At 48.2% G+C, this 57,172-nt stretch carries 60 protein-coding genes and 1 riboswitch (1 of these 61 cut by a window edge); of the genes, 52 read left to right on the top strand and 8 right to left on the bottom strand.

Features of this window, described 5'->3' with window-relative positions; translation table 11 throughout:
• Positions 1-249: 249 nt before the first annotated feature.
• A riboswitch (glycine riboswitch) is annotated at positions 250-346 on the top strand.
• A gap of 120 nt (positions 347-466) precedes the next feature.
• From H9L42_RS07290 to H9L42_RS07315, 6 genes are all read left to right on the top strand, one after another.
• Positions 467-1,891, top strand: coding sequence for an alanine/glycine:cation symporter family protein (locus H9L42_RS07290; RefSeq protein ID WP_187302736.1), 1,425 nt, complete (start codon positions 467-469; stop codon positions 1,889-1,891).
• Between the two features lie 112 nt (positions 1,892-2,003).
• Complete coding sequence (locus tag H9L42_RS07295) at positions 2,004-2,261, top strand: PRC-barrel domain-containing protein (RefSeq protein WP_187302737.1); 258 nt, start codon at positions 2,004-2,006, stop codon at positions 2,259-2,261.
• A gap of 95 nt (positions 2,262-2,356) precedes the next feature.
• Complete coding sequence (gene nrdR, locus H9L42_RS07300; RefSeq protein ID WP_187302738.1) at positions 2,357-2,863, top strand: transcriptional regulator NrdR; 507 nt, start codon at positions 2,357-2,359, stop codon at positions 2,861-2,863.
• Entirely contained in the window at positions 2,835-3,500 is a 666-nt protein-coding gene (gene cmk / locus H9L42_RS07305) for a (d)CMP kinase (protein ID WP_187302739.1), read from the top strand. Before nrdR ends, cmk begins: the two co-directional genes overlap by 29 nt.
• A complete protein-coding gene (locus H9L42_RS07310; protein WP_187302740.1) occupies positions 3,488-4,729 on the top strand; it encodes a DUF1015 domain-containing protein in 1,242 nt (413 codons plus the stop codon). Before cmk ends, H9L42_RS07310 begins: the two co-directional genes overlap by 13 nt.
• Before the next feature lie 59 nt (positions 4,730-4,788).
• Complete coding sequence (locus H9L42_RS07315; protein WP_187302741.1) at positions 4,789-6,408, top strand: peptidoglycan D,D-transpeptidase FtsI family protein; 1,620 nt, start codon at positions 4,789-4,791, stop codon at positions 6,406-6,408.
• A 34-nt stretch (positions 6,409-6,442) separates the two neighbouring features.
• Here the strand turns inward: H9L42_RS07315 and sigK are convergent, their stop codons facing one another.
• Positions 6,443-7,087 carry an RNA polymerase sporulation sigma factor SigK gene (sigK, locus tag H9L42_RS07320; protein ID WP_187302742.1) on the bottom strand — a complete coding sequence of 215 codons (645 nt, stop codon included), beginning with the start codon at positions 7,085-7,087 and terminating at the stop codon, positions 6,443-6,445.
• 80 nt (positions 7,088-7,167) lie between these two features.
• Positions 7,168-7,329, bottom strand: a complete 162-nt coding sequence (locus H9L42_RS07325; protein ID WP_187302743.1) for a DUF1540 domain-containing protein — start codon at positions 7,327-7,329, stop codon at positions 7,168-7,170.
• A 130-nt stretch (positions 7,330-7,459) separates the two neighbouring features.
• Here H9L42_RS07325 and radC point away from each other — a divergent pair, with 130 nt between their 5' ends.
• From radC to minD, 5 genes are read left to right on the top strand one after another with little or no spacing between them, the layout of a single operon-like run.
• Entirely contained in the window at positions 7,460-8,137 is a 678-nt protein-coding gene (radC, locus tag H9L42_RS07330) for a RadC family protein (RefSeq protein ID WP_187302744.1), read from the top strand.
• 42 nt (positions 8,138-8,179) lie between these two features.
• Complete coding sequence (gene mreC / locus H9L42_RS07335; protein WP_187302745.1) at positions 8,180-8,992, top strand: rod shape-determining protein MreC; 813 nt, start codon at positions 8,180-8,182, stop codon at positions 8,990-8,992.
• A complete protein-coding gene (locus H9L42_RS07340) occupies positions 8,989-9,477 on the top strand; it encodes a hypothetical protein (protein WP_187302746.1) in 489 nt (162 codons plus the stop codon). Before mreC ends, H9L42_RS07340 begins: the two co-directional genes overlap by 4 nt.
• On the top strand, positions 9,474-12,008 hold the full coding sequence (locus tag H9L42_RS07345) for a penicillin-binding transpeptidase domain-containing protein (RefSeq protein WP_187302747.1): 2,535 nt from the start codon (positions 9,474-9,476) through the stop codon (positions 12,006-12,008). The genes H9L42_RS07340 and H9L42_RS07345 overlap by 4 nt, the downstream gene beginning before the upstream one ends.
• Positions 12,005-12,739 (top strand): septum site-determining protein MinD, encoded by a 735-nt coding sequence (gene minD, locus H9L42_RS07350; protein WP_187302748.1) that lies wholly within the window; start codon positions 12,005-12,007, stop codon positions 12,737-12,739. The genes H9L42_RS07345 and minD overlap by 4 nt, the downstream gene beginning before the upstream one ends.
• A 1-nt stretch (position 12,740) precedes the next feature.
• Here the strand turns inward: minD and rodA are convergent, their stop codons facing one another.
• Positions 12,741-13,847, bottom strand: a complete 1,107-nt coding sequence (gene rodA, locus H9L42_RS07355) for a rod shape-determining protein RodA (protein WP_187302749.1) — start codon at positions 13,845-13,847, stop codon at positions 12,741-12,743.
• Between the two features lie 161 nt (positions 13,848-14,008).
• Here rodA and rny point away from each other — a divergent pair, with 161 nt between their 5' ends.
• The 10 genes from rny to H9L42_RS07405 all read left to right on the top strand — a co-directional run bounded on the left by rny (position 14,009) and on the right by H9L42_RS07405 (position 23,229).
• Positions 14,009-15,553 carry a ribonuclease Y gene (gene rny, locus H9L42_RS07360; RefSeq protein WP_187302750.1) on the top strand — a complete coding sequence of 515 codons (1,545 nt, stop codon included), beginning with the start codon at positions 14,009-14,011 and terminating at the stop codon, positions 15,551-15,553.
• A 171-nt stretch (positions 15,554-15,724) separates the two neighbouring features.
• Complete coding sequence (gene vanW, locus H9L42_RS07365) at positions 15,725-16,552, top strand: glycopeptide resistance accessory protein VanW (RefSeq protein WP_187302751.1); 828 nt, start codon at positions 15,725-15,727, stop codon at positions 16,550-16,552.
• A complete protein-coding gene (gene vanG, locus H9L42_RS07370; RefSeq protein ID WP_187302752.1) occupies positions 16,549-17,598 on the top strand; it encodes a D-alanine--D-serine ligase VanG in 1,050 nt (349 codons plus the stop codon). The genes vanW and vanG overlap by 4 nt, the downstream gene beginning before the upstream one ends.
• Positions 17,595-18,317 carry a D-alanyl-D-alanine carboxypeptidase family protein gene (locus H9L42_RS07375; RefSeq protein ID WP_187302753.1) on the top strand — a complete coding sequence of 241 codons (723 nt, stop codon included), beginning with the start codon at positions 17,595-17,597 and terminating at the stop codon, positions 18,315-18,317. The genes vanG and H9L42_RS07375 overlap by 4 nt, the downstream gene beginning before the upstream one ends.
• Before the next feature lie 76 nt (positions 18,318-18,393).
• Entirely contained in the window at positions 18,394-19,194 is an 801-nt protein-coding gene (locus H9L42_RS07380; RefSeq protein WP_187302754.1) for a TetR/AcrR family transcriptional regulator, read from the top strand.
• Between the two features lie 70 nt (positions 19,195-19,264).
• Positions 19,265-20,383 carry a cysteine desulfurase family protein gene (locus H9L42_RS07385; protein WP_187302755.1) on the top strand — a complete coding sequence of 373 codons (1,119 nt, stop codon included), beginning with the start codon at positions 19,265-19,267 and terminating at the stop codon, positions 20,381-20,383.
• A 15-nt stretch (positions 20,384-20,398) separates the two neighbouring features.
• On the top strand, positions 20,399-21,586 hold the full coding sequence (gene thiI, locus H9L42_RS07390) for a tRNA uracil 4-sulfurtransferase ThiI (protein WP_187302756.1): 1,188 nt from the start codon (positions 20,399-20,401) through the stop codon (positions 21,584-21,586).
• Between the two features lie 105 nt (positions 21,587-21,691).
• Positions 21,692-22,072, top strand: a complete 381-nt coding sequence (spoIIAA, locus tag H9L42_RS07395) for an anti-sigma F factor antagonist (protein WP_187302757.1) — start codon at positions 21,692-21,694, stop codon at positions 22,070-22,072.
• Positions 22,062-22,499 carry an anti-sigma F factor gene (spoIIAB, locus tag H9L42_RS07400; RefSeq protein WP_187302758.1) on the top strand — a complete coding sequence of 146 codons (438 nt, stop codon included), beginning with the start codon at positions 22,062-22,064 and terminating at the stop codon, positions 22,497-22,499. The genes spoIIAA and spoIIAB overlap by 11 nt, the downstream gene beginning before the upstream one ends.
• Positions 22,489-23,229, top strand: a complete 741-nt coding sequence (locus H9L42_RS07405; protein WP_243235704.1) for a sigma-70 family RNA polymerase sigma factor — start codon at positions 22,489-22,491, stop codon at positions 23,227-23,229. Before spoIIAB ends, H9L42_RS07405 begins: the two co-directional genes overlap by 11 nt.
• A 104-nt stretch (positions 23,230-23,333) precedes the next feature.
• Here the strand turns inward: H9L42_RS07405 and H9L42_RS07410 are convergent, their stop codons facing one another.
• Together H9L42_RS07410 and H9L42_RS07415 are read right to left on the bottom strand one after the other, a co-directional pair.
• On the bottom strand, positions 23,334-24,107 hold the full coding sequence (locus H9L42_RS07410) for an SDR family NAD(P)-dependent oxidoreductase (RefSeq protein ID WP_187302760.1): 774 nt from the start codon (positions 24,105-24,107) through the stop codon (positions 23,334-23,336).
• A 43-nt stretch (positions 24,108-24,150) separates the two neighbouring features.
• Positions 24,151-25,455, bottom strand: a complete 1,305-nt coding sequence (locus H9L42_RS07415) for an MFS transporter (RefSeq protein ID WP_187302761.1) — start codon at positions 25,453-25,455, stop codon at positions 24,151-24,153.
• Positions 25,456-25,799: 344 nt separating this feature from the next.
• Between H9L42_RS07415 and H9L42_RS07420 the strand changes: the two genes are divergently transcribed.
• Genes H9L42_RS07420 through H9L42_RS07445 form a run of 6 tightly spaced genes read left to right on the top strand, consistent with a single transcriptional unit; the run spans position 25,800 to position 32,918 of the window.
• Positions 25,800-27,224, top strand: a complete 1,425-nt coding sequence (locus H9L42_RS07420; protein WP_187302762.1) for a sodium:solute symporter family protein — start codon at positions 25,800-25,802, stop codon at positions 27,222-27,224.
• 27 nt (positions 27,225-27,251) lie between these two features.
• Positions 27,252-28,046 (top strand): electron transfer flavoprotein subunit beta/FixA family protein, encoded by a 795-nt coding sequence (locus tag H9L42_RS07425; RefSeq protein ID WP_187302763.1) that lies wholly within the window; start codon positions 27,252-27,254, stop codon positions 28,044-28,046.
• A gap of 12 nt (positions 28,047-28,058) precedes the next feature.
• Positions 28,059-29,060 carry an FAD-binding protein gene (locus H9L42_RS07430; RefSeq protein WP_187302764.1) on the top strand — a complete coding sequence of 334 codons (1,002 nt, stop codon included), beginning with the start codon at positions 28,059-28,061 and terminating at the stop codon, positions 29,058-29,060.
• Positions 29,057-30,454 carry an FAD-binding oxidoreductase gene (locus H9L42_RS07435; protein WP_187302765.1) on the top strand — a complete coding sequence of 466 codons (1,398 nt, stop codon included), beginning with the start codon at positions 29,057-29,059 and terminating at the stop codon, positions 30,452-30,454. The genes H9L42_RS07430 and H9L42_RS07435 overlap by 4 nt, the downstream gene beginning before the upstream one ends.
• A 7-nt stretch (positions 30,455-30,461) precedes the next feature.
• Positions 30,462-31,751 (top strand): nickel-dependent lactate racemase family protein, encoded by a 1,290-nt coding sequence (locus H9L42_RS07440; protein ID WP_187302766.1) that lies wholly within the window; start codon positions 30,462-30,464, stop codon positions 31,749-31,751.
• Between the two features lie 3 nt (positions 31,752-31,754).
• On the top strand, positions 31,755-32,918 hold the full coding sequence (locus tag H9L42_RS07445) for a pyridoxal phosphate-dependent aminotransferase (protein ID WP_187302767.1): 1,164 nt from the start codon (positions 31,755-31,757) through the stop codon (positions 32,916-32,918).
• A gap of 212 nt (positions 32,919-33,130) precedes the next feature.
• Here H9L42_RS07445 and H9L42_RS07450 read toward each other — a convergent pair whose 3' ends face one another.
• Positions 33,131-33,541 (bottom strand): LuxR C-terminal-related transcriptional regulator, encoded by a 411-nt coding sequence (locus H9L42_RS07450; protein ID WP_187302768.1) that lies wholly within the window; start codon positions 33,539-33,541, stop codon positions 33,131-33,133.
• A gap of 491 nt (positions 33,542-34,032) precedes the next feature.
• Between H9L42_RS07450 and H9L42_RS07455 the strand changes: the two genes are divergently transcribed.
• Positions 34,033-34,392 (top strand): helix-turn-helix domain-containing protein, encoded by a 360-nt coding sequence (locus H9L42_RS07455; protein ID WP_187302769.1) that lies wholly within the window; start codon positions 34,033-34,035, stop codon positions 34,390-34,392.
• A 518-nt stretch (positions 34,393-34,910) separates the two neighbouring features.
• Positions 34,911-35,639: a sensor histidine kinase gene (locus H9L42_RS07460; RefSeq protein ID WP_187302770.1), complete on the top strand. Its 729-nt coding sequence runs from the start codon at positions 34,911-34,913 to the stop codon at positions 35,637-35,639.
• Here H9L42_RS07460 and H9L42_RS17355 read toward each other — a convergent pair.
• Complete coding sequence (locus H9L42_RS17355) at positions 35,628-35,762, bottom strand: cyclic lactone autoinducer peptide (RefSeq protein WP_187302771.1); 135 nt, start codon at positions 35,760-35,762, stop codon at positions 35,628-35,630. The two genes, H9L42_RS07460 and H9L42_RS17355, sit on opposite strands and share 12 nt — an antisense overlap.
• A complete protein-coding gene (locus H9L42_RS07470) occupies positions 35,740-36,342 on the bottom strand; it encodes an accessory gene regulator B family protein (RefSeq protein ID WP_187302772.1) in 603 nt (200 codons plus the stop codon). Before H9L42_RS07470 ends, H9L42_RS17355 begins: the two co-directional genes overlap by 23 nt.
• A gap of 161 nt (positions 36,343-36,503) precedes the next feature.
• Here H9L42_RS07470 and H9L42_RS07475 point away from each other — a divergent pair, with 161 nt between their 5' ends.
• The 23 genes from H9L42_RS07475 to eutJ all read left to right on the top strand — a co-directional run.
• Positions 36,504-37,259, top strand: a complete 756-nt coding sequence (locus tag H9L42_RS07475; protein ID WP_187302773.1) for a LytR/AlgR family response regulator transcription factor — start codon at positions 36,504-36,506, stop codon at positions 37,257-37,259.
• Positions 37,260-37,473: 214 nt separating this feature from the next.
• Entirely contained in the window at positions 37,474-38,433 is a 960-nt protein-coding gene (argC, locus tag H9L42_RS07480) for an N-acetyl-gamma-glutamyl-phosphate reductase (protein ID WP_187302774.1), read from the top strand.
• 221 nt (positions 38,434-38,654) lie between these two features.
• Entirely contained in the window at positions 38,655-39,872 is a 1,218-nt protein-coding gene (gene argJ, locus H9L42_RS07485) for a bifunctional glutamate N-acetyltransferase/amino-acid acetyltransferase ArgJ (RefSeq protein WP_187302775.1), read from the top strand.
• Positions 39,873-39,885: 13 nt separating this feature from the next.
• Positions 39,886-40,782: an acetylglutamate kinase gene (argB, locus tag H9L42_RS07490; protein ID WP_187302776.1), complete on the top strand. Its 897-nt coding sequence runs from the start codon at positions 39,886-39,888 to the stop codon at positions 40,780-40,782.
• Positions 40,769-41,938 (top strand): aspartate aminotransferase family protein, encoded by a 1,170-nt coding sequence (locus H9L42_RS07495; RefSeq protein WP_187302777.1) that lies wholly within the window; start codon positions 40,769-40,771, stop codon positions 41,936-41,938. The genes argB and H9L42_RS07495 overlap by 14 nt, the downstream gene beginning before the upstream one ends.
• A gap of 104 nt (positions 41,939-42,042) precedes the next feature.
• Positions 42,043-42,813 (top strand): RNA polymerase sporulation sigma factor SigG, encoded by a 771-nt coding sequence (gene sigG, locus H9L42_RS07500; protein ID WP_187302778.1) that lies wholly within the window; start codon positions 42,043-42,045, stop codon positions 42,811-42,813.
• A 252-nt stretch (positions 42,814-43,065) separates the two neighbouring features.
• Positions 43,066-43,881 carry a tetratricopeptide repeat protein gene (locus tag H9L42_RS07505; RefSeq protein ID WP_187302779.1) on the top strand — a complete coding sequence of 272 codons (816 nt, stop codon included), beginning with the start codon at positions 43,066-43,068 and terminating at the stop codon, positions 43,879-43,881.
• 22 nt (positions 43,882-43,903) lie between these two features.
• Positions 43,904-44,842 carry a DUF4037 domain-containing protein gene (locus tag H9L42_RS07510; RefSeq protein WP_187302780.1) on the top strand — a complete coding sequence of 313 codons (939 nt, stop codon included), beginning with the start codon at positions 43,904-43,906 and terminating at the stop codon, positions 44,840-44,842.
• 51 nt (positions 44,843-44,893) lie between these two features.
• Positions 44,894-45,523 (top strand): DUF4125 family protein, encoded by a 630-nt coding sequence (locus tag H9L42_RS07515; RefSeq protein WP_187302781.1) that lies wholly within the window; start codon positions 44,894-44,896, stop codon positions 45,521-45,523.
• Between the two features lie 30 nt (positions 45,524-45,553).
• Positions 45,554-46,384, top strand: a complete 831-nt coding sequence (locus H9L42_RS07520; protein ID WP_187302782.1) for a MerR family transcriptional regulator — start codon at positions 45,554-45,556, stop codon at positions 46,382-46,384.
• A 31-nt stretch (positions 46,385-46,415) separates the two neighbouring features.
• Complete coding sequence (locus H9L42_RS07525; RefSeq protein WP_187302783.1) at positions 46,416-46,799, top strand: BMC domain-containing protein; 384 nt, start codon at positions 46,416-46,418, stop codon at positions 46,797-46,799.
• A 9-nt stretch (positions 46,800-46,808) separates the two neighbouring features.
• Entirely contained in the window at positions 46,809-47,288 is a 480-nt protein-coding gene (locus H9L42_RS07530) for a EutP/PduV family microcompartment system protein (RefSeq protein WP_187302784.1), read from the top strand.
• Between the two features lie 429 nt (positions 47,289-47,717).
• Positions 47,718-48,806, top strand: coding sequence for a hypothetical protein (locus H9L42_RS07535; protein WP_187302785.1), 1,089 nt, complete (start codon positions 47,718-47,720; stop codon positions 48,804-48,806).
• 4 nt (positions 48,807-48,810) lie between these two features.
• Positions 48,811-49,077, top strand: a complete 267-nt coding sequence (locus tag H9L42_RS07540) for a hypothetical protein (protein ID WP_187302786.1) — start codon at positions 48,811-48,813, stop codon at positions 49,075-49,077.
• A 103-nt stretch (positions 49,078-49,180) separates the two neighbouring features.
• A complete protein-coding gene (locus H9L42_RS07545) occupies positions 49,181-49,483 on the top strand; it encodes a BMC domain-containing protein (RefSeq protein ID WP_187302787.1) in 303 nt (100 codons plus the stop codon).
• A 12-nt stretch (positions 49,484-49,495) separates the two neighbouring features.
• Entirely contained in the window at positions 49,496-49,813 is a 318-nt protein-coding gene (locus H9L42_RS07550) for a BMC domain-containing protein (RefSeq protein WP_187302788.1), read from the top strand.
• 34 nt (positions 49,814-49,847) lie between these two features.
• Positions 49,848-51,356: an aldehyde dehydrogenase family protein gene (locus tag H9L42_RS07555; RefSeq protein WP_465270652.1), complete on the top strand. Its 1,509-nt coding sequence runs from the start codon at positions 49,848-49,850 to the stop codon at positions 51,354-51,356.
• 72 nt (positions 51,357-51,428) lie between these two features.
• Entirely contained in the window at positions 51,429-54,032 is a 2,604-nt protein-coding gene (gene cutC / locus H9L42_RS07560) for a choline trimethylamine-lyase (protein WP_187302789.1), read from the top strand.
• A gap of 99 nt (positions 54,033-54,131) precedes the next feature.
• On the top strand, positions 54,132-55,085 hold the full coding sequence (gene cutD / locus H9L42_RS07565; protein ID WP_187302790.1) for a choline TMA-lyase-activating enzyme: 954 nt from the start codon (positions 54,132-54,134) through the stop codon (positions 55,083-55,085).
• Positions 55,086-55,118: 33 nt separating this feature from the next.
• Positions 55,119-55,463, top strand: coding sequence for an ethanolamine utilization microcompartment protein EutS (gene eutS / locus H9L42_RS07570; protein ID WP_465270653.1), 345 nt, complete (start codon positions 55,119-55,121; stop codon positions 55,461-55,463).
• The gene (locus tag H9L42_RS07575; protein ID WP_187302792.1) at positions 55,460-55,906 is read left to right on the top strand and encodes a EutP/PduV family microcompartment system protein; all 447 of its coding nucleotides are present in this window, start codon (positions 55,460-55,462) and stop codon (positions 55,904-55,906) included. Before eutS ends, H9L42_RS07575 begins: the two co-directional genes overlap by 4 nt.
• An 11-nt stretch (positions 55,907-55,917) precedes the next feature.
• Positions 55,918-56,589, top strand: a complete 672-nt coding sequence (locus H9L42_RS07580) for a hypothetical protein (protein ID WP_187302793.1) — start codon at positions 55,918-55,920, stop codon at positions 56,587-56,589.
• Positions 56,571-57,172: the 5' portion of an ethanolamine utilization protein EutJ gene (gene eutJ / locus H9L42_RS07585; protein WP_187302794.1), read on the top strand. The gene runs 250 nt beyond the window's last position; the window shows 602 of its 852 coding nt (coding positions 1-602); the start codon lies at positions 56,571-56,573; the stop codon falls past the right edge of the window. Before H9L42_RS07580 ends, eutJ begins: the two co-directional genes overlap by 19 nt.

Here is a 57,172-nt window from a genome sequence, read left to right on the forward strand (position 1 = left end):
GAAGTGGATGAATAGATAGATTCTATCATTCCGAGCTATTAAATTCCACCCACCTTGTTTAGAATTAATAACTTCCATGTGCACCGAAGAACGGGTGGATGTTACTTTTACAAGTTACTAGAAAAATCGGAATTGCGTGGAATTTGCGATTTCAGAAAAATAATATTGAAAAGAACTGCAAGGTATGGTACTATCGTTACGTTAGTTTGTCGATTAAGCCGGAACCTTGCAGTTTTGGCAAGAAGGAAACTAGGATTCTCTGGAGAGTCTCAGCTTTGAGCGCCGAAGGTGTAAGCGAAAGCGGAAGTTTTCGCGATCTCTCAGGCAAAAGGACAGAGCGAATCGTTGATAGGATTATCATTCATAGCTTTGCCTATTCTCTGGAAAGTCGAATTGTTCGGCTTTTTTTCTTTGCGTTTAACTGCGCGGGGAATTGAATTTTATTATTATTGAGAGGGTAAAAAACATGGAACAACTGAATCACGTTTTGGAAAGTATTGACAGTATTGTGTGGGGCGTGCCACTGATCGTGCTGATTATGGGTACCGGTATCTTCCTTACCATCAGACTCGGCGTGCTGCAATTCCGTAAACTCGGGAAAGCGCTTAAGTATATGGTAAAAAATGAAGCGGATGGAGAGGGAGAAGTAACCAGCTTCGGAGCGCTGTGTACCGCCATGGCGGCAACCATCGGTACCGGAAACATCGTAGGTGTCGCGACAGCGATTATCGCCGGCGGACCGGGAGCGCTGTTCTGGATGATTTTGGCCGCGTGTCTGGGGATGGCTACGAAATACTCAGAGGGCGTTCTGGCGCTCAAATACCGGGTGCTCAAGCCGGATGGACACGCTCTTGGCGGACCTTTCTACTATATTGAGAATGGAATGGGAAAAAAGTGGATCTGGCTGGCAAAGCTCTTCGCCATATTCGGAACCTGCGCGGGGCTTCTGGGCATCGGGACGATTACGCAGGTAAACGGAATCGCGACTGCGGCGCAGGGATTCTTTGATCCCAACAATGAGAATACCGTGCATCTTTTCGGCAGGGACTATTCTATTTCCATTGTCATTACTGCCGTTGTGGTGGCCTTTTTTACCGCCCTTGTTGTAATCGGCGGAATTCAAAGAATCGCCAGTGTAACGACGATTGTCGTACCATTTATGGCTATCGGCTACGTGGTGATCTGTGTTTCGATTCTGATCGCCAATATTTCGGCGATTCCCCATGTAATAGGTGAAGTATTCGCCAGCGCTTTCGGACTGCGCGCGGTTGCGGGAGGCGCGATCGGCTCTCTTCTGATGGCAATGCAGATGGGAGTCGCGAGAGGAATCTTTTCCAATGAAGCCGGACTGGGAAGCGCGCCAATCGCGGCCGCCGCGGCGCAGACCAAAGAACCGGTGAGACAGGGATTGATTTCCATGACAGGAACCTTTATTGACACGGTTATTATCTGTACCATGACGGGTCTTACTCTTATGGTAACCGGAGCCTATGACAGCGCGCTGGATCAAGGACTGGAAGGCGTGCAGGTGACAGCGCTGGCCTTTGGCAAGGGACTTCCATGGTCTGTGGAAACCGGCTCTTTTGTGATGATGCTGTGCCTGGTGTTCTTTGCCTTTACCACGATCCTGGGATGGGATTATTACAGCGAACGCTGCCTGGAGTACCTGACAGGAGGCAAAAAAGGAGTCCTTACCACATACAGATGGCTCTATATCCTGGCAGTACTGGCAGGTCCGTTTATCACGGTAAGCGCGGTATGGACCATTGCCGATATCTTTAACGGACTGATGGCCATTCCGAACCTGATCGCCCTTCTCGCGCTGAACGGTGTGATCGTGGCGGAAACAAGAAGCTATTTCAAGCGCCTTGCTGAAAATCGGCTTGAGTAAAGATTCGATAAAATTTGACATAAGAAAAACGGCGGGAGCAGGACAAAAAACGTTCTGACTTTCGCCGTTTTTTCATATAGATATAAGGACAGACATAAAAGGGGGATAAACAATGTTAAATACAGAGGATATCAGAAATAAAGAAGTGATCAATATTTACGACGGAAAGAGTCTGGGCTTTGTCTACGATATTGAGATTAATCTGAAGGAAGGGAAAATTGAGGGGATTGTGCTGCCGGGAGAGCGCGGGCTGTTTAACCTGTTCGGCAGGGAGAGCGAGGATTTCGTGATAAAGTGGAAGAATGTGAAAACCGTCGGAGAGGACGTGATCCTGGTAAATGTGCCGACCTCTTTGGAATCCACGACTTAAAGCACTTGGCAAAAAACACAATATGTAGTAAAATCAGAATGTCAGGTTACAGAAATAGTAGATATGCAGGAAACAGCTGTGAAAGGAGGGCAAAGATGAAGTGCCCGTTTTGTGAAAACCAGGATACCAGAGTGATTGATTCCAGACATACGGAAGATGGACATGCCATCCGCAGAAGACGTGAATGCGATGCCTGCGGAAAGCGGTTTACGACCTATGAGAAAGTGGAAGAAATGATTCTTATGGTAATAAAAAAAGACGGCCGTCGGGAAGCCTTTGACCGGAACAAGATTATGAATGGAATCATAAAAGCTTGCGAAAAAAGACCGGTTCCCCTGGCTGAAATTGAAAAGGTGGTAGATGAGATTGAGCGGGGACTCAATAATATGATGGAAAAGGAAGTGGAGAGTACATTCATTGGCGAGTTGATCATGGAACAGCTGCGCAGGCTGGATGAAGTCGCCTATGTCCGTTTTGCTTCCGTGTACAGACAGTTTACGGACATTAATACTTTTGTGGCTGAAATTGAAAAACTCCTGACCAGCAAAAAAAACAATAAAGGAAGCGTATATCATGAAGAAAAAAATTCGAGTAGCGATTGACGGCCCCAGCGGCGCGGGAAAGAGTACGATCGCAAAGGCAGTCGCCAGAGAACTGGGAATCGATTATATTGATACAGGCGCCATGTATCGGGCAGTAGGATATAAGACGATCCGCTGTGGAGTGGATCCGGATGACGCGCAGGCTATAAAGGAGATGCTGGATCATACGGAGATTGATTTTTCCGGAGGTAATATTATTCTGGATGGCGTGATCATCAATGACAAAATCCGTACGCCGGAGATTTCAAAGAGGGCTTCGGAGTGTTCCGCTCTGGCGGATGTAAGAGAAAAACTGGTGCAGCTTCAGCGGCAGATGGGACAGGCTAAGAGCGTTATTATGGATGGACGGGATATCGGAAGCAATGTGCTGAAAGACGCGGAATATAAATTCTTTCTGACTGCCTCGGCCGAGGAGCGCGCGCGGCGTCGGTTTGAAGAATTGAAGGAAAAGGGGCAGCCGGTTGAATACGGGCAAATCCTTTCCGATATCCGGCAGAGAGATCATAAGGATATGACAAGAGAGCTGAATCCGCTTTGCAAAGCGGAGGATGCGCTGGAGGTGGATTCCACCGAAATGGGAATTGAAGAAGTAACACAATTTATATTAAAGGAGATAGAGAAAACATGGCAACAGTAAGACCTTTCAGAGCGGTTCGTCCGGCTCAGAAATACGCGGATAAAGTTGTTTCCCTGCCCTATGACGTTATGAACCGGCAGGAAGCGGAAAAAATGGCAGAGGGAAACCCATACAGCTTCCTCCATATCTGCCGCTCGGAAATTGATCTTCCGAATCAGAAAGATCCTTATGACAGGAGCGTTTATGAAAAGGCAAAGCAGAATATCGGGGATTTTCTGAACAAGGGCGTGTTCATCCAGGACGAGGAACCGGCCCTTTATATCTACCGGCAGGTGATGGACGGGCGCGTACAGACGGGAATCGCGGCCACCGTATCGGTGGATGAATATCAGAACAATACCATTAAAAAGCACGAATTTACCAGAGTGGAAAAGGAGCAGGATCGGATTAACCACTTCGACATCTGCGACGCCAACACGGAGCCGGTTTTTCTGACTTATCGGGATGACAAGCGAATCCGCCTGTTGATCGAAGGCTGGATCGCGGAAAACAAACCGGTCTACGATCTGGAGACAGAAGACGGAATTCGTCATACCCTTTGGGTGATCGACGATGCGGAGCGAATCGGACATATTACAGAGCTTTTTGAAGAAATTCCGTCCCTTTATATTGCTGACGGACACCACAGGAGCGCTTCCGCCTGCAAGGTCGGGCTGAAGAGGAGAGAAGAACATCCTGACTACACAGGAGAAGAAGAGTTTAACTTCTTTATGGCGGTACTGTTTCCGGATGCGGACCTGCATATTTTTGATTACAACCGGGTAGTAAAGGATCTGAACGGCAATACGGTGGAGAGTTTTATGGCAAAGGTAAAGGAGGCCGGATTTAAGATCGATAAAAAGGGAGAGGATATTTACTATCCGGAAACGAAGCACTGCTTCTCTATGTATCTGGAAGGAAGCTGGTATCGGCTGACGGCAAAGCCGGAGATCATTCCGGATCACGTAATTGATTCCTTGGATGTGGCGATTCTGCAGAACCGGATTCTGGAACCGATTCTGGGAATAGAGGATCCGCGTACGGACAAGAGAATTGACTTTGTGGGCGGAATCCGGGGACTGGAGGAACTGGAAAAGCGCTGTCATGAAGATATGAAAGTAGCGTTTGCCGTCTATCCGGTAGAAATTACAGATCTGCTGAATGTTTCCGATAACGATATGGTAATGCCGCCGAAGTCCACTTGGTTTGAGCCAAAGCTGGGAAGCGGATTATTTATCCATATGCTGTAACCGGACGTGAATAAACACTCCTGAAAGGGAAATACTACCTTTGAGGAGTGTTTTTTATTATGAAAAAACGGATATTTGCGGTAGGGATTTTGTTGGGGACAGCGTTATTTCTCCTGGCAGGGCGTCTGTTTTATATTCAGATTATTGGCCATAGGGATTTATCACAGGCTGCCGGAATACAGCAGCAGATTTCTCTGGAGGGAGCGAATTCCAGAGGGCTTATTTATGATCGAAACGGTACCCCTTTGGTGGGAAATAACCAGGAATATATTTTTATTATACGAGAAGAGCAGTTTGATGGAGAAACGATGAATGCTTTGAATGAATTAAAAGCCAGGGAGATTCAGAATCGCGGGAGCGGATATCGGGTTTTTTCCTCAGAGCGGTATGATAAATCCATCGGGCAGCGCTTGATTCGCAATTCTTCCGCTTACATTTTGGAGGCGGGGAGACGCTACAGCAAGCAGCAGACGGCAGCCCATCTTCTGGGGTATGTCAACCCGCAGGATCAGAGCGGAGCATCGGGGCTGGAGCTGATGTGCGATGAAGAGCTATCCCTTCTTAATAAAAAAATCTCCGCGAGCGCGGATGTACGGGGAAACCTTCTTCAGGGAAGAGGGTTGGTGGTTTCATCTGCTAGAGAAGATGATTCTTATGTGAAGAAAGGCATTGTCACAACATTAGACGCGGGACTGCAGGGAAAAATAGAAGAAATTTTAAAAAAATCTCCCAAAGATGGAGCGGTTGTAGTCCTGAAAAGCGGTACAGGTGAAATTGTGGCTTCTGCCAGCACGCCAGGCTTTGATCCGTCTAATATCAATGAATATATGGAAAGTGGAAGCGACGAACTGGTTAATAAAGTGACACAGGGAGAATATCCGCCGGGATCGATTTTTAAAATTGTGGTAGCGGCAGCGGCGCTTGAGAAGGGAATCGAACCTGAGTCTGTCTGGCAATGCGAGGGCTATGAGATTGTAAACGGAAAACGGGTAAACTGCAAAACAGGAGGTGAAGACGGGCATGGAACGATTACCTTCCAGGAGGCTTTTGCTCAGTCTTGTAACTCTGCGTTTATTCAAATTACGCAAAAGGTCGGAGCAGAAGCAGTACTTGATATGGCGCAGAGAATGGGTCTCGGAGAGGAGGCTCTTTCCGGTTATCCGGATGAAAAGTCCGGTAATCTGATGACCGCGCGGCAGTCGGCAGGGGCGGCAATTGCCAATCTTGCTATCGGACAGGGGGAAACACTGATGACGCCTCTGCAGGCCGCAAGAATGACCAACATTATTGCCTCTGACGGCGTTGATCCGGGGGTACATCTTGTCCTGGAAGAAGGGGAAGTGGTCGCCGCGGCGGCACCGGTTTCCGTATTAGATAAAGAAACAACGGAAAAGCTCAAAAAGATGATGGCACAGACGATAATCAGCGGCTCCGGAAAGACACTAAGTGCTGAGACTTCCATGGCAGCCAAAACCGGATCCGCAGAAAGCTCTATGGGCGGAGAGGATGTAGTACACGGCTGGATTACAGGCTTCGCGCCGGCGGAGAAGCCCGAGTATACAATTACGGTGTTCATAGAAGACGGGGAATCCGGCAGCGGTTCCGCCGGGCCTATTTTTGCTCAGACTGCGCAATACCTGAGTGATTCGAAAAGCTTTGAGCAACCCTTTTCATTTTAAAAGTATATGGTTGAACAGGAAAAAGGACCGCAGCTCATGGGCTGTCGGTCCTTTCCAGTTTGAGTGCTTCCCGCAGCTTTAAAAGCGCTCTTTTTTCAATACGGGAGACGTAAGAACGGCTGATTTTCAGCGAAGCCGCAACTTCTCTTTGAGTTTTCGGGCGGCGGCCGAAAATGCCGTATCGGTTTAAAATAACTGTTTTTTCTCTTTCGTCCAGGACTTGATCCAGGGCTTTTGTCAGCTTTGAAATCTGGATTTTCAGACTAATATCATCTAAAATCGCGTCCGGGTCAGTTCCCAGAATATCATTAAAGCTGATCTCATTGCCGTCTTTGTCAACTCCAATAGGCACGGAAAGGGAAACTTCCGCTTTGTTTTTTTTCGAAGCCCTGATACTCATCAGAATTTCGTTTTCAATGCATTTCGCGGCATACGTGGCAAGGCGGGTTGCCTTTTTGCTGCTGTACGTACTGACCGCTTTTATGAGGCCGATGGTTCCGATGGAAATTAAATCATCCGTCTGGTAACCGGAGCCCGTATATTTTTTCGCAATGTGGGCAACAAGCCGCAGATTGCGTTCGATCAGAATATCCTTTGCATCCTTATCTCCGGATTCATAAAGAGATATGTAGTATTCCTCCTCTTTTGCGGTTAATGGTTTCGGAAAGGAAACGCTCATTATGTAACCCCCCTCTATAGTTTCTTACTATATGCGAAACCAAGAGGGGAAGTGCCTGACCCAGGCGAAAGTGCATGGTCCTATTTACACGTAAAAGACAGGCAGTCTGTGCACTGATCCTGTTTCGGCGCGGCTTCGTGGGTTCCCACTGTAATGCAGTCTAAAGAGCAGTAGTTCTGCGCTCCCGCGTGATGGGAACACTGTGCTACCGTACATTTGATGCTTTCATTAATACGATTCATTGTTTTTCAACCTCCTTTTTGCTTTCAATGATAGTATGGCTGATAACGGAGAAAATATGATAAGAAAATGATTGAATAAAAAATACAAAAATAGTAAAATTTACTAAAAAATAAAAGGGGGACACTAAATATGAGAATCCAAGGTATGCCCAAGGAAGAACGGCCAAGAGAAAAGATGATTTTCGCGGGAAAGGAAGCGCTTTCCAATTCAGAGCTTTTAGCGATTTTACTGCGGGCAGGAACAAAAAACAAATCTGCGTTACAAATCGCGGCGGAAATCCTATCACAGAATGAAAGCGGTATTTTGTACTTGGAAAGCTGCAGCCCGGAGGAACTCAGCGAGATAAAAGGTGTAGGAATGGCGAAAGCCTGTCAGATTCTGGCCGCGGTTGAACTGGGAAAGCGAATCGCTTCACATCCGCCGAAAGTCAGAAAAGAAATTGAAAATCCTGACGATATCGTGCAACTTTTTATGGGAAAAATGAGATACTATAAAAAGGAACATTTTAAAGTGCTGCTCATTAACGCAAAAGGGGAAATTTTAGAAGAGCATGAGGTTTCTATCGGCGATTTATGCTCCACGCCGGTACATCCCAGAGAAGTGTTCTGTCAGGCGATCAAAAGGAGCGCGGCGGCGGTACTTTTTGTACACAATCATCCCAGCGGCGATCCGACGCCCAGCAGGCAGGACGTGGAGACTACAAAGAGGTTGCTAGAAGCAGCAAAAATTTTGGGTATACGGGTTTTGGATCATATTATTATTGGAGACGGTGCATACATAAGCCTGCGAAAAAAGGGGCTGATGTAAAGTTAGAAAAAGCCGGAACACGGCAAAGGGATCGGGGAATTTATGAAATTACAAGGAGATAAGAAGACAATCATAAAGATCGGCGGAGGAATCCTCATCGCGGCGGCAATCGCCTTCTTTCTGAAATCGGCCGCGCAGCCAGGCGACCTGAAAGGCATGATACAGGATGCGGGGTCTCTTATCGCAAAGCCGGTATTCGCGGCGACAGGAGGGATCGAAGACGGATTCAGAGGAATCTTCCGATTTAAAGATGTGCTTGCGGAAAATCAGGTTCTGAAGGAAGAAAACGAGGCTCTGCGGCAGAAAGCGGCCAGGCTGGAGTTTACAAAAACAGAAAAGGAGGAACTGGAGGAACTGTGCAGAGTCTTTGACTATTCCCTGCTGGAAGAGAATGTGATTTTGGCGGCGAATTTAACCGCTATGGATGAATCAAAATGGCAGGAAGGCTTTGTGATTGATCGGGGAAGCGAAGATGGAATTCGAGAAGGCTGCACCGTAGTGTCCGGCGACGGCGTGGTGGGAAAGATCGCGGAAGTCTCCCCAAAATCCGCCAAGGTCGCGTCACTTCTGGCAGATGGATCGAAAGTAAGCTTTCAGTCCGGGAAAAGCAGAGACACTCTGGGGATTGTACAAAGTGATGGAAAAGGAGGCCTTTCCGGTTATCTGCTTGCAGAAGAGGGCAGTATAAAGAAAGGAGAACAGCTGGAGACATCCGGTATAGGTACCTATCCAGAAGGACTGGCGCTGGGGAAAGTAACCCGAGTAGAAAAGAAAAGAGGAACCCAGCGAGTCCTTATTGAGGCAACGCCGCAGGTGGATTTCGCGAGATTGAAGAAGGTAGGTGTAGTACTGTGAAACCGGCGGCTGCGGTTATCCTGTTTTTTTGTGCCTTTTTATTTCAGCATACGGCGGCAGGCCTTATCTGCGCAGGCGGAGCAGGCCCGGATCTGCTGCTGGTGGTTACCGTCTTCTCCGTGTTTTCTTTCCCCCATATAAACGGAGTGATTGCAGGCGCTGCAGGTATAGCAGCCCTGCAGGAACTGTGCTTTTCCATCTATGGCGGACCGGGAACCGCGGCGGTTCTTTTGTCGGGGCTGTCCGCCGCTGCTGCTAAACGGCTGTTTTCTTGGGAGCGGCCCTTGTTTCTTTTCCCTTTTACGGCAGCAGTGACCTTGGTGTATCATTTGACGCTTTGGGGAGGGGAACGAATTCTCGGGTCCCCTTACAGTTTTACCTATCTCCTTAAGCTGCAGCCTCTGTATATAGGCTATAACCTGGCAGCTATGGGAATTTTATATCTCCTTTTTATCAAAAATAAAGAAAGCAGGTCGCAGATATGAATCGATGGCGTAATTCCAGATATATGCAGCTTTTGACCCTGGTTGGGGCGCTGATGCTCGTTTTGCTTATCCGACTGTTTATTTTAACGGTTGCGGAAAAAGAAGAATGGTCCCAGGCAGCGGAAAATCTCAGCACAAAAACCATTTATGAAACCGCTCCCAGGGGACAGATTCTGGATCGAAACGGAGAGGTTCTGGCGGGAAACGCTTACGCGATGTCCGTACGAATGAGCAAAGGCACTATGACGGATGAAAAACTGAATGACTCGATTTTAAAGCTGACCCGCCTTCTTGGTCAGAACGGAGACACGCTTTCCGCCAGTTTCCCTATCCGTCTGGATGGAGAAAACAGGCCGGTATATGAGGATGGCGCGGATAGAGAGGCTTTTTTGAAACAATTTGGCTTATCCGAATATTTAAATGCGGCGGAAGCCTTTTCAAAACTGAGAAAATATTTTACAATAGAAGACACCCTTTCGCGCGGAGATGCCAGAAATATTATGGTTGTACGAAGCCAGATGGCCGAACTTGGATACAAAAAATATATGCCGGTAACGGTAGCGCGAGATGTGTCGGATCAGACGGTATCCATACTGGAAGAAAGCGGAAACGCGTATCCGGGGGTAGAAGTTTTTTCTGAGGTTTCCCGAATTTATCCCAATGGAAATACTGCTTCCCATATTTTGGGGTACTTAGGAAAAATTTCAGACAGCGAAAAAGAGAAATACGGGGAGGAAAATGGATATCAGAGCTGGGATCTGATCGGAAAAGACGGAATTGAAAAAGCATACGAGGATGTACTGCGGGGAAAATCGGGTGAAGAAAAGATCCGGGTTAACGCAGCGGGAAATTTTGTGAAATCCATAGGGAAAACGGAGGCCCAAAAGGGAAAGGATGTGATCCTGACCATTGACCTGCAGATTCAGAAAGCCGCCGAGCAGGCTCTCGAAAAGGCGCTTGCGGCCATGCGTACCGGAAGTGGGTTTACTGGCGAATACGGCAGTTATAGCATGGAAATGGCTCAAAAAGCTCAGGTGGGAGCCGTGGTAGCGTTGGATGTAAAAAGCGGAGAGGTTTTGGCAATGGCAAGCTGCCCTGATTTTGATCCCAACCTGTTCGCAAGCGGAATTTCAAGCGAGGACTGGGAATCTCTGCAAAGTGAAAATCCAAGGGACCCTTTGTCGCCGGCGCCGATGTACAATGTGGCTACAATGAGCGCGGTACAGCCTGGATCGATTTTCAAAATGGTGACGGCTACAGCGGCTATGGAATGCGGTCTGGATCCGGGACGCAAGCTTTATGATGACGGATATGTTCAGGTAGGAAACAAATCCTTTGGCTGCGTAGTATGGAATCGTTCTCATAGAAAGCATGGATATCTTAACCTGCAGGAAGCGCTGGAGGTTTCCTGCAATTACTACTTTTTTGACGCCGCTACAGGATATGATTTCTATACGGGCAGCAGCTTGGGGTATGAGAAGAAAATCGGGATTGATACCATTATGGACTATGCCAGGCAGTATGGGCTGGGACAGCCGACGGGAATCGAAATCCCGGAAACAGTGACAGAGACTCCATCCAGAGAATCGAAGATTCAGGGGCTGAAGAACTCTCTTGAAAATGTGCTGCTGGCGCAGGCGGAGACCTGGTTTGAACGGAGCGTGACACAGAACAGAGCACTTCTGGACAGAAAGGTGGAGGAAATAACCGGCTGGATTGGATCGGAGCTTACACGTTCCGAAGTGGAAGAAAAGCTGGAGCGGATTTCCGGTATTCAGACAGAGCGGATTTCAGAACTGGCGGATTTGTGTAAATATACGTATATCGATCAGGCGACCTGGAATACGGCGGACGCTTTGAACATTGCCATCGGCCAGGGCATGAACTCCTATACGCCCCTTCAGATGGCGGGATATATCGCGACGCTGGGAAATAAAGGCGTAAGAAATCCCATAAGCCTGGTTGAAAAGATTGAAGGACGTGGTAAAATAGAAAAGGACTCTATTTCAAAGGTAGAGGTAAAAGATGAAACCTGTTTTGACGAAATCATCGGAGGAATGGTGAAGGTCGCTAATGGAGAAAACGGCAGCCTCAGAGGGATTTTCGGCGATTTCCCCGTTACCGTCGCGGCCAAAAGCGGGACTGCGCAGCGGTCGGGAAAAATAAACCCTCCGGATGAAGAAGAATATATCAGAGAGCATCTGGGCGCAATCGCGCCATATCTGAGCTGGGAAGAAATTCAGGCGGAAAAGGAACGTCTGATGGAGGAATACCCGGATATTTATACGTCGCGCCATACGGCGGTAAGACGTGCGCTGATAAACTTGAGCAACGGACGCGTAACCGCGCAAACCATCGATCAGTATAAGGCGGATTATGATAACTTTGCCTGGGTCGTAAGTATGGCTCCGGCAGAAGATCCGCAGATTGCGGTAGCGGTTATGATTGCCCAGGGAGGCGCCGCGGCGAATGCCGCTCCTATAGCCAAAGAAGTTATGGGAACCTATTTTCAGCAGCAAGAAAACAAATGAGTGAGGAAACTATGGGCGAAGTAATATTAGTAGCATCAGGAAAAGGCGGTACGGGAAAAACAGCGGTGACAGCTAATTTAGGGGCACTTTTGGCTAAAAAAGGGGCCAAAGTTGCCCTGATTGACATGGATATGGGGATGCGGAATCTGGATCTTTATCTGGGTCTTGAAAACAGGGTTGTTTACAACATTATGGACGTGTTTTCCGGGATCTGCAGGATCAAACGGGCGCTGATCCGGGATCGGCGATTTGAAAACCTCTATTTGATGTCCGCCTGTCCGAGAAAGGACAACCGGGATATTACCCCGCTTCATATGGAAATTCTCTGCCGGAAGCTGAAGAAGGATTTCGATTTTATCTTTATTGACTGTCCCGCGGGGATTGGCAGCGGTCTGGATATTTCCATGGCAGGAGCAGACCGCGCGCTGCTGGTGACGGAAGCGGACATGGCGGCGGTAAGGGACGCGGATGTTTTAAACCGTTATCTGAAAAAAGAAGGACTGACCGATACTTGCTATATTGTCAATAAAATCCGAGCGGATCTTATGGCACAGCATCTTGTTCCGGATCTGCGGGAGATCGCGGAGATTCTCAACAGCCGTCTGGTTGGCGTGATTCAGTTTGATGATAATATCTATATTTCCACCAACAGAGGAATTCCCATTGTCGCCAAAGAAGGAACGTACATAGAAGAAAATTTCCGCAATATTCTCCGGCGTCTGTTCGGATAAGCTACAGACCGGTACTGCGTCCGCGGATTCCCACGCTGATAATCAGGCCCAGAGCCATCATACCCGCCAGCACGGAAGAACCGCCATAGCTGATAAAAGGCAGAGTGACTCCGGTAACCGGCATGATTCCCATGGTCATGGCAATATTTTCGAAGACCTGGAAAAGGAACATTCCGAGAAAGCCGATGGCCAGAAGCGCCCCGTACCGATCCGCGGATTCGTATACAATTTTGGCTGTGCGCCACAGAAGCAGCGCGAAAAGTATAATAACGAGGGATCCACCCAGAAACCCAAGCTCTTCTGCGATAACAGAAAAAATAAAATCGGATTTCTGAACTGGAAGAAAATCCAGTTCTTTTTGTGTTCCCGAAAAAAGTCCTTTTCCGGAAAAGCCGCCGGAGCCGATGGCGACTTTTGAATTCCATACCTGGTAATTTCCCGGCAGGCTCAGGTTGTCCGGGTGGAGGAAGGCATCGATTCTCTGCTTCTGGTAGGCGGCCATGAACCGGTAAGCGATTGGAAGAGACAACAGAAAAAGGAATGCGAAACGGAAGAACATTTTGCGGTCAATTCCCGCGAAGAAAATCATAAACACCCAGATAAAGCAGTAAACCGCAGCGCTCCCCAGATCTTCCTTGACTACAATCAGAATGAAAGGCGCCGCGTAAAGGGCAGACCGCAGAACGCCGCGCAGCCTGTATAGCTCTGCCTGTCTATGGGAAAAATAATTGGCCATGAGAATCGTAAAGGGGATTTTAACAAACTCGGAAGGCTGAAGCGTCGTAAATCCTACATCGATCCAGGAGCGGGCGCCGTTAGAAACAATCCCCAGCCCCGGGATATAAACGCTGAGAAGGAAAAGAATGGAACCTATATACAGAATGATGCTCAGCTCTTCAAATTTTCGGTAATCTAAAATCACCATGGCAGCCATGGCGAAAAAACCTAATCCGTAAGCGACGCTCTGAACGATAATATCCCTTAGCGCAAGCTGACCATTTTTTAATGAAATACTGGTGATTATCAGTATGCTGACTATGGCAAAGGAGGCAGCGATTGCCAGAAGCAGTTTATCTGCATTTTTCCAAAATTTCCAATAACTGTCCATTCATTCCCTTTCCGAACCTTGACGAGCAGGCGTGAAAACATTATAATGTTAATGTGTGATTTTATTTAAAAATTATTACGTGATGCAGGATTTTTATTATATTTTACAAGCAATATGGGATTAACAAATTTGAAAAAAATCTAAGTAAAGGAGGTGTGTCAATGACAACAATCATTGTGTATATTGTCGTAGCAGTAATCGCCCTTGTTATAGGGATTTTAGCGGGATACATAATCAGAAAGTCAGTTGGGGAAAAAGCTATCGGCAGCGCGGAACAAAAGGCGAAAAATCTGATCCTGGACGCTGAGAATCGATCAGAAACCATCCGGAAAGAATACATTCTGGAAGCCAAGGAAGAAGCGCACAAACTCAGAAGCGACGCGGATCGGGAAATCCGCGAGCGCCGTTCCGAGATTTCAAAATCCGAGCGGAGACTGATTCAAAAGGAAGAGTCAATTGACAGAAAACTTGAAAATATAGAGAAAAAAGAAGAAAGCATTACAAATAAAGAGCAGTCGATTATATCGAAGCAGAAAGAATTAGATCACGTAATCAATCAGCAGACAGAGGAGCTGGAGAGAATCTCCGGCTGTTCGGTGGAAGAGGCCAAGGCCATTCTGCTGGAAAACACCGAAAAGGAAATTCGGTACGAAGCATCGGTAATGATCAAAGAGATCGAATCCAAAGCCAAAGAAGAAGCGGATAAAAAAGCCAAGGAAATTATCACAGGGGCAATCCAGAGGTGTGCCGCGGATCATGTAGCTGAAAGCACAGTTTCCGTAGTGCCGCTTCCAAATGACGAGATGAAGGGCCGCATTATCGGAAGAGAGGGAAGGAACATTAAAGCAATTGAGACTCTGACGGGAATTGACCTGATCATTGATGATACGCCGGAGGCCGTTATATTATCAGGATTCGATCCGATAAGAAGAGAAGTCGCACGTTTGTCGTTAGAAAAGCTGATCGTAGATGGAAGAATTCATCCCGCGCGGATTGAGGAAATGGTAAAAAAATCCGAGCGGGAGGTCAACGCCATCATTAAGGAGGAAGGCGAACAGGCCACCTTTGAGGTTGGTATCCACAATCTTCATCCGGAACTGGTGAAACTTTTGGGAAGACTAAAATACCGGACTTCCTATGGGCAGAATGTATTGAAACATTCTATTGAGGTAGCTCACCTTGCGGGACTGATGGCAGGAGAGTTAGGGCTGGATGTCACTCTTGCCAAGCGAGCCGGATTGCTTCATGATATTGGTAAAGCCATTGATCATGAAAAAGAGGGAACACACGTTGATCTGGGCATTGAGGTGCTGAAGAAGTACAAGGAGTCCCCGGCTGTTATCAACGGTATGGCGGCTCATCACGGTGATTATGAGCCAAAGTCTATGGAAGCGGTGCTGATCGCGGCGGCGGACGCACTTTCGGCGGCAAGGCCGGGAGCGAGAAGGGAAACTTTGGAGACCTATATCAAACGTTTGGAAAAGCTGGAGGAAATCGCCAATACTACTCCGGGAGTGGATAAGTCCTTCGCGATCCAGGCAGGAAGAGAAATCCGCATTATCGCAAAGCCGGAAGAAGTTTCCGACGAGGATATTGTATTCCTGGCCCGGGATATCTCTAAGAAGATCGAGTCTGAGCTGGAATATCCAGGACAGATCAAAGTAAACGTTGTGCGTGAGACCAGAGCGGTTGATTACGCAAAATAATGATAGGATTCGCAATTCTTAAGGAAGATTAAGAGGCCGGATCGGAAACCTTAATTCTTTAATAAGGATGAGTTAACACATAATCCGCTGTAAACTGATACAATAAATTTGTCAGTTTACAGCGGATTTTTTGTGTGGGTCCGTTGAACAAAGAAAGAAGGAGAAGTGAACATGAAACGAAAGCGAGTGACAGAGCTCTTTCCGGGGCTGCTTCCATTGCGAAAGCGTCAGAGGGTATTTTGTTTTTACGCGGGGATGAGTCTGGATGGAAACGTCTACGCGAAAGAGCGGAAAATCGACGATCTGCCATGGGTACAGTACAGCGGATTCAGCTTGCTCTACAACCAGCAGACCGGATTCGACATGAAATATCAGGAAAATAAAGTATTTAACCTGCGGCTGGCGGCGAAAAAACTGGACGGGCTGCTCATTGCGCCGGGAGAAACTTTTTCTTTCTGGAAAGCGGTGCGTTACGCGGATCGGGAAGTTCCTTACAAGGACGGTCTTACTGTTGTGAATGGAAAAGTGGCGGCAAGTCCGGGCGGCGGCTTGTGCCAGATGAGCAATCTTCTGTTTGAGCTGTTTCTCCATTCACCGCTGGAAATCACAGAGCGAAAGGGGCATGAAAAAAAGGAATTTCCCGATGCTCACAATTCTCTGGAAGGTGTGGACGCCACTGTCAGCGAGGGATGGACAGATTTAAAAGTAAAAAACAAAACCGGACAGACCTTCCAGATCCGGATTGTGTTTGATGAGAAACGGATTTTTGGCATTCTGAGGACCGATCATCGGCCGGAGGTGTCCTATAAAATTCGGAATGAACATCTCGTATATCAACGGCGGGATGGGCGCGTTTACCAAAGAGTGTCTGTTTATCGGGATGAAGTCGCCAAAAACGGAGAGCCGCGCGGCAGGACACGGCTGCTTTATGAAAATTGCTGTGAAATCGGCTATGAACTTCCTGCGGGTGTGGAAATAAAGGAGGAAATGGGGAAATGAATAGAAAAAAGATCGGGATCCTTTTCGGGGGGAGTTCTTCGGAGTATGAAATTTCACTGAAATCAGCATATGGAATTATCAGTCACATTGACAGAAAGCGGTATGAGCCGGTGCTGCTGGGGATTACCAGAGAAGGAACATGGTTTCTATATCAGGGGGATATTGAACGAATTAAAGATGGAAGCTGGTATCGTCAGGCAGCCTGTATTCCGGCAGTTATTTCTCCGGATCGCAGATTTCAGGGAGTCGTTTACATGCAGGATGGGGAGATAAAGCAGATCCGTCTGGACGCGGCGCTTCCTGTGATGCACGGACGCCTTGGAGAAGACGGAACGGTTCAGGGGCTGCTGGAACTGGCGGGAATTCCCATTATCGGGTGTGGAACGAAGGCATCTGCTGTCTGTATGGACAAGGATCTGTCGCACCGTCTGGCGTCATCGGTGGGCATCCGCGTACCGAAATCAAAGGTACTGACTATCTGGGGAGATCGCGAAAAGGCGCTTGCCTGGGCAGAGGCCGTCGGGTATCCGATTTTTGTCAAACCGGCGACAGAAGGTTCCTCCATCGGCATCAGTAAGGTATTCGGGGAAAAGCAACTCGGACAGGCAGTGGATATCGCGTTCCAATATGATGCAAAGGTGATTCTGGAGGAGGAGATTCCCGGCTTCGAGGTAGGATGCGCCGTGTTGGGGTGCGAAGACCCCCTGCTGGGATGTGTGGATGAAATTGAAGTATCCGGAGGATTCTTTGATTTTCAGGAAAAATATACGCAGAAGCGCTCGAAAATTCATGTGCCGGCAAGAATTTCAGCGGAAAAGATGAAAGAAATACAGGAGGCGGCAAAGCGGATCTACTGGGTGCTGGGCTGCAAAGGGTTCGCGCGGGTGGATCTGTTTCTGACACCGGAAGGTGAACTGGTCTTTAACGAAGTGAATACGATTCCGGGATTTACTCCATACAGCCGTTATCCTAACATGATGAAACAGATCGGGCTTTCTTATGGCGAAGTGATAGAACGGCTGATTCAGACGGAGGTTTTATCATGAGGAGGATTTTTTTAGAAAAGAAAGAGATTCATAAAGGAAGCTTGGTTCTTGTTAATCGGAACCACGCGCTTCCGCGACAGATTGGGGAAGGACAGCTACGATCTCTGGGAGGATCCGTGTCCATGGAGAAGGCCGCGGCCGCGCAGCTCGGGCGTCTTCTGGAAAGAAAACGGGAAATCGTCTGTGTCAGCGGATTTCGCAGCCGAAAAGAACAGGAGGAATTGTATCTCCGGTCCCTGGAGGAACATGGAGAAGTTTTTACGAACAAGTATGTGGCAGAGCCGGGACACAGTGAGCATGAGAGCGGTCTGGCAGTAGATCTGGCGCAAAGGGGAGCGCCGCCGGATCTCATACGCCCGTCTTTTCCGGACAGCGGCGTGTGCCGGAGTTTTCGGAAAAAGGCGCCGTGGTTCGGATTTATTCAGCGGTATGAGGAGGGGAAAGAAGCGATCACCGGAATCGCGTGCGAACCGTGGCATTTCCGGTATGTGGGCTTTCCCCACTCTCTGATCATGCAGAAAAAAGGCCTCGCGCTGGAAGAATACCTGGATCTTCTGAAAACAGGCGGAGAGCTGATCTGGAAATACGCGGGCAGGCGCTTTCAAATCCGCTACGTGGATCTCGGCGGAAAGACATCAATCTTTGCGGAAATACCGGAACGAAGAGCCTGGCGAATTTCCGGCGACAACCGGAGCGGCTTTATTGTTACGTTGTTTTAAACCGCAAATTGTTTGCAAGCGGCTTCCGATGCGGTTATACTATAGGCAGGTAAATTTTGTTGGGAGGCGGATGCAGATGGGAAGAGAACCGACAGCGGAAAGGCGGATTGAGATCCTGGAGACAGCGGTCAGTTTATTTCTCAGCCAGGGATATTTAAGGACTTCCATGCAGGATGTGGCGGAGACGGCAAGTGTGTCAAAGGCAACGCTGTACCAGATTTTTGAATCCAAAGAAGGATTGGGAACCGAAGCAGTGTCTCTTCTTACGATGCGGATGCTGGAACGGGTGGAGGCGGCAGCAGAGCGAAATCATCCCTTTTCTCAGGATCTGCTGAAGCAGAGCATCCAGATCCGTATGGAACAGTTCGCGCAGCGCAGCCGATTGACGGAAGAGATTCTGTTTTCCATAGAGGAAGGACAGAAGGAACAGTATCTTCTGCCTCTGGTTCAGAACAGCCTGCGGATCGCCCGATGCTTTACAAGAGTGATCATGCGAACCTTCGGGCTGGGGAGCGAATTGATGGCGGGAGAACTGACCTTTGTTCTAAACGGTCTGCTGAGGGAGTATATGGCGGTAAACGGCGAGGAAGGGCTGAAGCTGGAAGAGGACGCGGTCTGCGATCTGATTATCGATTGTCTGGAGGCAGTGATGGAACGGCGCAGGGATAAGGAACGGATGATTACCCCACAGCAGATGCGGACTTTTCAGGAAACGCTGGATGGAGAAGTGTCTTCCATATATCCGAATCTGCGGAAGATGCAGCTCCGCAAGGCACTGAAAGGCGCGATTCGGGATTACGAACAGAGCGGGGATCTTTCTTGTCTGCGGGAAGCATCCGCGCTGATTGATAAATTAAAGCAGATGGAAGAAAAATGAGCGGTTCGGATTCCTTGACGCAAGTGGGAGGATGAGATAAAATAAATAAGTTATAGACAAAGGAGAGACTATGATTTATTTAGATAACAGCGCGACCACCAGACAGCATGATCAGGTGACGGATACGATGCTGACCTATATGCGGGAGGATTTCGGAAACCCGTCCTCGCTTTACAGCCTGGGCATCACGGCGGAAAAAGCGGTAAAAGAAGCCCGGAAAAAGGTAATGAAAGCCATGGGAAGAAAAGCGGGAACCGTTTATTTTACCTCCGGCGGAACGGAAGCGGACAGTATGGCGATCTTCGGAACCGCGATGGCGAGAAAGCGCCGGGGCCGCGGGATTGTGACCTCGAAGGTGGAGCATCCGGCGGTATTGGAGGCCTGCGGACGTCTGGAGGAAATGGGCTTTGAAGTTACATATGTAGGTGTGGATTCGGAATGCCGCGTCAATATGGAGGAGCTGAAAGCGGCCATCCGTGATGATACGATTCTGGTTACCATCATGCAGGTGAATAACGAAACCGGAACCATTATGCCTGTGGATGATCTTGCGGAATTGAAGCAGCAGGCGCTGCTGCACACAGACGCGGTACAGGCCTTCGGAAAAATCGGGCTGCCCGACGGCGCGGATCTGATTTCTGTCAGCGGACATAAGATCCACGGCCCCAAGGGGATTGGCGGGCTCTGGATTGGGGAAGGCGTCCGTATCCGGCCGTTTTTAGTCGGCGGAGGCCAGGAGGCGGGCATGCGGTCCGGCACAGAGAACGTACCCGCCATCGCGGGATTCGGGATCGCGGCGGAGCTGGCGGAAGATCCGCAGCCTGCCGTAGCGCAGGTGCGGGACTACCTGCGAAGGGGTCTGAAAGAAGAAATCTCCGATATCCGGTTTAACAGCCCGGAGGATGCCTGTCCTTCGGTTTTGAATGTATCGTTTCTCGGGACGCGCGCGGAGGTGCTGCTCCACACACTGGAACAGGACGAAATTTATGTTTCCACAGGATCCGCGTGTTCCTCCAATAAGAAAGGACAGAGCCACGTGCTGGAAGCGATGGGGCTTTCCGATAAGGAGATTGAAGGGGCTGTGCGCTTCAGCTTCAGCCGATATAATACGATAGAAGAGATGGATTTTGTTTTAGAAAAAGTAAAAGCTGCCGTATCCCGTTTTCGGAAGCTGGGGAGCTTTCGGTAGCAGAAGGAGAAGGTCTTGAACGAGCAACATATTTTTATTGTCAGATGCGGAGAGGTTGCCTTAAAGGGCATGAACAAGCCATATTTTGAGCGGATGCTGGCGGAACGGATCCGCAAGCTGCTGAAACGGAAATTTGCGGATTTTGAAGTGAAGCGCCAGGAGGGGCTGATTTTCGTGAGAGCGGATAAATCCTATGAGAAAGAAGAGATTATCCGGGAAATTTCCAAAGTGTTTGGAGTCGCTTCCATCAGCCCGGCTGTGGAAGCGGAGCCCGCGCTGGACGCCATCGGCGAAGCGGCAGTCGCTTATATGAAAGAAGCTATCGAGGAACGGGGCATTCAGACGTTTAAAGTGAAGGCAAAGCGGGCGGATAAAAATTTTCCTGTAAAATCACCGGAAATCGGACGGATTATCGGAGCGAAAATCCTGATCGGATGCAAGGTGCTGCGGGTGGATGTCAACCATCCGGACTGCCTGCTTTTTGTGGATGTACGCCATGATAAAGCGTACATTTACCAGGACAAAATCGCCGGATTCGGCGGGCTGCCCCTGGGAACCAACGGCAAGGGCATGAGCCTTCTGTCCGGAGGTATCGACAGCCCGGTGGCTACCTGGATGATGGCAAAGCGGGGAATGATGATCGAAGCGATCCATTTTCATTCCTATCCGTATACCAGTCAGAGAGCGCAGGAGAAAGTCGAAGAGCTGGCGAGAATCGTCGCTACCTATTGCGGCCGGTTTAAAATGCATGTGATCAATCTGCTGCCGATTCAGGAACAGATTGTTCAGAACTGTCCGGAAGAAGAAACAACCATTCTGGTTCGCCGTTTTATGATGCGGATCGCGGAAAAGGTCGCTGGTGAGACGGGCTGCGGCATGCTGATTACCGGAGAAAATCTGGGGCAGGTTGCCAGCCAGACCGCCGAAGCGCTGGTGGTAACCGACGCGTCGGTCAAGATGCCGGTTATGCGTCCGCTGATCGCGTTGGATAAAGTCGATATTATGGATAAGGCGCGGGAGATCGGTACGTATGAAACGTCAATCCAGCCTTATGAGGATTGCTGCACCGTATTCCTTCCCAAGCATCCGGTGACAAAGCCGAGACTGGAGCGAATCCTGGAATCCGAGAGCCGCCTGGACTGCGAAACTCTGATCGCGGATGCTGCAGCTTCCAGAGAAACCATCGACATAAAGCCGGAATAATCGCTAAAAATAGAAGAATTTCCTCCTTTTCTCCTAAGGACAAGCCGGCAGGGCGGTACTATAATGGAACTGTACCGTGCAGGTCAGAGAAAGGAGGACTTTTTTATGCATGTAAAATTTCAGATGACAGATGATATTCTAATCGCTTCCGTATTTGGAGAACTGGATCATCACAGCGCGGCCGCGGTGCGGGATGAAATTGATCAGACGATGGAAGCCTTTCAATGCCGGCATCTGATTTTGGATTTTGAAAAAGTAACGTTCATGGACAGTTCCGGTATCGGCGTGGTACTGGGAAGATATAATAAGGTGACCCGCAAAGACGGAAGGATTTTTCTCGCGGGATGTTCCGAATTCGTGGAAAAGATTTTATATATGGCGGGAGTATTTTCCCTTGTGGACAGGCAGAAGAATGTGCAGGATGCGCTCTGTCTTTTGAAAGGACAGCGGCAGATGCAGATGGAGGTGAGTGCCAGTGGAGAATAGAATGAAGATGGAATTCGCGGCCCGCGCGGAAAACGAAGCCTTTGCCCGGGCCGCGGCCGCGGCCTTTGTGGCGTGTCTGGATCCGACGATTGAAGAACTTACGGAAATCAAGACCGGCGTTTCCGAAGCGGTCAGCAACAGCATCATCCACGGATATGGGGAAGATCCGGAAAAGATGGTGGAACTGGAATGCAGGATTCTCACGGATCGGAAAGTTGTTCTTCTTGTCCGGGATCAGGGCGCGGGCATTGCGGATGTGGAGAAAGCCAGAGAACCGATGTTTACGACAGGAAAGCCGGAAGAACGTTCCGGTATGGGATTTACGGTGATGGAAAGCTTTATGGATCGAGTAGAGGTCACCTCATGTGTGGGAGAGGGAACCACCGTGACGATGATCAAACAGTTGGATGTCGGCGATGGCTTCTAAATATGTCCCGGTTAAAAAAGAAGATACATACGCCCTGATTCAAAGAGCCCAGCAGGGAGATCGGCAGGCATGCGAACAGATTGTCAGCCAGAATACCGGCCTTGTGAAAAATCTGGCTCTGAAGTTCGCGGGATCCGGCTATGAACTGGAAGATCTGCTGCAAATCGGGTTTATGGGTCTGCTTAAAGCCATTGAACGGTTTGACATGAGCTTTGACGTGATGTTTTCCACCTACGCGGTGCCTATGATTCTGGGAGAAATCAAACGGTATATCCGCGATGACGGCAAGCTCAAGGTCAGCCGCCAGATGAAGACGGACATCCGGAATCTGAAACGGATCAAAGAAGAATACTATTATAAGAACGGGACCTGGCCCAAGCTGAGCTACCTTGCCCGGGAAATGGAGGTTCCGGTGGAGAAGGTGCTGGAAATTCTGGACGCGGCGGAAGCCCTCTCTAACGTGGAAAGTCTGGACAACAGTGAAATCTCGGAAGGCTATCGGGAAAAAAAGGTCAGTCATATTTCCGAGGAAGATCGGAATATCGAACTGATCGACTTGAAAATGGTGATCGGCTCCCTTTCGGAGCGGGAGCGGCAGGTGATTGTGCTTCGGTATTTCAAAGACATGACCCAGCAGCAGATTGCGGGAAAAATGGGAATTTCCCAGGTGCAGGTATCCCGCATCGAGAAAAAAGTACTCAAAAGTATGCGGGAGAAGATGGTGGAATAAAAGGAAAGAATTGCTTATCACGAAGCTGTGATAAAATGCCCGGAGGGGTATGGAAACTGCATGAGAATTCCATACCCCTCCGTCTTACCGGTAAAAACTGATTATTACAGGAAAGCAGCGTTGCAGACCTGAAGAACCTGGCCTTTTACGCATCTTCCCATTTCACTTGCCAGATAGAGACATGCCCATGCCTGATCGATGCACTCACATTCCGGTCCGGGGAAATATACATATTTGTCATTATGTCCCTCCCAGGATTTTCCGCCTTCCTGTTTCCCCTCCAGGTTTGCGAGGTGTGCCGGTGTACGGGTGGCTCCCGGGGCAATTGCGTTGACCCGAATATTCGTATCATTCAGCAGCATCGCTACATTTTTGGTCAGCGTGTTAAGGCCTCCCTTGGAAGAAGTATAGGAAGCGCCGCACATGGGACGCTGACCGTTTACAGAAGATACATTGATGATAACGCCGTCGTTTTTAGGGCGGAAGATCTTTAGAGATTCCCGAATCCATTTCATCGGGCCTTCCAGATTTACTTTGAGTATAAAGTCCATCCATTCATCTTCGGTTTCTTCAATGGATTTCTGCTCTCCGATTCCGGCATTATTTAAGACAATGTCCAGATCGCCATAGGCATCCGTCGCGGTTTTGATTACATTCTGGATATCTTTTGTATATTGATTATCTGCGACAACACCAATAACATCGGGATAGCCCATATTCTTGATCTTTTTGACCTCTTCATCAAGCTTTTCCTGGCCGCGGGCAGTAATGACAAGCCTGGCTCCCTCTTCCGCAAAGAGCTCTGCCATTGCGCAGCCCATGCCGTAACTGGCTCCTGTGATGATTGCAACTTTTCCGTCTAACATTTTCGCTTTCATAATAACTCCTCCATTCTTAAATATAATAAATATAGGATAATGATTACTTGAGCCCTGCCCGTTCCGCGGCAACCTCTTCTTCGGTATAAGATTTTCTGGTAGCTATAAAGAACAGCAGAGCAGTTACGATACTTAAGCAAATAATAAGAATAAATGCCGACTTGTAGCTTCCGGTTACATCGAAGATTCTTGCTACAATTACGGTAGAGATTCCAACACCGATGTAGCATCCGCCGCCTACAATACCCATCTTTTTCGCAAAGTCCTTTGTCCCCAGAGCTTCTCTTGCGGACGCACCCATCGGAAGCTGTACAGCGCCGTCCGCAAATCCGAGCAGCGCTGCCGACAGGAAGATAATCGGAAGGGAAACAATATCAGCCAGGAACAGACAGGAAACGATGATTACCATAATAAAGCAGATAAGCTGAGAATATTTACTTCCAAGTTTATCGCATACCGGCCCCAGAACCAGGAATGCCGCGATCTGGAACAACCAGCTGAATCCCATAATAAAGCCTGCCTGCTCCGCATAACCGTGAGAAGCGGCGATTAACGCAAAGTTCCCCAAAAGCCCATAGTCACAGATCCCTGCTAGGATGTAGCAGACCGGAAGCAGCCAAAACCGTCCTTTGCGGGCGCTTGCTTTAAAAGAGAGTCCGGTTTCAATTGTGACTTCCCTGTCGTTATTGGTATTCTTTTTTGCTTCTTCCAGAAGCTCTGCCTCGCCTCTTGCCAGGCAGTCTGCATCTTCCTTGTTGACATAGAGTATATACACCAGAAACGTAAAGACAAGTGAAATGACAGCACTGATATAAAAGGGAATTCGGAAACCGATGGAAACCATAACGATTCCCCACATAGAATTAAAGAAAGCACCGCCCAGAGGTCCGAAACTCTGCGCGATTCCGGTATATCTGGCTGTATTCTTTTTAAACCAGCTGTTGATCATGACATTCAGTGTGTTGATGTTGATAAACGCCAGCCCGATTGCGAATACAGTTGCCGCAAACCACATAAACTGAATGGACGGAGATACCCCGAACAAGGCGAATCCAGCTGTACAGAACAACCCGCCGATTAGAATCATTTTTCGTGTGCCGAACTTATCAATACAGATACCGTAAATAGTCATACTGATTGCGGCATTTACCCAGCTTAAGATTGTAAAGTTTATCATGAATTGCGCAGTCGAACATCCCAGATCCTCTACAACAAATACGGAATATGTACCAAGCGCATTCCAACCCATGCCTGTCCAGCTGACCATCAGCAGACAGGCGGCAATCATACCCTGCATAGAGCGTTTCTTTGTCAGAGCACTGTCGCCAATTATAACATTTCTTTCCATTTGTTCCTCCAATCATTAAATTCGATCATTAAAGTAGAACAATAACTGGTCAACACAAAAGCAATCGTTATAAATCGTCTGAGCTGCGCAACTCTTACAAATAATTATAATAGTCAGAATAAAATATGGAATCTATACAAACCTGATATTTGATACAAGAAAATCTGATACCCCATAGTTAATAATTTAACAACAAATCGAAATGGGATAAATCAAAAATATGATTATTATTCACAGATATGCATAATAATGATTGACGCGCTTTTTCGAATTCATTATAATATACAATATATTAAATGTTATATTTTTTGTGTATGGCAATTTGCGAAAGAAAGGAGTTTCAAATGACAATTGCTGATATTATAATTATTGCCGTGTATATCGTGGCCATGTTTGGCGTAGGGGTGTACGCGAGAACCAGGATTAAATCGGTAGACGATTTTCTGGTTGCGGGGAACCGGTTTAAGACTTTTTCTCTGGTAGGAACGCTGGTAGCAGCTCTGACCGGCGCGGGAACCACCATGGGAATCGTAGGCAGTGTATACCAGTATGGCGCGGGTATTATGTGGAACTTTATCGGCCTGGCAGCGGGCTGTATTATATTTGGTCTGGTATATTGCACAGCGGTACGGAGAACCGGAGCCAGATCTATGGCGGAGCTGATCGCGGGAAGGTTCGGAAGACTGCCGAGATTTTTTTCCGGATTGATTGTTCCGATTTATTGTCTTGGATCGGTAACCATCTGCGTTGCGGGTATGGGAAGATTGATTACTTATATCAGCAGGGACTTTAACCTGAATATCAGCATGTTTGCCGCGGTTCTGGTGACCTGCATAATCGTTGTGGGCTATACGGCTCTGGGCGGACTTTATTCTGTTGTATGGACAGATGTGGTACAGTTTGTTATTATGATTGTGGTAATCATGGTAATCGGACCGATCCTGGCTATTAAAAACGCGGGATCTTTTGAAGCATTGGAAAGCGCGGTGCAAGTAAGCGGGACATCGCTTACGAATCCCTTTGAGGGAGTTCCGCTGGCGTATATGGCAAGCAGCGCGATCCTCATGTTTGTAGGAACTCCGGGAGACCCGACGGTTCCGCAGAGAGCCCTGGCGGCAGATACGGAACGAACCGCGAAAAAATCCTTTGTTATCGCCGGTATCCTGTATGTGGTATTCGGCGCGGGACTTCTGTTTATCGGCGCGGGAGCCATGCAGGCGATGCCGAACATCGCGGATACATACGGAACGACCGAAGCGGCTTTCCCGGTCTATATCATGCACTATTATCCGCCGGTTCTGCGGGGGCTGGGTATCGCGGCTCTGTTGGCGGCGATCATGTCCACTATCAGCGCGATGCTGCTGGTGGCGACGACCCATCTGGTTTACGATGTGGGCAAGGCCATCAAGCCGGATCTTTCGGATGATACGCTGAAGAAGGTGCTGCCCATCGCCATTTGCGTACTGGGCGCGATTGTCGTGTACACGGCTCTGAAAGTGACGACCCTGGCGGATGTACTGTATTTTATCTTCTCTCTGTGCGGATCGTCGTTTATCTTCCCGATGATCGCGACTCTCTGGTGGAAGAAGGCTTCCACATGGGGCGTTACGGCGGGGATTGTACTGGGCGCGGCCTGCTGCCTGACCATGTACGCCACCGGACATATGGGACCGGGAGGCGATCCGGTTTATGTGAGCATGGCGGTTTCTCTGGTTGCCGTGGGTCTTCTCTCTCTGATTATCCCGGATAAAAAGAAAGCGGAGGCGTAAGAACGAATAAAAGCAAGGAGGACAAGGATGAAACATATCTTTGTACTGATAAAAGAAGTGCCGGATATGACACGAGTCAAATTCGATAGCGAAAAGGGCACCGTAAACCGCAATTCCGCGGATGCGGAGATGAACCCCTTTGATTTGAACGCGCTGCAGGCGGCCGTGGATCTGAAACAGATCTGCGGCTGTCAGGTTACAGCCGTGATTATGGGACCGCCGAAAGCGGAAAAATCCCTGAAAGACGCTTTCGCCCGGGGCGCGGATCGATGCGTTCTGGTGACAGACGCCAAATTCGGAGGAAGTGATACGCTGGCGACTTCAAGAACGTTGGCGGCGGCTGTAAAAAAAATGGGGAAGCCGGATCTGATTCTCTGCGGGGAAAAGTCCGTAGACGGAGATACAGCCCAGGTGGGAGCGGAAGTCGCTGAACGGATGGGAATTCCCCACAGCTATTATGTGGAAGAAATCTGCGGCATGAGTGAAAAGGAAGTTACAGTGCGGGTAGAAGATCTCAGTGGAAAAAAGCAGGAGAGGGTTATGACGCTTCCTGCTCTTCTTTCTGTAACCAAGAATATCAACTTCCCCCAGATGCCGACCCTGAAGAGGAAGCTGGAGTCTTTGGACGCGGAGATTATACGGCTGAAACTGGCGGATCTGGAAGGGCTTCTTACGGAAGAGGAAACCGGCTTTAAAGGCTCCCCCACGAAGGTTCTGAAAATTGAGGTGCCGAGGATGAAGACCCGGGACAGCAAAATTTTCCGGGAGAGCTATGGTGAATTTTCCGCAGCCATCCGGGGCGCGATGAAAGAGGTATTATAAGGAGGGAAAAGCGTGGAGCAGAGACATAAAATTTTAATTCTGGCGGAACTGTGCGAAGGCGGCGTCCACAAAGTTGCCTATGAACTGATTGGAAAGGCTCTGGAGCTTTATCCTTCCGGAAAATCGGTTGTGGAATGTCTGATCCTTGGGAACGGGGAGCCGGACGTAGCCGAACTTTGCAGAAGAGGGGCCGAGACGGTTTATTATATGAAGGATCCGGCTTTTGAAGAGCCGGAAGAACAGCTCTATAAAGAAAATATCTGCGCGTTTATCAGAGAGCATGAACCGGAAATCGTGCTCATTGGAGCCACCTCTCTGGGAAGATCCCTGGGACCGAGGATCGCGGCGGCGCTGCGGACCGGCCTGACGGCCGACTGCACACAGCTGCAGATCAGTACGGAAGAAAAAACAGCGGGGAAACTGGAACAGATACGTCCGGCTTTCAGCGACAATATTTTAGCCCATATTGTAACCGGGACCATGCCTCAGATGGCAACCGTGCGGTACAAGGAATTTCCTGAAGCGGTTTCGGACAAGTCAAGGGAAGTTAATATAAAAGTGATAAAGCCGTATCGGACGGAAGTTTCCGGATGCAGGATTACGCGAGTGTATCGGGAGCTTCAGGAAAATATTCAGGACGCTCAGGTGATCGTGGCGGGAGGAAGAGGAATCCGCAAAAAAGAAGATCTGGCTCTCTTAAAAGAACTGGCGGATCTGCTGGGCGGACAGGTTGGTGTTTCCCGCGCCCTTGTAGACGCGGGACTTGCGGGAAGCTCTATGCAGGTCGGCTACAGCGGAAATCGGGTAAAGCCCGCTCTGTATATCGCCTGCGGAATTTCCGGAGCGCCGCAGCATCTGGCGGGAATGAAGGAATCGGACGTCGTAATTGCCGTCAATACAGACCCTTCCGCGCCAATCTTTTCTATCTGTGACTATGGCTATGTAGGGGATCTGTACCAGATCCTGCCGCAGATGATCGAAGATGTGAAAGCATGGAAGGGGGAAGAAAAATGAACCGGCAAATCATTGAAAAACTGACTGGAATCGTGGGAAGGGATTATCTGCTTACCGATAGACAGCAGGTTTCGGCTTATTTGTACGATCAGGTGGAAATCCCCCTGCGTCCGAAGGCCTCCGAAGGCTGTGTTGTGGTAAAACCCGCTTCCACGGAAGAAGTGTCGGCTATTGTTTCCCTGGCTTCTCAGGAAAATATTCCCGTCGTCGTGCGGGGCGGCGGTACGGGGCTTTGCGGAGCGGCGACGCCTGTTTATGACAGTATTATTATCAGTATGGAACGAATGAACCATATTCTGGAGATCGATGAAAAGAATATGATGGCTGTCATGGAAGCGGGGGTGACTCTGGCGGACCTTCTGGAGGAACTGGAAGGCCACGAGGGCATCGGCTTTCCGGTACACCCCGGCGATGAAGGGGCGCAGATGGGCGGCATGGTTTCCACCAATGCGGGGGGCGCCCGGGCAGTGCGCCATGGAATTATGCGGAATCATATCAAGGGCATCAAAGTGGTGCTGGCGGACGGCAGCGTCCTTTCTCTGGGAGGAAAACTTCTGAAGGACAATGCGGGCTACAATCTGATGCATTTGATTATCGGCAGCGAAGGAACCCTGGCGATTGTAACGGAAGTTACTCTGCGGATTTATCCGGAAGAAAAATACACCGCTTCCATTGTGGCTTCCTTTGATACCATTGAAGAAGCATCCTCCGCAGTGCTGGACGTAGTAAAAAGCGGCGTCTCGCCCCTGGCGGTGGAATATCAGGACAAAAAGCTGAATCTGGAGACGGCGGAGCTTTTGGGGCTCCACTGGCCGGTGAAGGAAGGCAGCGCGGATCTGATTATCATTCTCTCGGAGAAGACGGAAACCGCCCTGTACGACAACTGCCGGGCAATTGATCAAATCTGCGACCGCCACCATGCCAGAGAAGCGATGTTCGCGGGAACCAAGCAGGAGGAGGCAGACGTTTTAGCCATCCGAAGCGGCAGCTATGATGTCATCAAGGATGATATTTACCATTCCTTTGATATGGCAGTGCCGCCAAGCAGTATGCCGGAATTTTTAGGGGAACTGTGGAGGCTGGTGGATTCCTATGATACCAGAACCAATATCACCGCCCATATTGCGGACGGAAACGTGCATAATGATATTCTGCTGGTGGATGGCAAAGTGCCGGATTATCACAGAGAGCTGCAGGAAAAGATGTATCAGCTGTGCTTCTCCTATCATGGAACCATTACCGGGGAGCACGGAATCGGGAAGCTGCGGGTCGGAGATCTGCCGCTGCAGAAATCGCCGCGGGAAATGGAACTGATGGAGCAGATTAAAAAAGTCTTTGACCCCAAGTGTATTCTGAATCCGGGAACGGTGCTGCGTTCTCAGAGAGAGGAGTGATCCGGAAATGAAGATCGACCTGAAATACGGAGACGGTACAGTAGCGCTGGACTGTGACAAGCTGGCGAATTACGCGATCCTGGCCTCGGAAGAACGGGAGGCGCGGGAGGAAGAAGCTCTGATTCAGGAAGCTTTGGAGCATCCCATCGGAAGTCCCCGGCTGCGGGATCTGGCCAGCCCCTCGGATTCGGTCTGCATCGTGGTATCGGACATCAGCCGGGCGTATCAGAAAATGAGCCTTTTTCTGCCCTATGTGATTCGGGAATTGGAAGAGGCAGGAGTTCCGGATGAGCAGATTACGCTGCTGTGCGCCCTGGGCGCCCATTCTCCCCAGAGCGAGGAAGAAAAACGCCTGGTTCTGGGAGGACTTTACGGCAGATTTCGGTTTGTGGAGCATGACTGCCGGGATGAAAAGAATCTGGTTCATCTGGGAACAACACGCCATGGAACGCCGATCTGTGTTTCCCGTTACGCGGCGGAGGCGGATCTGGTTGTCCTGACAGGAGCGGTTACTTATCACGATATGGCAGGATTCGGCGGCGGAAGAAAATCCGTTATGCCGGGGATCGTATCTTATGAAGCGGTCTGCGCCAATCATCTGCGTGTTTTCGCCAAGGAACTGGGCGGTGGTCTGAATCCCGACTGCAGGCTGGGCAATCTTGAGGGAAATCCCATGCACGAGGACATGGTGGATGCCTGTGGGCTGTTGCGGCCGGCTTTTCTTTTCAACGTGGTGCTGGATGGAAACAATCGATACTATAAAGCGGTGGCAGGCGACTGGGAGCAGGCGTTCCGCAAAGGAACCGGGTATTGTGAAGAGGCGTGTATGGTTCCTATCAGACGGAAAGCGGATATTGCCATAGCCTGCTGCGGCGGTTATCCCAAAGACATGAATCTGTATCAGGCGTCAAAAGGCTACGCGGTAGGAATCGACGCGGTAAAACCGGGAGGCGCCGTCATTCTGCTGGCACGGTGTGAGGACGGGATGGGAGCGGACCCCTCTGTTTCCATTATAACCGATTACGACAGCCATCTGGAGCGGGAAAAGAAAATGCGGGAAGCCTTTGAGCCTGAAGCGTATTCCGGCTATTACATCTGCGAGATGGCAAACAAATACCGTCTGATGCTGGTTTCGGATTATCAGCCGGCAGAGGAGCTGGAAAAAAGCGGAGTTCAGATGTTTTCTTCTCTGGAGGAGGCGCTTGCCTGCGCGGGGGCGGAAAAAGAAAACGTTTTTACCTATGTCATACCGGCGGCCATGTCTATTGTGACAAAATTCGTAAAAGGGGAGGAATAAACGATGAAGCACAAGTTTGTAGCAAAGCGGTACTGGAAAGAAGAAGTGCCTCCTATGAGCATTGTGGATAAGCTGGCCCAGAGATACGATGATGTTATCGATCTGAGTCTGGGGGATCCGGATCTGGTTACCGATCCCATTATTATAGACAAAGCTTTTGAGGACGCGCGGAAGGGTCACACCAAGTATACGGATTTCCGCGGCGACGCCGAGCTGCGGCAGGAGATTTGCAATTACTATAAAGAAGAATACGATTACGAGGTAGACGATGAGGAAATCTTCGTTACCGCCAGCGGCACCCACGCCATGTGTCTTGCTTTCTGCGGCATTCTGGATCCGGGGGATGAAGTGATTATTCACGCGCCCTATTATACCTACTATACGACCCAGATCAAGTTCGCGGGCGGTGTTCCGGTGATTCTGGACTGTTACGAGGAAGAAGGCTTCCAGCTGAATGTGCAGCGGATGGAAACGCTGATTACCGAACGGACCAAAGCCATTGTGGTTAATACTCCTAATAACCCTACGGGAGTATGTATGACAAGAGAAACCCTCATGGCGGTGGCGGAGCTCGCGAAAAAATACGATCTGCTGGTGGTGGCCGATGACATTTACACGGCATACAGCTTTGGAGAGCCGTTTATTCCCATGACAAGCCTTCCGGGTATGAAAGAACGGACCATTACCCTCAACAGCTATTCCAAGGATTACACCATGACCGGCTGGCGGGTCGGACAGATTATCGCGCCTCCGCCGGTGATTCGCGCCATTAATTCCGTAAACGACGCGGTTATGTTTACCGCGCCTTCCATTTCTCAGAGAGCGGCTATTCACGCCATCCGCAACCGGAAGACTGTGCAGCCGCCGATGATCGAGGAATATAAGAAAAGAGTATTCTACGCCGCGGATCGGATTAACGCGATGAAGAATCTTTCGGTGATGCCGCCCCAGGGGACGTTCTATCTTCTCATCAACATCAAAAAACTGGGAATGGACTGTATGCGGGCCAGCGATCTGATTCTCAACGAAGCTCATGTGTTGACTGTTCCGGGCATTTCCTTCGGAGCCTGCGGGGAAGGGTATGTGCGTATCGCCTGCACGAAGGAAATTGAAGTTCTCAAAGAAGCCTTCGACCGGATGGAGAAGGTGAAGGCGCTGGTAGAGTGATGCGCGAACTCGAAAACGGGAATTTTATAAACATTTAATAGTATTTTAAAATTGTTTTCATTATTTCAGCCTTTCTGGGAGACAGATGTGTTAAAAGCACAATTTTGCCCCGGAAAATTTGCTCCTTGAACGCTGGGGCCCCGAAAAATATGGAAACAATTTTTATTTTTTGCAAAGTGTTGATAAAAACGGCCGCAGGCAACCGGAAGCATTTATATTTCCCTATCAAGAAAATGAAGCTGCCAGCGGTGCTGAATGTTCAGCTTGCCATATAAGTTATAAATATGGCATCTCAGAGTGTTTTCCGAGATGCAGAGCTTTTCCGCGATTTGTTCATTTTCCAGCCCATCAAGCAACAACTCCAGAATTTCTTCTTCTCTGTGCGTGAGACAGTAGGTCTCCCGAAACCAAGATATGGATTTTCTCGGAGAAGTGTTCTGCTGTTTACGATCCTGGAAGAGCCGGATGGACAGATGCTCTTTCAGACTGTCCAGAAAGAAAATTTCTTTATCTGAGAAATTATGAGAATCTTTCGAGCGGAACAGAGTCAGAAGCCCCAAGCAGGTATCTTCATGGGCGCAGACAATCTGAGCCCCGAAATGCAGGTCATAAGGAACAAACATTCAGAAAAACAGGCAGGATAGAGAAACAAATAAATTAAGAAGTTTTTTCGCTTGGCGTCTGATAACTTGTTCTCAGGCGCCTTTCCTATGTTTGAAAATCAGGCTGCAGAAGAATTTTATCAACATTTCGCAGTTTTTTGTATTTGTTTCTATTTTTTTCAGCGTTCCAGAGATACAATTTACTTAAAGCAGCTGTTTTTCGGCAAATCTGCTCATATATAGAGCCCAAAGCCGGGAAATTTTAGTAACAATTTGTGTTTTACATAGAATGTTGATAAAGCTTTCCAATCAGGCCGTATTGCACGCATCTGCGGACAGATGAATGTTTATGCGGCTGCCTTGGCAGTCCTTTCTGTATGTGTGATTTTAATGGAATTGCATAAAATGGCGAAAAAATATTAAAAAAATGTATTTACAATATAAATCGTATTTTCAAGTTATTCTAATATGAATCTATTGTACATAAAATAAGAGAAAAAAAGGGGTGTGCAATGGAGATTAAGTATTACGATTTAGGAAAACGAATCCAAACAGCGAGAAAAGAAAAGGGAATGACGCAGGAAGAACTGGCTGAAAAAGTAGGAGTGGGAAACAGCCATATCAGTCATGTGGAAACGGGAAAGGCGGTGCCCAGCCTTGCTTTAATTATTAATATTATGAACGCGTTGGAACTGACACCGGATGAACTGATCTGTGGCTATGTGAACAATCCAAGCGCTAATGTACCTCTGAAAAAGGAAATCGCGGGGATTCTGGAGGATTGTTCCGCAAGGGAACTGCAGTTTCTCAGTGGATGCCTTATGATTCTGAAAACTCTGCTGCGCAGTTATGATAGTGCAAAGGAAGAATGATGACTTACATCTACCATTTTACCGCGTCCGGGCTGGAGGTGTTTACAATATGTTGTATGCTCAGTATATTACGGCAAAATTATTGGAATATAAAGAAGATTATAAGTATAACTATAATATTGTCTTTGATAACTACACTTCTCGACGAGTGGGAGATTGATATAAATATTGGAGGGAATCTGTTATTAAGCGCAGTAATGATAAAATTATTTTATCATTACAAAGTTTTTGAGGCTGTTTTCGATGCAGTCTGTAGTGTTACACTAGTAGCAACGGTGGAAATGCTGACGACGATGATTTGTTGTTATATAGATCCTTTATTTTTCGAAGATGAAAAGAAGGTTCTAATTTATTTGGTAGGTATTGTTGCTTTTTTTCTTATGATTTTGAAGGCAACAAGGAAAAGAAAAAAGATTTGGTTCTACTACCAAAAATACCAGAGTAGCATTTGGGTTATTTGTTTCAATTTTATTCTTATACAATTAGCAGAAATGTACAATTGGAATCAAACTGAAACGATGAACATTAGTATTGTAGCCTTGGTATTAGCAGCAGTTATTTCAAACATGCTGCTTGCCTTTAAGCTCATAAAAAATCAACAGCAGAAGGAAGAGCTGAATAAACAGAAAGAACTGATGGAACTTAAAGAGTCTTTTTTACAGCAGATGGCGGCAGAACAGCATGATTTCGCAAAACATCTTCGGGCAATCAAAAGCCTTCTGAACGTCAGTGAGGATAGAGAGCGCAGATCGGAAGCAGCGGCTTATGTGGAAGAGCTGATTGCGGAGCGCGAAGGGAAAAAGAGCATGATGTACGCGGGAGACGGTATTCTCTCAGCCATTTTACATGATAAGCGAAAAGAGGCGGAACGAAAAGGAGTTGCTTTCCACGTATTAGCGAGACAGACAGAAAAGAAACTCCCTCTTTCTCAGACAGAACAGGTGGAGCTGGTGGGAAATCTTCTGGACAATGCCTTTGAAGCGGTGGAGAGAATGGAAACAGAAAGGCGGAAAGTGTTCTTTGAAATAGGAGAGCGGAGAGGTACCGTGTTTCTTCAGACAATCAACAGCCTTCCGGAGGAAAGTCCGGCAGCCGAGCAGATGTTGGAGCGGGGCGTTTCTACAAAGCGGGGCCACCTGCGGGGATACGGCCTCGCCAACGTAAAGAATATCGTCGAAGCGCACGGCGGGCGCCTTGAAATTCAGAAAAACGATGAGATCATCGTAATCCGCGTCTTATTTCAGTAACTCTTCCGGGCAGTCCGGCTCACCATGGTGTAAGAATGTTGAAGTATTTGCAGCAGTGTCCGCAAAGAAAACCAGCGCTAAAGTGAAAACGGGCAGAACTTTATAAAGCATTTTTTTGAACATCGTGTAGACCTCCAATCGATTTTTTATGTTTGAAATAGCGGTAGACAGACTGCGCGATCATTTGTACAGCCTGCAATACCAGATAGCATACCCCGCAGTTTTGCAAATAAGCCGGAGCCGGGGCAAATGTAAGGATCAGGCTCCAGGCAAGTGTAAAAAGGATCGACCATTTTTTACAGAGACGATAGCGCTCCTTTGTTTTAAACGGACGTTTGTAAGAGGCAATCGGAGAAAGCAGACAGATGACGGCTGCGCAAATCCACAAAGCAGACAAAAAAACGGATTGCGAAATCGGCAGGCGCGGCAGTAGCAGAATTCCGAGACCCATAGTCACAAGCCCCATGCAGAAACAACCCACATTGGTTCTCATATGAATTCCCCCGGCAAAGGTACGAATTGTGCAGGACATTGCCAGCCATAAAAGAAACTCAGGAAAATATCCCGCGAGAAAAAACAGAATTCCGTAAAGAACCGTTTTGATCGATTCATTTCGTACAAGTTCCGAGGCATAAGAAATTTTCAGTCGATCCAGATCACTGAGTCCGGGCTGCGATAAAAGCAATTTCTTGAATTTTGCCACGATTTCACCTGCTTTCCTTAATTAGAACGATTACTAAGTCTTTCAAACATCTCACTGCTGAATATAATGGGGAATGTCCGCTGGTTCAAGGGACGTGATATAAAATTACAGAATACGTCACAAAAGAGTCGAAGTATAAATAGGAACAGGAGATAAAGAAAATGAAAGGATTGATTATTGAAGACGAAAAAGCAGACGCCGAAGATCTGCATGATTTATTGAGACACTTGCAGCCGGCCCTTTCCTGCAGAGTGTTTGAGGATGGAGAAATCGCGCTGAGATATATTAAGAGGCAGCAGGAAAAGATTGATGTTTTCTTCATTGATCGAAAGCTTCCTCAGATGGACGGCTTTACACTGGCTTCAAAAATTCGAGAAATTCCCGGATACACTTTGACGCCAATTGTCTTTGTAACCGGGTATTCCATGGGACAGCTGGACGCGTTTCACGAATATCATTGCTACAGCTATTTGGTAAAGCCGTTGACAAAAGAATCGGTAGAACGCAGTATCGGCTCTCTGCTGCAAAATCTGGATCAGCAGCCGGCGCGCAGAAAAATGAAACGAGTGATTCCTCTTACCATCGGAGATGAGCTTAAGTTTGTAGACGCGGGCGCGATTTTGGGAGTGGAAGTCCTGGGAAGGAACTGCTATGTTCATGCGGGGAAACGCAGTTATCCTCTTTTGTATAAAAATATGGATACGGCGCTCAAAGAAATCGGGGAACCCTATTGCGTGCGATGCCACAGATCCTACGCAGTCAATTTAAAGAACGTAATCGATATTCAGAAACTGCGGAGAAATATCTGGGCGCCGGTCTTTTCGGTGGAAACAACCTTTCACTGTGAAATTAGCAAATCTTATTATTCTAAAATCATGGAGCTTTATAAAGAAGTTCTTATAAAGGATCTTTTGTAAGAGTCGGGATTTGAATTCCGCAGCCTTCCGTTAAAAAAACACGGGAGGCTTTTTTCATTGTATATTTGGTTGGCTTGAATATTCAGTAAGATTGAATAAATATGCGTACACTATAATAAAAATCCTAAAAAGCTATTGATTTTTCGGAAAAATAAAGGTATGATAGTGTGTATATTTTTCATTTACCTTGCTAAGGTGATAAAGGAGACAGCAAATGAAGAAACCTTTTAAAATTTTTATTGACGGCGGCGAAGGAACGACTGGTCTGAAGATCCACGAACGGTTCCGGGGAAGGCAGGATCTGGAGCTTTTACAGATTGAGGAAGAAAAGCGCAAAGACCCTGAGCAAAGGCGGCGGCGAATCAATGAATCGGACATTACCTTTCTCTGTCTGCCCGACGCGGCGGCAAGAGAAGCGGTTTCTATGATAGAGAAAGATAACGACCATACGAAGATCATCGACGCTTCTACGGCGCATCGTATTTCCCCGGACTGGGCATACGGATTTCCTGAGCTTTCAGGGGAGCACAGAGAGCGAATCCGGACTTCCAGCCGGGTGGCGGTGCCGGGCTGTTATGCCAGCGGATTTATTTCCTGCGTATACCCTCTTGTGCAAGCAGGCGTGATGCCAAGGGATTATCCGGTCACCTGCCATGGCATTTCCGGATACAGCGGAGCGGGAAAGAAGATGATCGCGGTTATGGAAGGCGGCGATAAGCCCAGGGAATGTGAGTCTCCCAGACAGTACGCTCTGGGGCAGAGCCACAAACATCTTCCGGAGATGCAGAAGATCTGCGGGCTTTCTTACAAGCCGATGTTCAATCCGATTGTGGATGATTATTACAGCGGAATGGTGGTATCGGTGCCCCTGCATGTACGGTGCCTTGCGAAACCATATACAGTGGAAGAAATTCACCGGATTCTCAGCGAACACTATGCGGGACAGACCTTTGTCAAGGTGATGGAACCGGGCGGGACGGAAACCTTAAAAGACGGATTCCTTCCGGCGAATACGCTGGCGGACACCAATCTGATGCAAATTTTCGTCTGCGGAAACGAAGAGCAGATTCTGATCGCTTCCCGTCTCGATAATCTGGGAAAAGGCGCTTCCGGCGCGGCGGTGCAGTGCATGAATATTATGATGGGGATTGATGAAACCACCGGATTGCTTTAGAACGAAGCGGTGATTTGTATCCTGTGGCGGCAATTTAAGCCAAATGGATACAAAAGTTTCCCCTTTGGAAGCTTACGATTTTGAGAAAAGCGGAACTGAAGCGGATTTTCATAAGAATGAATCCGCAAGCCCATTACTTTTGTATCCACCTGGGGCATTTCTCAGGCAGGGGATACAAAATTCAAAAAATAAACATTGAGGACAGAAAGGATAAGGAAAAGATGAATTATATTGACGGAGGAGTGTGCGCTCCGGCAGGTTTTCAGGCGGCCGGCGTGCATTGCGGAATCAGAAGCAAAAACACAGAGAAAAAGGATCTGGCGCTGATCGTCAGTGACAGATTGTGCAGCGCGGCGGCTGTATATACGACGAATAAAGTAAAGGGCGCGCCCATCGCGGTGACGAAAGCCCATCTGGAAAATAGAAAAGCCCAGGCGGTAATCTGCAACAGCGGAAATGCCAACACCTGCGCGCCCAACGGACGGGAAATCGCGGAGAAAACCTGCCAGCTGACCGCCGAATATACCGGCATCCCGGCAGAAGATATTATCGTTTGCTCCACCGGAGTCATCGGGGAACCTCTCAGCATGGAGCCTTTTGAACGCGGCATGGGCCCCCTTGTCCAGGCTCTGAGCGCGGACGGGGGAACGATGGCGGCGGAAGCCATTATGACCACAGATACCGTTTCCAAGGAATGTGCCGTAGAATTTGAACTGGGCGGCAAAACCTGCCATATTGGCGCGACGGCAAAGGGAAGCGGCATGATTAACCCCAATATGGCAACCATGCTTTCCTTTATTGCCACGGACGCGGCTGTTTCCCCGGAAATGCTGCAAAAAGCCTTGTCGGAAGACATTAAAGATACATACAACCAGCTTAGCGTGGACGGAGATACCTCCACCAACGATACGGTGGCGATTATGGCCAACGGAGCGGCGGGAAACAAAGAGATTACAGAAGAAGGACCGGAATTTGAGACCTTCTGCCGCGCCCTGAGAATGGTAACCGAGGTACTGACCAAAAAACTTGCCAGAGACGGAGAAGGCGCCACAAAACTCATCGAATGCCAGGTGAAAGGCGCGCCGGATGCAGATGCCGCGAGAATCCTCTCAAAATCTGTAATTTCTTCGGATTTGTTTAAGTCCGCTATGTTCGGGGAGGACGCCAATTGGGGAAGAGTACTCTGCTCCCTGGGCTATGCGAGAGCCGACTTTGACGCCAGCGATATTCAGGTAGAAATGGGTTCTGGGAAAGGCGTGATAAAAGTCTGCGAACATTCGGCACTGTATCCCCACAGCGAAGAAGAGGCGGCGGAAATTTTGGCGGAAGAAGAGATTACAATTTATGTGGATTTGCATCAGGGCAAGGGCGAGGCAAAAGCCTGGGGCTGTGATTTAACCTACGATTATGTTAAAATAAACGGGGATTATCGTTCATAAGGAGGGCTAAGCGGTGGTAAATCAAAAGTATTTAGATAAAGCGGAAGTCTTAGTCGAAGCCCTGCCGTACATTCAGCGGTTCAATCGTAAAATTATCGTTATTAAATATGGCGGCAGCGCGATGCTGGACGAAGAGCTGAAGAAAAAAGTCATTGAAGACGTCGTACTATTAAAGCTGGTCGGCTTTAAGCCGATTATCGTTCACGGCGGAGGAAAGGAAATCAGCCGGTGGGTGGAAAAAGTGGGGATGGAGCCTCGCTTCATAAAGGGCCTGCGGGTAACAGATGAGGATACGATGGAACTGGTGGAAATGGTTCTGGGCAAAGTTAATAAAGAACTGGTGACCCTGGTTCAGTCTCTGGGGGTAAAAGCCGTCGGCGTCAGCGGAAAAGACGGCGGGATGCTCCAGGTGTCCAAAAAGCAGGTGGAAGGCGGAGATATCGGTTATGTAGGGCGGATTGAGGAAGTAAACCCAAAGGTTCTGTATGATCTGCTGGAAAAAGACTTTCTGCCGATTGTATTCCCGGTGGGACTGGACGAACATTTTCATACCTACAACATTAACGCCGATGACGCGGCCTGCGCCATCGCGAAATCGGTCAACGCGGAAAAGCTGGCGTTCCTGACAGACATTGACGGCGTATATAAAGATCCGGATGATCCGAAAACTCTGATCCCGGAACTTTATGTAAATGAGGCGGAGCAGCTGATTGAGGATGGATATATCGGAGGGGGAATGCTTCCGAAACTCAACAACTGTATTGACGCGATCCGCTGCGGCGTCTCCAGAGTCCATATCCTTGACGGGCGAATCCCTCACAGTATGCTGCTTGAAATTTTTACGGACAAGGGAGCCGGAACGGCGATTTTATGCGAAAGAGAGGCGAAATACTACAATGAAGAAGATTGATGTCAAAAAGATGGACCGGGAGAAAATCGTAGGCACCTACGGGCGTTTTGATCTGGTGGCGGATCATGGAAAGGGCGCCGTATGCGTCGATGAGGAAGGAAAGGAATATATCGACTTTACCGCGGGGATCGGCGTGAACTCCCTGGGATTCTGTGACGATGAATGGGTAAAGGCGGTCACGAAACAGCTCAAAAAACTGCAGCACGTTTCCAATCTTTTCTATACAGAACCGCAGGCGCGGGTCGCGGATATTCTGACTCAAAGAACCGGTATGAAAAAAGTCTTTTTCGCCAATTCCGGCGCGGAAGCAAATGAAGTAGCTATCAAAACAGCCCGCAAATACAGTAACAACAAGTACGGAAATGATATCAACTGGATTGTGACGCTGGAAAACTCTTTTCACGGGAGAACCATGGGCACGATTACCGCTACCGGCCAGGATGCCTATCATAAGGATTTTTATCCATTTTTGGGACATTTCGCTTACTGCAGGCCGGATGATATTGACGATCTTTATGAGAAAGTAACGGATCAGACCTGTGCCATTATGATGGAAATGGTGCAGGGAGAGGGAGGCGTTGTCAATCTCAGTAAGGAGTTTGTCAAGGCCGCGGAAGAATTGTGCCAGAGAAAGGATATGCTGCTGATTATCGATGAGGTTCAGACCGGGATCGGCAGAACGGGAAAACTGTTCGCCTATGAATATTTTGACGTAAAACCGGACATCGTAACCTTTGCCAAGGGAATTGGCGGAGGACTTCCTATCGGCGGCGCCCTGTTCGGCGAGCGGGCCTGCGATGTGCTGAAACCCGGAAACCACGGCACGACCTATGGAGGGAACCCCGTAGCCTGCGCCGGCGCGTTGGAAGTGCTGAACCGCATTGACGATGCCTTTTTAACGGAAGTAGAGAAAAAAGGTGTCTATTTTAAGGAAAAACTGTCGGCAATTCCGGAGGTATCTTCCATTTCCGGCATGGGCCTGATGATAGGTGTTGAATTGAAGAAAAAGAATGCCAAAGACGCGGTGAACGAAGCATTGGAAAAAGGCCTGATGATCCTGACAGCAAAGGAAAAAATCCGGCTTCTGCCGCCCCTTACAATTACCTATGAAGAGATCGACAAAGGTCTGAAAATCTTAGAAGATGTCTTAAAATAGCTTTACGCCTATAGAATAAAAAGCCTTCGGTCTGCGCATAAATAAGATAGGGAAGAAACGCCCGCGCTTAAGGGGAGCAAAGCGAGGATGCGAGGACCTTATTTATGGCTAACAAGGTTGAAATCTGTGGGGTGAATACGGCAAAACTGCCCCGCTATAGGGACAAAGAGATGATGGAAATGATCGAAAAGGTCAAGGCGGGAGATGAAGAGGTAAGAGAGGAATTTATAAAAGGGAATCTGCGTCTTGTGTTAAGCGTAATTCAGAGATTTAACAATCGGGGAGAAAATCCCGATGATCTGTTCCAGGTGGGATGCATCGGACTGATTAAAGCCCTGGATAATTTCGACACATCCCATGGCGTAAAATTCAGCACCTATGCGGTGCCAATGATTATCGGAGAAGTGCGGAGGTATCTTCGGGATAACAATAGTATCCGTGTATCCCGTTCTCTTCGGGATACGGCATACAAAGCGCTGCAGGCAAAGGAAAAGCTGGAGCGTCTGCTGCAGCGGGAGCCTAACGTGACGGAAATTGCCAAAGAACTGGATATGAAGCGGGAAGATATCGTGTTGGCGTTGGATTCCATCCAGGATCCGATTTCACTATTTGAACCGGTCTTTCACGATAACGGAGATGCGGTCTATGTGATGGATCAGGTCAAAGATATGAAGAATACAGACGCCAAGTGGATTGAGAATATCTCCCTGTCTGAAGCGATGAAAAAGCTTTCCCCCAGGGAACGGAATATTCTTACGATGCGTTTCTTTGAGGGAAAGACCCAGATGGAAGTGGCCCAGGAAATTTCCATCAGCCAGGCGCAGGTATCCAGATTGGAAAAAAACGCGCTTAAATACATGCGCAAATACGTGTAGACACTGGAAGCACCACCAGGAAAGGCAATTGAAAATGTGTCCCCTTTTCAGATGTAGAAACAGAAAACTATATTTGAAAAGGGGCCTTTTATAATTTTTGCAATCGATAAAATTATCCATAATTTATGGGTGTTTTCTTGAACATAGATTTTATGCTTGTCTAAGGCCTTTTCCCTTGACTTCTCTGATCCAAAGGGGATATACTTGAGTATAAAATGAAAACGGTTACAATCATAGAAAGGGGGAAGAAGGATGGACGACAGAATTGATATACAGGAATTTTATAAAGGTTTGGACATTATGTTCCAGAAAAAAGACAGCAAAGAAACCATGCGGTATCTGGATAGCTGGCTGAAAACGGCAGAAGAAAAAGCAGATCGCTCTGGGATTGTGGCAGTCTGCAACGAGCTGGGAGGTTTGTGCCGTGTGACCGGACAGATTGAACGGGCTAAGGAGCTTTACCGCAGAGTACTGGAAAATCTGGAGCAGATGGGACTTTCGAGCACAGAGCATTACGCGACAGCGCTGATCAATATGGGAGATGTCTATATCAATGGAAAGGAACCGCAACAGGCGCTGGAGCTGTTTCTAAAGGCAAGAACACTGCTGGAAAAATGCGGCCTGACCGGGGATTACCGTATGGCGGCGCTGTGCAATAATATCAGCGCGATCTACCGAGATACCGGTCAGTTCGCGGAAGCGGAGCAGGATCTGGATATCGCCTTCCGGATTATACGAGGGCTTCCCCAATACAGGGGGGAATTGGCCACAACCTATATTAATCTGGGCGAACTGCAGGTGCGGCAGAACAAACTGGAAATGGCAAGAGAAAGCTTTGAAGAAGCGATTCGGATTTTTGAAGAGGATACCGGAGGTCAGGACGTTCATTATTCCGCGGCTTGTGCTGGACTGGGTGAAGTCTTTTTTCTTACGGGAAGACTGGAGGAATCCGAAAAATATTATGAGAAGGCGATGCGGCTGATCGAGCGTGATTTCGGAAAGACTCCGTATTACAGTATGATGGCGGAAAATCTGCAAAAGGTCCGCCAGAGCCGGCAAAAGCGGTAGCCAGGGACGGAGGTAGCAGACTATGAAAGGAATGGAGCTTGCGAAAGCGTATTTTGAAGAGTATGGAATTCCGATGATTGAGAAAAATTTTGCTCCGTATCAGGGAAAGATTGCAGCAGGATTGGTAGGGGAAGGATCGGAATGTCTGGGATACGACGATGAATTTTCTCAGGATCACGATTTTGGACCGGGGTTTTGCGTCTGGATTCCAGAAGATGTTTACCGGGAAATCGGCAATGCCATGCAGGCGGCTTATGACAGCCTGCCGAAAACTTATCGCGGTTTTACGCGAATTCAGTCGGCGCAGGCGGACAAGCGTGTCGGAATATTTTCGTTGGAACGATTTTATCAGAAATATACAGGTCTTACCCATGCTCCTAAGGATAATTTGGAATGGTTTCGTATACCAGAGAGCTTTCTTGCTACTGCAGTAAATGGACAGGTTTTCCGTGACCCAATGGGAACTTTTTCGCAGATACGGAGTATTCTGAAAGATTTTTATCCTTTGGATGTTATGAAAAAAAAGCTGGCGGCGAGGGCTGCTGTTATGGCACAGGCGGGACAGTACAATTATCCCCGCTGTATGAAACGGGGCGACAGCTACGCGGCGTATCTGGCCTGCGGAGAATTTGTGCGAGCGGCGCTTTCCGCGATTTATCTGCTGAATGAACGCTACATGCCCTTTTATAAATGGGCGTTTCGGGGTGCAGATGAGTTGAAGATCCTTTCTGGAACGGTCCATGAACTGAAGGAATTAGTACTGCTCAGTGACGAAATGGAAAACCGGAGCCGGAAGGAATGGTTAATAGAAGATATATGTATTGAAGTAGGAAGGGAACTGAACCGGAAGGGCTTTACACGTACAACAGATGCGTTTCTGCAAAGTCATGGCGAGGAACTGATGAGGAGCATTCGCGACCAGAGGCTCAGCAGTCTTCCGATTATGGTGGATTGTAGATAAAACAAACATCTCAAAAATGAAAGAAGGAATACCGTAAAAAGGAGGGAGATTATGCGAGAAGAAATAAAACGAAAAAACAGCCAGAAAGATGAATTGATCAATCAGATCATTGAGATGGAGTGGGAGATGTTCGATCATGTTCACAACGCGGGGGGGCGTGCTCCATGTCAGGATGACGAATGGACTTTTTATACAATGAGGTACAGTCAGCATAACGCGTTTAGCGCCGATACCCTGAAAAGCTATGAGCAAGATCTCCTGCAGGCAATTCGGGAGGGGCGGAACCTTCTGACTGAAAAATACGCCTATATGATGGAATTTACAGATCCCGATTATTTTGATCAGAATCTGAGAGATCATCTGCCGCGGATTTCGCCGGAAAAAGCGGAATTGGTGGATCAGATCGCAAACCTTCTGATTCGGGGAGAAAAAGAATTCGCGGAACAGTATCCGATTTTCAGCGGTACAGGACGGCCTCTTTTCGGAACCGGGGAACAAGATGTGTCTTTTCATATCTACGCGATTGGAGAACTGAAAACCTATTCCGTAAGAACCCTGCTTTTGTACCTTCAGGATATACATAAAGAGAGGAATCCTTCTTTTGTGATTCACAGGACAACGGCGGAGTTTTATGGATACAAAAATTTAGACGATGCGGAACAAAAACTGAGAACCAGATGAGAATGAGCAAAAATTGAGGGAGGGCGTTTGATGAATGATGAGCAGCTCTATACGATTGGTGAAGTAAGTAAAATTTGTAATGTTTCCAGAAAAGCGCTGCGCTTTTATGACAAGATTGGCATTATCCGCCCGGATAAAATCTCCGAGGAAAACGGTTACCGGTTTTACAGCAGAGAAACGCTGCTGTTTGTGCCGGTTATTAAGTATTTTAAACAGATGGGATTCAAGTTGGAGGAAATGAGGGAATTTCTGAAGGGCAGCTCCTACTCTGCTCATGAAAAGGGGTTTCGGGAAAAAATCGCGGAACTGAAAAAACAGGAAGAAGAAATTCATACCGCGTATACCTCCGTTCAGGACTGGTATGATCTGATTGTAGAGGCAGAAAGTGTGATCGAAAATCAGGTTACAGAGGTTTCCGTCAAATACAGCGACGCGTTAACTACCTGTTATCTGGAACAGGACTTCAATTATAATTATATGGATTCTATCATCAATATTAACTGGACGAACTACCTGGAGGAAATCGGGAAGGCTATTACCGGACCGGTTATTTTATGGTTTCCTAATTGCAGAGAAAAAATGCAGGGGAAACCGACAAAAGCGAGGATCCTGCAGAAAATTATTTCCGACTGCGGAAATAATCCGGTTATGACTCTGGGCGGCTGTATGGTGGCGTCCTGCTATCATATTGGACCCCATGAAACGATCCGTGAAACATATGATAAAGTTTTCAGATGGACACAGGAGCACGGATATCGGTGTGGAGAAGATTCGACTGAGCGATATGTGACTGATTACTGGACAACCCGAAAGAGCGAGAATTTTGTTACGGAAGTAATTATTAAGGTAACAAGAAATTAAGAAAGGAAATCAAACAGGAAAGGAGATTTTTATGGATATAAAAGATTTGATCCCTCAGGATGAGAAGGGACAGCTTAGAATTATACAGGAGCTGGTGCCGGGTAAGCAGATCACTCTGGCCCATGTCATCGGCGGACCGAGACCGATTGTATATAAAAAACTGGGATTGAATCCGGAAATTGATTATCAGAATTCGGCAATCGGAATTCTCAATGTGAGTCCTCAGGAATCGGCTGTTATTGCCAGTGATATAGCCATCAAGGCGGGGGATGTATACCTTGGATTTGTGGATCGATTCAGCGGAACGCTAATCATAACAGGGAGATTGTCCGAGGTAGAAACCGCTATGAATGAAATCGTTGACTATTTCAAAAATGAACTGGGTTATACGACCTGCGACATTACAAGAAGGTAGGCGCCCGCGATGCGAAAGATCATATTTATCGGACGCAGTGAAGCGGGAAAAACAACGCTTACCCAGGCATTAAAAGGGGAGACGATTACTTACCACAAGACCCAGTATGTGAATAATTATGACGTTATTATCGATACGCCGGGAGAGTACGCTGAAACAAAGACTTTGGGCGGAGCACTGGCAGTTTACTCTTACGAAGCAGATGTGGTAGGGTTGCTTTTAAGTTCGATTGAGCCTTTCTCCCTGTATCCGCCTAATATTACGACTCTGTGCAATCGGGAAGTAATTGGAATTGTAACCAAAATTGAACATCCCTTGGGGGACCCTGAGCAAGCCGCGGAGTGGCTGCGTCTTGCCGGCTGTGAAAAAATTTTTTTTGTAAGCGCCTATACGGGAGAAGGGCTGGCTGAGCTTCTGGAATATCTGAAAGAAGACGGAGACGTGCTCCCATGGGAAGAAGCCAAGGAGAAGGACGCGCAGGCATATTGAAACAAGGTGTTCCCTTAAGGGGAATGTTTGCGGAACCTTAAATTTAAGATGAATTGTATAAATTTAAAGACCAAATAAGGAACCGGAAGAGTTTTACTCTTTACCGGTGCCTTATTTTTTTGAAGGAATCAGGCTTCGGGAGCATTTGAGTAGAAGTGTCAGAAAAAAATAAAAAAACATAAATAACGAATGATTTTACATAGGGGAGCAGACAGGAGCGCGTAAGCCTGTGAATAGATTGTTAAAAAAATCGCTATTGACATTCCACTAAGAGGATAGGGTATACTTAAACCGAAATGGGGAACACTGCAAAGACTTCAAAACTTTGTTGATTTGGGGATTAGAGATTGTAGCATTTCGGCAATATTCAAATTGAATATATGCGGCAATTATCTAAAAAGTTTTAAGGCAAAGAAAGGAGCAACTTTTATGAGTGAGAGAGCTATGAGCGCGCCGGCCGGTGCGTTGGAAGCGAAACAGCAATTAGCGAAGTCATTCAGGATTAAAGGAATCTTTATTGGTGTTCTTTCCGGTTTCCTGTATGGCGGCTATACGGCATTTATGACACAGGGGATGGCTGAGGGCATCTGGGCTGACTGGTATGCGCCAACTGCCGCATTATCCGCGTTTGCCGGTACATACGTACTGAGCGCGGTAGGAGCGGCTACAAACGACATCTGTTCGGCAGTATGGTCTATTATCTATGCAGCTATCATTGGAAGATTAGGGGACTTCGGAAGATCCCTCCGGACAAAACCGGGAAAAATTCTGATTATCGCGGCGATTATCGGAGGTCCGCTTGCTTCTACGGCTTATGTAGTAGGTCTGCAGATGGCAGGTTCCATCATCATTCCGATTGCGGCGCTGAACGCGGCGATTGGAGCGATTATCGGAAGAATTATCTATAAACAGTCCCTGTCCGGCGGTATGATCGCGGGTATCGTAATCTGCTTTGGAGCTGCGGTTCTGATCGGCAGCACCGGCTTCACCGGCGATATGGGATTCAGCGGAACAACCATCATTGGTATTATCGCGGGTTTCTGCGCGGCGCTCGGCTGGGGTATCGAAGGCGCGGTTGGCGGCTACGCGTGCGCGATTGTTGACTATGAAGTCGCGATTGTAATCCGTCAGTGCACCTCCGGTCTGGTAAACGGCGTAATTCTTGTAAGCATTCTTTCCCTGATCGGCGGAGACGGAATCGGTTCCGGACTTGCTCTGGTAGGACAGGCTCTGACAGACGGACCTTCCATCTGGCTGTTCTTCATCGGCGGCGTGTTCGCGTCCTTCTCCTTTAAGTTCTGGTATAAGGGAGCATCCATGTGCGGCGCGGCTCTCGGCATGGGCTGCAACGGTACGTACGCGTTCTGGGGACCGTTCTGGTGCTTCATTATATGCGGTCTGGTATTCGGAACAGACGGATACGCAATCCCGTGGCAGGGATGGGTTGGCGCTGTTGTGATGGTAATCGGTATTATCACGCTGGCCATTGCTCAGGATAAGGCATCAAAGGAGGCATAAACGTATGAAACCTTTAAACATGGCGATCTTAAAATTCTTTACAAACGGACAGGAAGCCTGCAGGGCAGATGTGCAGAACGCGCTGAAAGATCAGTACAGCGGATTCAAAGCCTTTAAAGATAAGGCCATGGACGAAGCGCTGATGACTGCGGCATCCAACGGACTGATTGAGGAGAGCAGACTGGATCTGGATAAGGACGGAAATCTGATTATCTATTATAAGGCAAATGCAGACAGTATTGCTGTAATCAACGACTACGTAAAAGACTAGATAGTGGATTTCCGAACGAATAAATAAAAAATATCCTGTGCGGCAGCCCATGTGGATAGGGCTGCTGCACAGAATTTGCTGTAACTGGAAAGGAGAATCTCTTATGGCAAGGTATTATGCGGATGAAGCACTGGGACTTTTGGAGACAGTCGGAATGGTTCCTGCTCTTGAAGCGTGTGATAAGATGCTCAAGGCGGCGGAAGTGGAACTGATCTCCTATGAAAACGTAGGATCAACGCTGGTAACGATCATGATTAAGGGTGACGTCGCGGCGGTAAAAGCATCCATTAAAGCAGGGGCGGAAGCGGCTTCTGCCATTGGAAAGCTGACAGCGACAAAGGTAATACCGCGTCCGATCCGACCGATTGGCGATATCGTATCGATCTATGATATCGATGAACAGTAAGGAGGAGCGGAAATGGCAGTAAGAACAGAAGCATTAGGGTTGATCGAGACCTTTGGGATCGTATTTGTAATTGAAGCGGCCGACGCTATGTGCAAGGCGGCCGATGTAGAACTGATCGGATTTGAAAACACCGCGTCCGGATACATCTCCGTACTGGTGGAAGGCGATGTGGGCGCCTGCAAAACCGCAGTAGAAGCAGGGGTAAAGGCAGTAGAAGAGATGGGAACAGAAGTGTATAGTTCCGTTGTAATCGCAAGACCTCATGAGGATCTGAAAAAGATTACGGCGCTTTATGAACTTGACAAACTGCTTCCATATGAGAACATCTAATTGTTTTGGATAACGTAGAAAAGGAGAGAGACAAATGAGAATGAACATTATCGATCATGATTTGCTCTCCATTCAAGAAGCTCGCATTCTGGCGGAAAACGCTCTGGAAGCCCAGCGGACCCTGGCGACTTTTCCGCAGGAAAAGCTGGATGAGATTGTGGAACGGATGGCGGAAGAAATTTCGAAGCATTCGAAGGAATTGGCAGTTATGTCCAGCGAAGAGACCGATTATGGAAACTGGCAGGATAAGTACATAAAAAATAGGTTTGCCTGTGAGTACCTCCCGGCAAACTTGAAAGGAATGCGGTGTGTAGGTATCATTCATACGGATCAGGAAAAACAGATCATGGACGTAGGGGTTCCTATGGGGGTGATTGTAGGGCTTTGCCCGGCTACGAGTCCGGTGTCCACTACGATTTACAATGCGTTGATCGCGATTAAGGCAGGAAACGCCGTTATCTTTTCACCGCATCCGAGAGCAAAACAGTCCATTGCCAAGACTTTGGATATTATGATTCAGGCGGCGGAAGGGTATGGACTTCCGGAAGGCGCGCTGACATATCTTCATACGGTAACGCAGGCTGGTACGATTGAACTGATGAACCACAGCGCAACTTCTCTGATTATGAATACAGGTGTTCCGGCTATGTTGGAGGCAGCCTATCATTCCGGGAAACCGGTTATCTACGGTGGAACGGGAAACGGACCTGCGTTCATTGAGAGAACGGCAAATATCCGGCAAGCGGTACAGGACATTATCGCAAGCAAAACCTTTGATAATGGAGTAGCCTCCGCGGCCGAGCAGTCGATTGTAGTAGACAGCTGTATTGCGAATGAAGTGAGGACAGAACTGGAAGCGGCGGGAGCATACTTTATGCAGGAAGAAGAGGCGGACGCTCTGGGACGTATATTTTATTATCCGGATGGGAGCGCGAATCCGGAGATGGCGGGAAAAACAGCGAAAGAACTGGCAAAGAGAGCAGGGTTTCCTGTTCCTGAAAAAACCCGGGTACTGATTTCTCCGCAGAAATACGTGTCAGAAACAAATCCGTATTCGAAAGAAAAATTGTGTCCTGTACTGGCTTATTATATTGAAGATGACTGGATGCACGCCTGTGAAAAGTGTATTGAGTTGCTTCTTTCTGAGCGGCATGGACACACTTTGGTTATTCATTCCAATGATCCGGAAGTCATTCGCCAGTTCGCGCTGAAAAAACCGGTAGGCAGAATGTTGGTCAATACGCCGGCGGTATTTGGCAGTATGGGAGCGACGACGAATCTGTTTCCGGCTATGACTTTGGGAAGCGGATCAGCGGGAGACGGAATTACATCCGATAATGTCTCACCTATGAATCTAATCTATATTCGAAAGGTGGGATATGGGGTACGGCGGATTGAAGATATCAAAATGGGGATTCCCCAAAATGCCCAGCCCCAAAATCCGGAATGCTCCGAAGCTGTGAAGGAAAGCAGGCACAGTGAAAATGAAAATCTGCAAACGCTGCAGCAGCTTTTAAAGCAGGCACTCAGAAGCCTGACTTGAGAACTGAAGCGGCGGGTGCTCTGATATAAACCGTTATTGCAAAAGAATTAAGAAAGAAGAGAGGTAAGAGTTTTGGATATTCGTGAATTTTCAAATAAGCTCGCAGAAGCGACTAAAAACATGTCCGAAGAAGAACGCGCATCTCTGATGAAGATGTTTGAAACCGTAGCGGACGATGTTGCGAAAGTGACACCGCAGCAGGCGGAGGCGGCTCCACAGGCTCAGCCTTCCGGAGAACACCCGAAATATTATTCCTCCATCGCGGCGGCAACCACTCAGGTAGATGAAGATGGAGTTCCGGTAGGACCTACCGAAAGACTTGTAAAACTGAAAGAAAATTTCCTCAAGCAGGTACCGTCAATTACGACTTACCGCGCCAGAGCTGTAACGAAGATCACCAGGGAAAATCCGGGTATGCCGAAGATCCTGCTTCGCGCAAAGTGCTTCCGTTACTGCTGTGAAACAGCTCCCCTGGTTATCCAGGACAACGAGCTGATCGTCGGCGCGCCCAACGGAGCGCCTCGCGCGGGAGCTTTCTCCCCGGATATCGCGTGGAGATGGATGGTGGATGAAATTGACACCATCGGCGATCGTCCGCAGGACCCGTTCTATATTTCAGAGGAAGACAAGAAGGTAATGAGAGAAGAGCTGTTCCCGTTCTGGGAAGGCAAATCCGTTGACGAATACTGTGAGAGCCAGTACCGTGAAGCAGGCGTATGGGAGCTGTCCGGCGAATCCTTTGTTTCCGACTGTTCCTACCATGCCATCAACGGCGGCGGAGACTCTAACCCGGGTTATGATGTAATCCTCATGAAGAAGGGTATGATGGATATTCAGCAGGAAGCGAGAGATCATCTGGCTCAGCTGGATTATGAAAATCCGGAAGATCTGGATAAGATCTATTTCTATAAGTCCGTTATTGAGACGACAGAAGGAGTAATGGCTTATGCCAGAAGAATGTCTCAGTACGCGGCGGAGCTGGCAGCGAAGGAAAGCGATCCGAAGAGAAAGGCAGAGCTGCAGAAGATCTCCGAGATCAACGCCAAGGTACCGGCACACAAACCGGATACATTCTGGGAAGCCATTCAGGCGGTATTTACCGTAGAATCCCTGCTGCCGGTAGAAGAAAACCAGACCGGTATGTCCATCGGACGTGTAGACCAGTATATGTATCCGTACTACAAGGCAGACATTGATTCCGGACGTATGGACAACTTCCTGGCCTTTGAACTGGCAGGCTGCATGCTGATCAAGATGTCTGAAATGATGTGGATCACCAGTGAAGGCGGCTCCAAGTTCTTCGCCGGATATCAGCCTTTCGTAAACATGTGCGTCGGCGGTGTGACAAGATCCGGACAGGACGCGACAAACGAACTGACTTATCTGCTGATGGACGCGGTAAGGCACGTAAAGATTTATCAGCCGTCTCTGGCATGCCGTATCCATAACAAGTCGCCGCAGAAATACATGAAGAAGATCGTGGATGTTGTACGTTCCGGAATGGGATTCCCGGCATGCCACTTCGATGATACCCATATCAAGATGATGCTGGCCAAGGGCGTGTCCATTGAAGACGCCAGAGACTACTGCCTGATGGGCTGCGTAGAACCGCAGAAATCCGGAAGACTGTACCAGTGGACTTCCACTTCTTATACGCAGTGGCCGATCTGTATTGAGCTGGTTCTGAACCATGGCGTTCCCCTCTGGTACGGCAAACAGGTAACGCCGGATCTGGGTGACCTGGATCAGTATAAGACTTACGAACAGTTCGACGCGGCGGTAAAAGAGCAGATTAAATATATTACAAAGTGGACCGATGTGGCGACTGTAATTTCCCAGCGCGTTCACAGAGATCTGGCTCCAAAGCCTCTGATGTCCATCATGTTCGAGGGTTGTATGGAAAACGGAAAAGACGTTTCCGCAGGCGGAGCAATGTATAACTTCGGACCTGGAGTTGTATGGTCCGGACTGGCGACTTACGCGGACTCCATGGCGGCGATTAAAAAGCTGGTATTTGATGACAAAAAATATACATTAAAGCAGCTGAACGAAGCGCTGAAAGCAGACTTCGTAGGATATGAACAGGTGAAGGCGGACTGCCTTGCGGCGCCGAAGTATGGTAATGATGACGATTACGCAGACCTGATTGCGGCAGACCTGATCAACTTTACGGAAATGGAACACAGAAAGTACAAGACACTCTACTCTACACTGAGCCACGGAACTCTGTCCATCTCCAACAACACTCCGTTTGGTCAGATGACAGGCGCGTCCGCCAATGGACGTGCGGCATGGAGCCCGCTGTCCGATGGTATCAGCCCGACGCAGGGTGCGGACTTCAAGGGCCCGACTGCGATTATCAAATCCGTTTCCAAGCTGTCCAACGACAACATGAACATCGGACTGGTACACAACTTCAAGCTGATGGCAGGACTGCTGGATACTCCGGAAGGAGAAAACGGCCTGATTACGCTGCTGCGTACCGCATGCGCCTTCGGAAACGGTGAAATGCAGTTCAACTATATGGACAACAAGACGCTTATCGATGCGCAGAAGCATCCGGAACAGTACAAGGATCTGGTTGTCCGCGTAGCTGGATACAGCGCGTTCTTCAATGAACTGTGTAAGGATGTACAGGATGAAATCATCAGCAGAACAATGTTGACGAAATTCTAAAAAGCTGGGCATTAACCTATTATAGATTGCTGGCTGCGGGAGAAAATTCCTGCGGCCGGCAGATGAAAATAATGTGAATCAGAAGCAGGAGACAGATTCATGGCTAGCGACAACAATATGAATGTAATCGAAAGAAAGGCATTCATTTTCAACAGACAGAAATATAACATATATGACGGGCCAGGAGTCCGGACGCTCATTTTCTTTAAAGGGTGTCCTCTCCGTTGCAAATGGTGCTCCAATCCGGAGGGTCTGCAGCGGAAGTATCAGATTATGCTCAAGCCGACGTTCTGTGTGGGATGCGGCGCATGCGTTCCAGTATGTCCCGCGGGGCTGCACAGTATTTCGGCAGAAGGCGAACATCGGATCGACCGCAGCAAGGATTGTCTGGGATGCCATAAATGCACGGAGGCATGTCTGTACTCGGCGCTGGAAGTTGCCGGAGAACAGTGCAGCATTTCTGAGCTTCTGGAATATGTGGAAGAGGACAGAGCCTTTTATGAGCAATCAGGAGGAGGCGTTACGCTGGGCGGAGGTGAAGTAACATCTCAGCCGGAAGCGGCGATTAACCTGTTGATGGCATGTAAGCAGGAGGGGTTCCATACGGCAATCGAAACCTGCGGCTATACGAAGAAGGATACGATTTTGAAGTTTGCGGAGTTTGTTGATCTGTTCCTCTTTGATATCAAGCATATTGATCCTGACCGGCATTTTGAACTGACCGGCGTGCGAAACGAGATGATTCTGGAAAATCTGAAAGAACTTCTCCACCGCAGAAAGCATGTGAAAATCAGAATGCCGATGTTAAAGGACATCAACGACAGCGAAGCGGAAATCCGCGGCGTGATCGAATTTTTGATGCCATATAAAGATTATAAAAATTTTGAAGGAATCGACCTTTTACCTTATCATAAGCTGGGCGTTAATAAATATATCCAGCTGGGCATGGATTATCCGATTGAAGGCGATCCGAGCCTGAGCGATGAGGACTTGGATAGAATAGAAGGTTGGATCAAGGAATACGATTTCCCGGTTTCCGTTATTCGACACTAGAAACCAGGCAGAAAGGTGACAGCTATGGGAGTTATGAATGAAAAAACGATGGATCGCATCATACAAGAATCCGTACCTGGAAAACAGGTTACAATTGCCCATGTCATCGCCTCCCCCATGTCGGATATTTATGAACGGCTTGGGATCGACGACAAGGGTGCCATCGGAATTTTAACTTTATCCCCTTATGAGACTGCCATTATTGCCGCGGATATTGCTACGAAGACTGCGGATGTGGAAATCGGATTCCTGGACCGCTTTACCGGGTCCGTGGTGATTTCAGGGGACGTGCAGAGCGTGGAGACTGCCCTCAAGGCGGTAACGGATACACTCTGCAGTCTGCTGGACTTTACCACTGTTCCAATAACAAGGACATGAGAAAAAAAAGAATTGCAGTAGTTGGGCCCCGTGGGTGCGGAAAGACAACACTTGTCAATGCCATTAACGATTATGACGGACCTCTCCGGAGGACGCAGGATACGATATATGGACCGTACACCATTGATGTACCCAGCGCGTATATCGAAAATACCGATATGTACAAGCATATGATTGCGCTGGCGCAGGATGCGTGGTGCATCGTAGTAATGGTGGATCAGTCGAGATGCCCGGAAATCTATTCCCATGGATTTGTCAGAGCGTTTCGCTGTCCGGCGGTGGGAGTCATTAGTAAATGCGATCTGGCGCCGGAAAATGAATCAACGTGCATCCGGCAGTTAAAGAAGATTGGTGTACGGGAGCCTTATTTTAAAATCAGTGTCCCGAACGGCATTGGCATTGAGGAACTAAAACGTTATTTGTTTGAATTGAAAGGAAGGTAAGGGGGCTAAGAATGAAATTTATAACGGAAGAAGACTTACGAGACCTGTATAAAAGACAGCCCTTTACGAACTACGATCTGCAGCCTGGCGAAAGGTTGACTCCGGGAGCCAGACAATTTCTGGTTGATCGGGGAATCGACATGTATGACCGAAATGATCCTTTCACAGGCAAAAAAGAATCCGCTGTAAAAACGGAAGAACCCGATCCGGCTCCATTGGGAGAACGGAAGAAGAAAAAGTTTTGCAGCAGAGTGAAATCGCTGCAGGCACTGTTTCTGCTTACCGCGGAGGAACTCCTCCAAAGAGATGTGTGTATGGCGCAGCAGGTGACGGAGCTTTACCGGCAGTTTTCACACTTCGGAAAAGTCCCGGAAGGAACCTGCAGCGCTGGAAATCTGACCTGTAACGCGTGCAGCGGGATAAACAGTGATAATTTTGCGGAAAATCTCGGGGATTGTTTTGAAATAACCGAGTTCCATATGCAGATGGAGAAGGGCAGAGAAATGCTGCTGCTTGCCAGATTGCGCAGCGAACTGGAAGAACTGGAGCTTGATCTGGAAGACTTCCTGGAGGATGAGGGGCTGCGCGGACAGGTGGCAGGTGCCCTGAATCAGATTATCAATACGTTGTCTCAAATGATTTGCGGCGCATTAGGAGGAAAAGAATGTCAGAGAAACATGTAACCTTTGAATATTGTGATCAAATGGTCGCGGATTTTGAGAAAGCGATAAAACATCCCATTCGGGAAAAATCTTCGGTATATTACACAGGTGTGGATCTGGGAACCGCTTGTGTAGTGATCGCGGTGCTAGATGAAAACAGGCGTCCGGTAGCGGGAGCTTATCGCTATGCGGATGTCGTACGGGACGGCATGGTAGTTGATTATATCGGGGCAGTTCAGATCGTAAGAGAACTGAAAGAAGAGATAGAGGAAAAACTTGGGACAGAGCTTATTTACGCAGCGGGGGCGATTCCACCGGGGACGGACCTGCTGGATTCAGGGGCAGTTAAAAATGTCATTCAGGGAGCGGGTTTTGAACTGACAAACCTGCTGGATGAATCGACGGCAGCAAATGAAGTGCTGAAAATGAAAAACGGAGCAGTTGTTGATATCGGCGGCGGCACGACGGGAATTTCCGTTTTGAAAGACGGGAAAGTCGTGTATATAGCGGACGAGCCAACAGGAGGAACGCATTTTTCTCTGGTAATCTCCGGAGCGTATGGGAAAAGCTTTGAAGAAGCGGAACTTTACAAGCGGGAAGAGAA

The organism is Zhenpiania hominis (genome assembly GCF_014333425.1).
Lineage (GTDB): Bacteria > Bacillota > Clostridia > Peptostreptococcales > Anaerovoracaceae > Hominibacterium > Hominibacterium hominis.

Excerpts from the sequence above, each read along its gene's own strand:
- H9L42_RS07290 (WP_187302736.1), top strand. The coding sequence starts at position 467 with ATGGAACAACTGAATCACGTTTTGGAAAGTATTGACAGTATTGTGTGG.
- H9L42_RS07295 (WP_187302737.1), top strand. The coding sequence starts at position 2,004 with ATGTTAAATACAGAGGATATCAGAAATAAAGAAGTGATCAATATTTAC.
- nrdR (WP_187302738.1), top strand. The coding sequence starts at position 2,357 with ATGAAGTGCCCGTTTTGTGAAAACCAGGATACCAGAGTGATTGATTCC.
- cmk (WP_187302739.1), top strand. The coding sequence starts at position 2,835 with ATGAAGAAAAAAATTCGAGTAGCGATTGACGGCCCCAGCGGCGCGGGA.
- H9L42_RS07310 (WP_187302740.1), top strand. The coding sequence starts at position 3,488 with ATGGCAACAGTAAGACCTTTCAGAGCGGTTCGTCCGGCTCAGAAATAC.
- H9L42_RS07315 (WP_187302741.1), top strand. The coding sequence starts at position 4,789 with ATGAAAAAACGGATATTTGCGGTAGGGATTTTGTTGGGGACAGCGTTA.
- sigK (WP_187302742.1), bottom strand. The coding sequence starts at position 7,087 with ATGAGCGTTTCCTTTCCGAAACCATTAACCGCAAAAGAGGAGGAATAC.
- H9L42_RS07325 (WP_187302743.1), bottom strand. The coding sequence starts at position 7,329 with ATGAATCGTATTAATGAAAGCATCAAATGTACGGTAGCACAGTGTTCC.
- radC (WP_187302744.1), top strand. The coding sequence starts at position 7,460 with ATGAGAATCCAAGGTATGCCCAAGGAAGAACGGCCAAGAGAAAAGATG.
- mreC (WP_187302745.1), top strand. The coding sequence starts at position 8,180 with ATGAAATTACAAGGAGATAAGAAGACAATCATAAAGATCGGCGGAGGA.
- H9L42_RS07345 (WP_187302747.1), top strand. The coding sequence starts at position 9,474 with ATGAATCGATGGCGTAATTCCAGATATATGCAGCTTTTGACCCTGGTT.
- minD (WP_187302748.1), top strand. The coding sequence starts at position 12,005 with ATGAGTGAGGAAACTATGGGCGAAGTAATATTAGTAGCATCAGGAAAA.
- rodA (WP_187302749.1), bottom strand. The coding sequence starts at position 13,847 with ATGGACAGTTATTGGAAATTTTGGAAAAATGCAGATAAACTGCTTCTG.
- rny (WP_187302750.1), top strand. The coding sequence starts at position 14,009 with ATGACAACAATCATTGTGTATATTGTCGTAGCAGTAATCGCCCTTGTT.
- vanW (WP_187302751.1), top strand. The coding sequence starts at position 15,725 with ATGAAACGAAAGCGAGTGACAGAGCTCTTTCCGGGGCTGCTTCCATTG.
- vanG (WP_187302752.1), top strand. The coding sequence starts at position 16,549 with ATGAATAGAAAAAAGATCGGGATCCTTTTCGGGGGGAGTTCTTCGGAG.
- H9L42_RS07375 (WP_187302753.1), top strand. The coding sequence starts at position 17,595 with ATGAGGAGGATTTTTTTAGAAAAGAAAGAGATTCATAAAGGAAGCTTG.
- H9L42_RS07380 (WP_187302754.1), top strand. The coding sequence starts at position 18,394 with ATGGGAAGAGAACCGACAGCGGAAAGGCGGATTGAGATCCTGGAGACA.
- H9L42_RS07385 (WP_187302755.1), top strand. The coding sequence starts at position 19,265 with ATGATTTATTTAGATAACAGCGCGACCACCAGACAGCATGATCAGGTG.
- spoIIAA (WP_187302757.1), top strand. The coding sequence starts at position 21,692 with ATGCATGTAAAATTTCAGATGACAGATGATATTCTAATCGCTTCCGTA.
- H9L42_RS07405 (WP_243235704.1), top strand. The coding sequence starts at position 22,489 with ATGGCTTCTAAATATGTCCCGGTTAAAAAAGAAGATACATACGCCCTG.
- H9L42_RS07410 (WP_187302760.1), bottom strand. The coding sequence starts at position 24,107 with ATGAAAGCGAAAATGTTAGACGGAAAAGTTGCAATCATCACAGGAGCC.
- H9L42_RS07415 (WP_187302761.1), bottom strand. The coding sequence starts at position 25,455 with ATGGAAAGAAATGTTATAATTGGCGACAGTGCTCTGACAAAGAAACGC.
- H9L42_RS07420 (WP_187302762.1), top strand. The coding sequence starts at position 25,800 with ATGACAATTGCTGATATTATAATTATTGCCGTGTATATCGTGGCCATG.
- H9L42_RS07425 (WP_187302763.1), top strand. The coding sequence starts at position 27,252 with ATGAAACATATCTTTGTACTGATAAAAGAAGTGCCGGATATGACACGA.
- H9L42_RS07435 (WP_187302765.1), top strand. The coding sequence starts at position 29,057 with ATGAACCGGCAAATCATTGAAAAACTGACTGGAATCGTGGGAAGGGAT.
- H9L42_RS07440 (WP_187302766.1), top strand. The coding sequence starts at position 30,462 with ATGAAGATCGACCTGAAATACGGAGACGGTACAGTAGCGCTGGACTGT.
- H9L42_RS07445 (WP_187302767.1), top strand. The coding sequence starts at position 31,755 with ATGAAGCACAAGTTTGTAGCAAAGCGGTACTGGAAAGAAGAAGTGCCT.
- H9L42_RS07450 (WP_187302768.1), bottom strand. The coding sequence starts at position 33,541 with ATGTTTGTTCCTTATGACCTGCATTTCGGGGCTCAGATTGTCTGCGCC.
- H9L42_RS07455 (WP_187302769.1), top strand. The coding sequence starts at position 34,033 with ATGGAGATTAAGTATTACGATTTAGGAAAACGAATCCAAACAGCGAGA.
- H9L42_RS07460 (WP_187302770.1), top strand. The coding sequence starts at position 34,911 with ATGAACATTAGTATTGTAGCCTTGGTATTAGCAGCAGTTATTTCAAAC.
- H9L42_RS17355 (WP_187302771.1), bottom strand. The coding sequence starts at position 35,762 with ATGTTCAAAAAAATGCTTTATAAAGTTCTGCCCGTTTTCACTTTAGCG.
- H9L42_RS07475 (WP_187302773.1), top strand. The coding sequence starts at position 36,504 with ATGAAAGGATTGATTATTGAAGACGAAAAAGCAGACGCCGAAGATCTG.
- argC (WP_187302774.1), top strand. The coding sequence starts at position 37,474 with ATGAAGAAACCTTTTAAAATTTTTATTGACGGCGGCGAAGGAACGACT.
- argJ (WP_187302775.1), top strand. The coding sequence starts at position 38,655 with ATGAATTATATTGACGGAGGAGTGTGCGCTCCGGCAGGTTTTCAGGCG.
- H9L42_RS07495 (WP_187302777.1), top strand. The coding sequence starts at position 40,769 with ATGAAGAAGATTGATGTCAAAAAGATGGACCGGGAGAAAATCGTAGGC.
- sigG (WP_187302778.1), top strand. The coding sequence starts at position 42,043 with ATGGCTAACAAGGTTGAAATCTGTGGGGTGAATACGGCAAAACTGCCC.
- H9L42_RS07505 (WP_187302779.1), top strand. The coding sequence starts at position 43,066 with ATGGACGACAGAATTGATATACAGGAATTTTATAAAGGTTTGGACATT.
- H9L42_RS07510 (WP_187302780.1), top strand. The coding sequence starts at position 43,904 with ATGAAAGGAATGGAGCTTGCGAAAGCGTATTTTGAAGAGTATGGAATT.
- H9L42_RS07515 (WP_187302781.1), top strand. The coding sequence starts at position 44,894 with ATGCGAGAAGAAATAAAACGAAAAAACAGCCAGAAAGATGAATTGATC.
- H9L42_RS07520 (WP_187302782.1), top strand. The coding sequence starts at position 45,554 with ATGAATGATGAGCAGCTCTATACGATTGGTGAAGTAAGTAAAATTTGT.
- H9L42_RS07525 (WP_187302783.1), top strand. The coding sequence starts at position 46,416 with ATGGATATAAAAGATTTGATCCCTCAGGATGAGAAGGGACAGCTTAGA.
- H9L42_RS07530 (WP_187302784.1), top strand. The coding sequence starts at position 46,809 with ATGCGAAAGATCATATTTATCGGACGCAGTGAAGCGGGAAAAACAACG.
- H9L42_RS07535 (WP_187302785.1), top strand. The coding sequence starts at position 47,718 with ATGAGTGAGAGAGCTATGAGCGCGCCGGCCGGTGCGTTGGAAGCGAAA.
- H9L42_RS07540 (WP_187302786.1), top strand. The coding sequence starts at position 48,811 with ATGAAACCTTTAAACATGGCGATCTTAAAATTCTTTACAAACGGACAG.
- H9L42_RS07545 (WP_187302787.1), top strand. The coding sequence starts at position 49,181 with ATGGCAAGGTATTATGCGGATGAAGCACTGGGACTTTTGGAGACAGTC.
- H9L42_RS07550 (WP_187302788.1), top strand. The coding sequence starts at position 49,496 with ATGGCAGTAAGAACAGAAGCATTAGGGTTGATCGAGACCTTTGGGATC.
- H9L42_RS07555 (WP_465270652.1), top strand. The coding sequence starts at position 49,848 with ATGAGAATGAACATTATCGATCATGATTTGCTCTCCATTCAAGAAGCT.
- cutD (WP_187302790.1), top strand. The coding sequence starts at position 54,132 with ATGGCTAGCGACAACAATATGAATGTAATCGAAAGAAAGGCATTCATT.
- eutS (WP_465270653.1), top strand. The coding sequence starts at position 55,119 with ATGAATGAAAAAACGATGGATCGCATCATACAAGAATCCGTACCTGGA.
- H9L42_RS07575 (WP_187302792.1), top strand. The coding sequence starts at position 55,460 with ATGAGAAAAAAAAGAATTGCAGTAGTTGGGCCCCGTGGGTGCGGAAAG.
- H9L42_RS07580 (WP_187302793.1), top strand. The coding sequence starts at position 55,918 with ATGAAATTTATAACGGAAGAAGACTTACGAGACCTGTATAAAAGACAG.